Here is a 56,025-nt window from a genome sequence, read left to right as displayed (position 1 = left end):
CGAACATGGCGCCAACAGCGGCGGCAAGAACCTTCTTGTTCAGAAAAGACATGGGTTTGAAGCTCCTAAGCTTAGGTTTCGAATTGAACACACATGTCGGAACACCGCCCACCACCTGCACGCACGTGCCGGCGCCGGCAACCGGTAAAAGCGCTCGAAACTCGGGATCTCCCCCCTACCTTCCTTGCGTTTCCCCTTTCCTGCGCATGCATCAACACTGCGCAGCGTCCTGACCCGGCGGATGGTAGAGGCACGGGTTCATCAGGTCAATGGGGATGAACAACAAATTACAAACGAAAAAACAACATGAATTCAGGGGCTTATTCAGGTTGGATGTCGATAAATCGGGCCTGCACCGCCTCGGTGATCTCCCGCGCCTGTACAGCATCCTCGATCACGTAGGGCGTGATGAGCATCAGCAGTTCGGTGCGGGTGCCATCGAGGCTGCGGTTCTGGAACAGCCGCCCGAGCCCGGGGATGTCGCCCAGCAGCGGTACCTTGGTCTTGCTGTCGGTGGCGGTCGACGAGATCAGACCGCCCAGCAGCATGCTTTCGCCATCCGACAGGCTCAGGCTGGTCTGCAGCTTCCGGCTGAAGATGCTGGGCGAGGAGATGTCGCTGGTGTCGGTCAGTGCGGCCTCGCTGACTTCCTGGGACACGTTGAGGTCCACGCGCTGGCCGGAGTGCACCAGGGCCTCCAGCTCCAGCAGTACGCCGGTCTTGCGGTACTGGATGGACTGCAGCACCGAAGGCGTGATGCCCCCGAGGTCCGGCGCCGTGGCCTGGCTGGTGATGATGGGCACCTCGGTGCCGACGTCGATGCTGGCGCTCTCGCCACTCTTCACCATCAGGCGCGGGGTGGAGAGGATCCGCACGCGGCTGTCGCGGGCGAACAGGTTGAGCACCGCGCGCGTCTGCCCCGAGCGCGAGAGCCCGCGCCAGATCAACCCGCTCGCGTTCGGCGTGTTGCCGCCCAGCGCGGTCAGCGGGCCCGCCATGCCCTGCACGCTGACCTGCTGCAGCGCCCACTCCACGCCGTGACTGAATTCGTCCGTCAGCGTGACCTCGGCAACGGTGACCTCGATGACCACCTGTCGCGCGGGCTGGTCCAGCCGTGCCAGCACGCCCTGGATCGCCCGCCAGCGCTGGGCATCGCCCTGGAACACGATGACGTTGCGCACGGTGTCCATTGCGATCTGCCCGCCCTCGCCGGAAATGGCGCCGGCCCCGTTGCTGCTGCGCGAGGTGCGCCGGGTACCGCCTTCGCGATTCTCCTGGGCGACAGAAGGCTGCTGCGCCGGCGTCTGTGCGCGCTCGGTGGACTGGGTCGTGGCCGCCACACCGCCGGGCGCACCCCCGACCATGGCCTCAAGCACCGGGCGCAGGCTTTCCACGGACGTATGGCGCGCCGCGTACAGATAGACGCCGCCGGCGCCACCGGCATCGCCCGGCTGGTCCAGCTGACGCGCCCACTCGGTGGCCGCGGCCAGGGCGGCCTCCGACTCGCTGAAGATCATCACGGCGTTGGCGCTGGTCACGGGGACCAGGGTGACCACGCCACCCTGCCCCGGCCCGGCGGTCACCGGATAGCCCTGCGCGGCGAGCATGCGGCCGATTTCGGTCGATAGCTGCTCTGCGGCGAGGTACATCGGATTGATGCGGATCGAGCGCTTGTCGCGCAGCGACGTGCGGTCCAGTGCCTGGACGGCCTCGGCGGCGGTGCGTACGTTGTCGCCGGTGCCGCTGATCAGGATGGCGTTGGTCTCGACCTGCTCCAGCAGCGTGACCTGGTTGTTGGGGAACATGCTGCGGACCTGTGCAGCGACGCGGCCGGGCGTGCTGGCATCCAGCGGTACGGCAGCGAATACGGTGCGCTGGCCAGCCGGGATGTCCGGCAGGCTGCGGGCGGTGACGAGGACCGGCGGCTGCTCGGCGGCGCTGGCGACGGAGAACCGCAGCAGGCCGTTGGTCTCGGTCACGCTGACGCCATAGTTGCGCAGCACTTCGACCGCGGTGAGGTACAGCGCGCGAGGGCGCTGTGCGGATGCGACGCGCAGAGTGACAAGCTCCTGGCGCTCGCGGACGGCCTGCTCGATCTCGATGGCGAAGCCGAGTTCGGTACCGAAGACGACGTTGATGAAGCTGGCCAGCGGCACGCCGTCGAGCACCAGCGAGACGGGCTGGGTATTGGGGATTGCAGGTACTTGCGGGCCAGCCTCGATGCGGCGCGCAGCAGTCGGCACATCGGTCGCGGGCCCGGATTCAACCTGCGGGCGCGTGGGCCGCCCGGGCGTGCCCCCTGTTTCCTCAAGCGTTTCGGCCGTGGTCGCCGGCGCCGGCGCCGGTGCGCGCAACGGCTGCGGAATGCGTGCCGGCCCCATCGCGCAACCGGCAAGCAGGCAGGCGAACAGGAAGCCGGCAAGCGGAGCGTGCCAGCTCGTACTCGCGGCGTTTCCATCGGCGCGCGGCTGGCGGCGATTCGGCACGCGGGAACGGTGTGGACGCGGAGTGTTCGGGATCATCGGGCTCGCACTCTGTGGATATCGACCCGCTGAGCGGGTCAGGCGAAAAAACAGGGTCATGGCGTTATTGGGCGGGGCTGGTCGGTCAACAGCTGCTGTTGCTGCTGCTGGCCCTGCCCGTCGGTCCAGGCGACGGTGAGGGCTTCGACCCGCTCGACACGGCCACCATCGGGGAGCGGGTCTCCCGCACGCACATGCACCTCGGGCAAGCCCGCCATCACGAACACCGCGGTATGCCCTGCAGCGCTTGAGATGATGGCGACGGGCACCGCTGTGGGCACGGGCGATTCTTCCGGCGGCGGCGGCGCGCCGCCCCAGGGGAAACGCGCCTGCCAGATTGCATCTGCGGCGGCTGCCGTGGCTTTGCGATCCGGCATGGCGGGCAGCGACCACGGCGGGGACGTCACGTCGGGGCGCTCCAGTCGAGCCGGCACAGTGCCGAATACGGCGAACAGCAGGACGCCCGCCAGCGCCGGCCCCAGCCATGGCACGAGTCGGCGCAGCTGCGGTTTGATTGCGGGGCGGAGCGCCGACCAGCGAGAGCGAAAACTCATGGCAGGGAATCCGTCACGGCGCCGGCGGCGGAACCGGGCATGCCGGAAGCGCTCGACACACTGGCGTCGATCGCGTCGGAACCTGTGTCGGCACCCGGTGCCTTGCGGTAATACCCACGCGCAGTAAGCACCACGCGCTGGCCGTCCGTAGTGGACGAGATGTCGAGGCGCTCGGCCTGGATCCACGGCAGTCCCGCGGCGAATGCCTGCAGGAACGGCCCAAGCTGGCCTTCGGCCACGGTCGCGTCCAGGCGTGCCATCACCTGCCAGAGCTCGGCATGACCGGGAACGTCCAGGGTGGTTTCCACCCGCACATTGATGTCTGCGAGGCCGGCGCCCTGAGCCTGCTGCGTCAGCCAAGCCTGGATCTCGGCTTGGGCAAGGCCCACGCTGGCGACTTCGGTCATGCTGTCCTGGATGTGCGCCAGTTGCTCGCCCGCCGCATCGGCGCGCGCGGGCCATGAGGATTCCGCGCTGGCCTCGCGCAGGCGCTCGACGAGTCCGGCATCGCGGCGGTACTCCTCGATCGTGGCGACGCGGCGGTCCGATATCGACAGCGACAGGTGCACGCCGGCCACCAGCATGATGACCAGCACTACCAGCCGCAGGCGACGACTGGCACGCCATTCCGCCAGCACGCGATCGCGTTGCGCCGCGATCACGGCGTGGCCCCGGTGTCGTCGGCGTGGGCGCGCTCGACATCGGCGCCCGCAGGGTTCAGGCCCACCGGAGCCGCGGCTCCGGCTGCGTCGCCGCCCACCATGTCGGTATCGGGAGTCGTGACCTCCGACGGCGGCGTAATGACGAAGTCGAGTTGCATGGCGCCGTCGCGAGCCGGCGCTGCACTGGCCTCGCCAAGTACGATGCTGGCCTGGTACGCAGACACGTAACGCCGCGGATCGGTCTCGGTGGAGCGCACCGCAACCTGCAGGCGCTCACGGTCGCGCTGCCAGCCCGACAACTGACCGTCTTCTGGCAGGCCGGCAGCCACGTCGGCCATCAGGACGTAATCGCTCAGGCCTGCAGCCGCGAGGTCGCGGTAGCCCTGGAGAACGCCACGCGCGGCTTCGGCGCGCTCGCGGGCCTCCAGCAAGGGCGCGGCCTGTGCACGCAGAGTGTCGAGCGTTGCATCCTGCCGCTCACGCGCAACGAACCAGGTGAGCGCCGCGGCCAATTGCCAACCCGCCAGCAGTACCAGCAGGCCCAGCGCGCCACGCCAGGCCAGGCCCTCGAGGCGCGCCGGGGAGGCCGGCAGTTTCAAACCCTGGCTCGCCCAGGGTCGGTCGGCCCAGCCTGTGTCTTCCGGCTCAGGCACACAGGCATCGGCCGGCAACCCGCAGCCGCGCATGAAGCGTCCCCAGGCATCCGGGGCCGGCGCTGCCGCCCACCAGCGGCTGGCGCGCAGCACGCCGTGGTGCCAGTACTGACCTTCGACGCCCTCCACCAGCCGCAACAGGCGCACGCCGTCGCCTACTGGCGCGGGTCGCAACAATGATTCCGGGATCCAGGCGAATTCGGCCTCGGCACCGACATCTCGACTGGGGACATCACTCCAGACCCAGGTATGCGCAACCGGCCCGGTCCATGCGACGCGCGAGCACATACCGGGACCCGCCTCGTGCTGGCGCGCGGCGAGCGCCGCGGCCGCGGCGCGGCGCCGAGGCGGCAAAGTGGAGAAATCCCCACGGTGGTACTGACAGCGCGCCCTCGGCACCACCCACTCCACGCCCCCCAACGGGCCACCGGCTGACACCCGCGGGGTGTCAGCGGTCAACAGTCTCCGGGTTGGAAAAAAGAGCGCCCTCAGGCGTTCGCGCAGTGTCATTGGCGGCAGGTCTGGGCACCGGGTAGGCCGCAAGGACCGCCCAGGGTGCATGTTGATCGGCAAGGGGCGACAATCGTACATGCATGCGCAGGGCCGTGCCCGTGGCGCCCCACACCGTCAGTCGCAACTCCGGAGCGGGCAGGTAACGGTAATCCATGTCGATATCGCCACGCAGCCGCGCGCCGATCAGTGCGATCAGGTCGTAACTGTTGATGAAGGGTTGCCGGGCTCGCCGCTCGAGCACCAGTCGACAGGTCTCCGGGCAGCCGGTCATCAACATGGGCAGCAGCTCCGGTGGCGCGGTATTGGGGTTGACGCCACCGGCGTGAAACGTGGTGAACAGCTCCGGAAGCCGAAGACGAAGATCCTGGGGCAAGGTTTCCCAGCCAAGCACGCGATCGATCTCGGATGGCAGCAACAACCGACGGTTCAGAGGATCGGGCCGGCCGGCGGCTTGATATTCACGTGCTTCAGCGCCGTTGAGCCTGCGCAGGTCGTCGCTGTCCATGTAGTCCTGCAGCGCATCTCGCAACTGGGGGATCGCATCGCGGTTCACGCCCTGGCTGTCAAGGAACGCATCGATCTGCCAGTCCTCGGGGACCATGACAGAAAAAAGCCCCGACTCGTCCTGGACGGCGAAATAGGCGCCGTCCAATCCCCGGTAGGGGCTGTTGTCGGTGGCGAGCTCACCACCGATCGGATCACGCAAAAGGCCGCCCATCTCATCAAGCAGACGCAGTGATCGCTCGTCGTCGGCAAGTGGTGTGGTCGGCACACCTGCAATGGTCATATCGCGGGTCACCGCAAGGTAGATCACGGTCTGCGCGGTGGAGTGCATGGCGACCTCGGCATCGACGCGGTCGCGCTGGAGGGTGGCATTGCGCACTTGCTCCTGCGCCCACCATGTCATCAGCCCGACGACGACGGCAATGCCCGCCAGCAGCCACAGCGTGATGGCGAGGATGAAGCCCCGCTGGGGACGCCGCTCAGATTGCATCATAGCCGTCCGCGCGCAGGCGCCGGGGCACGTAGGGATCGCTGCGCACGGGCACCAGCCAGACAAGTTCGCCGCGCGTAGTCGTGGCCTGGAAGCGCACCATCTTCGGCAACATCGGCACGGCGCCGGGGTCGGCGTCCTCGGGTACTTCCGGGGCCCAGGTATCCTGCCAGCCCCCCTGGCGGTCCATGTACGCGAATCGTGCGTCCTGCAGCGGTCCCTGCACCACCAGGCCAGACCAGCCTGGTCCAGAGTAGCCCAACGCCAGGCCGTCATCGGTCTTGACAACCTCCCAGCGCACTCGCGCCATCCCTTCGCCCAGCAGCGGCACAGGGGTCAGCACTTCGAGGCGGTGCGTATCACCGCGCAGATGACCCAGCGCATCCGGCAGGTCCGACAGGCTGCTCGCCACGGTGTCGCGGAACCACTGTTCCTGCAGCGCAGCGGTACGGGCCTGCCGCTGGTGCCGCACCAGGCGTTCGCGCATATCCAGCGATTGCGCCAGCGCCTGCATCAGCACGGTGACGATGAGCGACACCACCACCAGTGTGACGATCGCCTCCAGCAAGGAAAAGCCGCGCATGCGGATGCGCGCGGCCGGAGGGACGCCCCGGCTCACAAGGCCTCCGGTTCGCGCACCTGGCGCCAGCCGATTCGACGCACATCAAACTCGCGTATTACCACACTGTCCCGGCGCAGCACCACGCGAAGCCGATACAACCCGACGTCGTGCAGACCGGGCTGCAGGTTACCTGCAGCCGATGGACGCTCCGGCTCGAGCAGAGCGGACGTCCACGCGACGGAGTACGGCGGGAACGAGAGCTCGCCCGATGGCGATTCCGCGGGATTGGATTGTTCGACCCAGGCCAGGGCATTGCGCATGGCGGCGTCAGCATTGCGTGAGTCCTCCGCGCGGCCGACCATCTGCATCGATTGGGCCATGGCAGCGAACAGCGCGAGGCCGGCCGCGGCAAGGATAGCCAACGCCACGACGGCTTCCAGCAGCGAGAATCCACGCTGGCTATGGGGCATCGCGCACTCCGCAATCCGGCGCAGACAGCGGCCAGTCCTCGACCGCACCGGCGCCACTGACGCGCAACGTGGCCGGATGACAGAAGCCACTGGCCTCCACATGTAGTTTCGAGACGGGCTCGGCCCACCAGCCCTCCGGCAGCGCGACGACCTGCATGAGCGCGTCGGCGTCACCCGGCGCGATGATCAGTGCGCGGTTATTTTCGCGGGCGAGGAAGGGCAGAAGTTCGAGTCGCCGGACGACCTCGGCCCGGTCACCACTACTGGCGATGGCCTGATAGGTGCGCTGGAGGCGGGGCGCGACCATCGCGGCCATTACGCTGATCAGGAACAGCACGACGAGCAACTCGAGCAGGCTGAACCCGGAGTGGCGCCGCAGCGGATCAGCGCGGTGGCAGGAAGCCCAGGTCGGCATCGTTACCCTCGCCGCCCGGTTCGCCGTCGGCACCCAATGAATACAGCGCGAAACCCATGCCATCCGGCCCAGGCAATGAATACAAGTACGGGCGGCCCCACGGATCGTTCGGCACGGCCTCGTCAAGATACGGCCCCCGCCAGCGCGCGCGGGCCCGTTGGTCAGACGGCGCGGTAGTGAGTACCGCCAGACCTTCTTCCTCTGTGGGCAGCCGTCCCACTTCGAGCCGGTAGGTCTCAACCGCGCCCCGCAGCATCCGCACCTGGGTTTCGGCGACCTGCACTTTGGATGCATCGACCCGGCTGAACAGACGCGGGCCCACAAGGCTGGCGATAAGACCGATCAGGACCAGCACAACAAGCATTTCGAGCAGCGTAAAGCCGGCGTATCGGGATGGGGCTACGCGCATGCATTGACTCCGGTACATCATTTTCAGAGAGGGACGTCGTTGACGCTGGTGATAGCCAGAATGATGGCCGTGACGATGGTGCCGATGACTGCGCCGATAACGATAATGGCGAGTGGCTCGATCAATTGTAGCGCGCGCTTCATCCGGTCGCGGCCGGTGGTCTCGTACAGGCGGGCCAGCGCCGCGAGCAGCTTGGGAAGCTCGCCACTGGCCTCGCCCACCGAAACAAGATCGTAGCCGGTGGGATTGAGCGCGCGGTGTTCGCGCAGTGCAGCGGAGAGGCTCGTGCCGCCCTTAACCGCTTGCGCCACGCGCGTGAGGCGGGTGCGCAGGAAGCCGAGACGCACCGAGCCGGCGGCCAGCCCGAGCGCGCGGATCAGCTCCACTTTCCCCACCAGCAGCGCCGACAGGGTGCTCGCCCAGCGGCCGACTTCGGCCTCCACGAGCCATTCGCCCAGCACAGGGAGGCGCGCAGCGTTTTCCTGAGCAGACTCGCGCACCGCGGGATGCCGCGCGACGGCGCGAATGCCCAGTGCCATTATCAGGAGAACCAGGCCGACCAGTCCGGCATGCTCGCTCAACCAGACACCGGTGGCGATCGTCCACCGCGACATGGCCGGCATCTGGTCACCGTGCTGCGACAGCATGCCGCCGAAGCGCGGCACGACCCACATGAAGATGATGCCGACGGCAGCAAAGCCCGATCCGACCAGCACGCTCGGATAGATCAGCGCACCGCGTATCTCGGCTTGTATGCGCTGGTCGTACTCGTACTGTTCCACACCGCCGCGCAGCGATTCCGCCAGGCGGCCGGTGGCTTCGCCAGCATGCACAAGCTGGTGGACGTACTCGGGTACGTCGAGGCCCGACGCACGGAGTGCGGAGGAGAAACTTTCACCACGACGGACCTGTTTCTCCATGCTGGAGAACGCGCCAGTCAGTGCCGGATGGTGGCTCGAACGGGCCAGCGAAGACAGCGCAGTGGCCAGTGCCACACCGGCCTCGAGTAGCGTGGTGAACTCCTGCAGTACGAGCTGCAATTCACGGTTGCCGGCCTTGCCGCGGCGGCGGCGCATCCACCACGCATCGCGCTGGGGAGAGAGCGAAAAGACGGTCAGTCCCGACGCGGAGAGCCGACGCAGGGCTTCGCGCTCGCCAGACTCCTCGATCGCACCGGTAATCTTGGCGCCGGCGGCATCCACCGCCTCGTAGCTGTAGAGCATCTCAGACGTCCGCCGGCATGCCGCCGGTCACGCGAGCGACTTCCTCGACCGTCGTCAGGCCCTGACGCGCCTTCAGCAAGCCGTCCACGCGTAGCGCGCGCGCGCCCTCCCGATCGGCCTGCTCACGCATGCGTTCGGCCGTAGCCGCCTGCAGCACCAGTTCCTGCATGGCCGGAGTCACATCGACCAGTTCGTAGATGCCCAGCCGCCCTAGATAGCCGGTGCCCTGGCAGGCAGAACAGCCGACCGCCCGGCGCCAATCAGCAGGTTCGCTTGGATCTATCCACTGGGCGATACTGGCTTGGATCGGCGCAAGCGGGGGAGCGTCGGGCACGCTGCATTTCGCGCAGAGGCGGCGTACCAGGCGCTGCGCCTGCACGGCCCGTACGCTGGACGCGACCAGGAACGGCTCCACGCCCATATCGATCAGGCGGGTAAAGGCGCTGACCGCATCGTTGGTATGCAGCGTGGACAGAACAAGGTGGCCCGTGAGCGCGGACTGCACCGCGATCTCGGCGGTTTCCAGGTCGCGGATCTCGCCGATCATGATCACGTCCGGATCCTGGCGCAAAATCGCGCGCAGCGCGCGGGCGAAGGTGTAACCGATGTCGGCGTTGGCCTGGATCTGGGTAACGCCGCCGACCTGGTATTCGACCGGATCCTCGACCGTGATCATCTTTCGGTCACGCTGGTTCATTTCCTCCAGCACCGCATAAAGGGTGGTCGACTTGCCCGAGCCGGTGGGCCCGGTGACGAGTACGATGCCGTGCGGCTCGCGCACCCAGGTGCGGAACAGACGCAGGTCGCGCGGCGACAGTCCGAGGCGTTCGAGGCTAAGGTCCTGGCGTTCCTTGGGCAGCAGGCGCATGACCAGCGATTCGCCGTGTACCGCCGGCACCGAGGAGACACGGATATCCACCTCGCGTCCACTTACGCGCGCCGACAACCGGCCGTCCTGCGGCATGCGCCGCTCTGCGATATCCATGCCAGATATCAGCTTGATGCGGGAGGCCACCGCCGGATACCGGCTGGCCGGCAGCGTCATGCGCGTGTGCAGGATGCCGTCAATGCGCAGCCGGACGTTGAACAACTGCTCCTCCGGCTCGACGTGCACGTCCGAAGCGCGCTGATCCATGGCCTGGGCCAGCATGTTGTTGACCAACTCGATCACCGGCGCTTCTTCAGCCAGTTCACGCAGATGACTAACATCATCACTGGCGATGTCTTGGTCACTTCGCCGCCGCGTCAGCTGCTCGAGCAGGCGATCGACGTCCTGGGCGCGGGCGAGACACCAGTTCCAGGGCTGGTCGCCCAACTGGCGCTCGAGCACTTCGCCGAGAAACGGTGACAGCGGGTCACGGGCGACAACCAACACCCGGCCGTCGCCGGCCTTCCAGGCGACTACTCCATGATCGACCCACCACTCCTGCGGCAGACCACTGGCCGTCAACGCGGTGTAGAACATCTCGGGTTCCACTGGCCAGTCTGCTGGACTCAACAGAGGCATTTCCAACTGCCGGCTCAACACCGGCAACAGCGACTCTTCCGACACCGATCCCAGCCGCACCAGGATGCTACCGAGGCGCCCGCCGAACTGCTTCTGGAAAGTCAGTGCTTTGGAGACGTCTGCGGGGCTGACCAAGCCCTCAGCGACAAGCAGTTCCCCCAAGCGAGGAGCGGCGAGAGCTATGTCAGGCTCCGCTAAACGGGAGGGGATCGATCGCATTCCGATATCGGCTCAGTATTGAAGTGCGCAGAATAGCAGCCGTCATATCCGCGCCGGGGCAATTGCTTACTGCACCCGACGGCGCAGATAGTTCAGCAGGTCGATCCGGGTGATCAGACCAAGGAACTCCTCGCCCTCGGTCACGATGGCCACCTGCCCTCGGTCGAATACCGGCAGCAATGCCTCCACCGGCGATTTCACGTCGAGGAAGTCGAGCTTGCTGACCATCGCGGACGCTACCGGCTCGCGGAAGCGGGCTTCGTCGCCGTAGACGTGCAGCAGCACGTCGCTTTCGTCGAGGATGCCGACGATGCGGTCGCCCTCCATCACCGGCAGCTGGGAGATCTCGTAGAGCTTCATGCGCTGGTAGGCGGTGACCAGCAGGTCGGTCGGCGCCAGCACGACGGTGTCGCGCTGGGAATACGGACGCAGGATCAGGTCGCGCAGGTCGCCGTGCGTCTCACGCTCCAGGAAGCCGTTGTCGAGCATCCAGTAGTCGTTGTAGAGCTTGCTCAGGTACTTGTTTCCGGTATCGCACACGAACACCAGCACCTTCTTGGGAGTGGTCTGCGCGCGGCAGTACTTGAGCGCCGCGGCCAGCAGCGTGCCGGTCGACGAGCCGCCGAGGATGCCTTCGGTGCGCAACAGTTCGCGCGCGGCGAGGAAGCTTTCCTGGTCGCTGATCGCATAGGCCTGCTTGACCCGCGAGAAGTCGGAGATGCCCGGCAGGAAGTCCTCGCCGATGCCCTCGACCATCCAGCTGCCCGACTTGTCGTTGAGCACGCCGTCATTGATGTATTCGGCGAGGATCGAGCCGACCGGGTCGGCCAGCACCAGCTCCACGTCCGGCGCATCCTTGGCGAAGCAGCGCGACAGGCCGGTCATCGTGCCCGAGCTGCCACAGCCGAAGACGATCGCGTCGAGCCCACCCACCTCACTCATCTGCCGCAGGATCTCCGGCCCGGTGCCGTGCTCGTGCGCGGCCGGATTGTCGGGATTTCCGAACTGGTTGATGAAGTAGGCGCCCGGGGTCTCGCGCGCGATGCGCTCGGCGAGGTCCTGGTAGTACTCGGGGTGCCCCTTGGCGACGTCGGAGCGGGTCAGCACGACCTCCGCACCCATCGCCTTGAGATTGAAGATCTTCTCGCGGCTCATCTTGTCGGGCACGACGAGGATCAATTTGTAGCCCTTCTGCTGGGCCACCAGCGCCAGGCCGATACCGGTATTGCCGGCCGTGCCCTCCACCAGGGTCGCGCCGGGGGCGATGTCGCCGCGTGCTTCGGCGGCCTCGATCATGCGCAGGCCGATGCGGTCCTTGATGGACCCACCCGGGTTCTGGCTCTCGAGCTTGAAATAGAGTTCGCAGGGGCCCGCGTCGAGGCGGCGCGCACGCACGATGGGCGTGTCGGCGATCAGGTCGAGGACGGAGTCGGCGATCGGCATTGCAGGTCCGGGTTGCAGCGAGACAGACGCCGATTATCGCATCCGCGGACAACATCCGCGGGCGGTGGCGACCGACGAGGATGGCCGCCACCGCCCGCGACAGAACCGCTAGTGTTTCTGCATATGGTCGTACATCTGGGTCAGGCGATCCTTCGCGGCGAGCTTCTCGCGCTTCATCTGCGACAGCGTGGTTTCATCGACCGGCAGCACGCCGAGCTCCGCGTTCAGCACCTTCTGGTCGAGTTCCTTGTGCCGGTAGTAGAGCTGCCTGAACTCGACGTTTCCTTTCATGATCTCTTCGAGTTCGGTCTGCGATTGCGCTTCGAACATGGAATCCTCCTGACTGGAAATGCAAACGCCCCGATCGGCGACGATCGGGGCGTTACTGGAACAGCCTCCAAGCTCCTGCGGCGAAGGATCCGCTCACGCCGCCCTTGCCGTCTTCAGCGCTGGATACATGGACCACGTGGGGGATCGTCTCGGTCATCGGCCTGGTTGGTTGCCCGGGAGGCGAAAGTGGAGTGCCACCCGGTCAATCGACCCTACTCCACGCATCGGGGGGCGACAAGGCCGTGAACATAGATCGGCGCGGCGGGGTGTCAGGGCACGCATCCTCAAACCGCGCCACAACGGCATCCGCTGCGGATCTACGCCAAGTCATTGATTCTAGATGGATTAAGAATGACGACTTCTTAACGTAACTCTCGCCAAGGCCCCGCACCTCTCGCCAGGCCATTCGACCCGGCGAAACGGCCAGCTGCCGCCTCAGGGCTGTTCGAGGCTCTTGAGCAGTTCCGCCTCGCGGCGCTTGAGCTCCGCCTCGCGCTGGCGTGCCGCGCGCAACTTGGCCGCCTCCCCGCTGGCGACGCCCTGCAGCACGGTTTCGGCCTGCTGACGGGCGGTGCCCTCTTCTTCCGCGGCCAGACGCAGGCGCGCGGTCTCTTCGGCCTGGATCTGCGCCTGGATCCGCAGGCGCTCGGCTTCCTGGCGCGCGCGCACGGCGTCCTGCCGGCTCGCTTCGACGATCAACGCGCTGCGCTCGCGTTCCAGATCGGCGAGTTCGCGGCGCGAGACTTCGGTACGCGCGGCCAGCTCGGCGGTTTCCACCCGCCAGGCCGCGATCTGCAGCGCGGACGCCCGCTGGCTGCTGCGCGCAGCCGCCAGGGACGCGAGGGACTGGCGTGCCTGCAGGCGCTCGTAGGCGGCAGTTCCGGCGGTTTCCGGGTTGCTGTCGAGGGCCTGGAGCCGCTGCTGCAATACAGCGCCGTCGCCTTCCAGCGGGGCCTGGGCCTGCACGGCGAGGGGGACGAGCAGGGCCAGCGCGAGCCCGTATCCAATGTTGAATCGCATGACGTTCATTCCTCCACCCGCAGCTGCTGGCGCAGGTCGGTGATCTCGGCACGGCGCGCCGCGAGCTCCGAGTCGGTCGCGGCCTGGCGGGCTCGCGCATGTGCCAGATCGGCCAGGGCGCTGGCCGACAGCGCCAGCGTGCGCGCTTCGTCACTGCGCTGATTGGCCATCGCGGCCTGGGCCTGCTCCAGCGCGCGGCGCGCCTGCTGGAGGTCCTGCGGCGCGTACTGGTCGGCGTCTGCATCGCCGGCTCGTGCGACCGACAGCTGGGCGGCGGCGAGTTCCTCGGTCGGCGGCGGGGTGCTCGCGCACGCGGCGAGCGCCAGGGCGCTGGCGAGCACTGCGCACCGCAGCAGCGGGCGGATATATGCGAAGCTTGTATTCATCGAAACATCGTGCCCGGAAGGGTTGTTCCGGGTCATTGTCGTCAGCCGCAATCGGATGCGCAACGCAGACCGGGCGCCAGTGGGGGGGGTGTACATGGATATCGGCTACTTTTTGAAGCTGATGAGCGAGAAGAAAGCGTCCGACATGTTCCTGAGCACCGGCGCACCGGTGTACATCAAGATCGAGGGCAAGCTGTATCCGCTGGGCAGCACCGGCCTGCCACCGGGCATGGTCCGCAAGATCGCCTATTCACTGATGGACGAGGGACAGGCCCAGCAGTTCGAGCGCGATCTCGAGCTCAACATGGCCTATTCGCTGCAGGACGCCGGGCGTTTCCGCGTCAACGTGTTCAAGCAGCGCGGCGAAACCAGCATGGTGATCCGTGCGATCCGCAGCAACATCCCGAGCATCGAGGAGCTGCAGCTGCCGCAGGTACTCAAGGACATCATCATGGCGCCGCGGGGGCTGGTGCTGATCGTCGGCTCCACCGGTTCGGGCAAGTCGACCACGCTCGCCTCGATGATCGACCACCGCAACGCCAGCACCTCTGGCCATATCCTCACGATCGAGGATCCGATCGAGTACCTGCACCGGCACAAGCGCTCGCTGGTCAACCAGCGCGAGGTGGGACTGGACACGCTGACCTTCCACAACGCGCTCAAGAACGCGATGCGCGAGGCGCCGGACGTGATCCTGATCGGCGAGATCCTCGACGCGACCACGATGGAGGCTGCGATCTCCTTCGCCGAGACCGGCCACATCTGTCTGGCGACGCTGCACTCCAACAACGCCGACCAGACCATCGAGCGCATCCTCAATTTCTTCCCCGAGGCCGCGCACAAGAACGTCCTGATGAACCTGGCGCTGAACCTGCGCGCGGTAGTCTCGCAGCGCCTGGTGGAAGGTATCGACGGCCGCCGGATCCCCGCCACCGAGGTGCTGATCAATACACCGATGATCCGTGACCTGCTCCGCCGCGGTCAGGTCCACGAGATCAAGCAGGCGATGGAGGATTCACTCGAGGAAGGCGTCGAATCCTTCGACCAGTGTCTGTTCCGGCTGTACAAGGAAGGCCGCATCGAGCGCGAGACGGCGCTGCGCGCCGCCGATTCGCGCGATGGACTGGATCTGAAGTTCCGCCTGTCGGAAGGCGGCACCGGCAGCCACGACCCCTATGCGGACGTGTTCGCCACCGAACAATGAAGCAGCTCAGGCAGGCGGCGCGTCCGCCTGCCGCTCGGGCGCTGCGGCCGCGAAAGCCGGCAGGGCGACGCAGGCCGCTTCGATGCGGCGGATTGTCGGATACGGCTCGAGATCCACTCCGAACCGGCGTGCGTTGTAGAGCTGCGGCACCAGCGCGCAATCGGCCAGCGATGGCGTGCTTCCGACGCAGAACTCTCCAGCGCCGTGCGCCACGAGCAGGGCCTCGAACGCGGCAAGGCCATCGCCGACCCAGCGTGCGATCCAGCGCGTGCGTGCATCCGAAGGAAGCTGCAGCGTGTGCTCGAGGTACTGCAGCACACGCAGGTTGCCGAGCGGATGGATATCACAGGCGACCAGCTGGGCGAGCGCGCGCGCGCGTGCGCGGGACAGCGGATTCCCCGGCAACAGCGGCACTTCCGGAAAGGTCTCGTCGAGATATTCGATGATCGCCAGCGACTGGGTCAGAACCGCATCACCGTGCTGCAGCGTCGGCACCAGCTGCTGCGGGTTTCGCCGAGTGAACTCGGGCGTGCGCTGCTCCCCACCCTCTCGCACCAGATGCACCGGCACACTCTCATAGGCGAGCCCCTTGAGATGCAGGGCGATGCGCACGCGCCAGGCCGCGCTGGAGCGCCAGTAGGTATGCAGCGTCAGCGCGGCAGACATCGCGTTTACGCCGGCGGCGCCTGGCGCTCGATCACCTGCTCGATCGCGCCGAAGATGCTGCGGCCCTGGGCGTCGAGCATCTCGATCCGCACGGTGTCGCCGAAAGCCATGAACGGTGTTTTTGCCGCGCCGTGCTCGAGCGTCTCGACGGTGCGCTTCTCGGCAAAGCAAGACGCCCCCTTGGAGGTGTCCTCATTGGCGATCGTGCCCGAACCGACGATCGTGCCCGCGCTGAGGGGCCGGGTCTTCGCGGCATGCGCGACGAGCTGCGAGAAATCGAACTGCATGTCGACGCCCGCCTCGGGCGCGCCGAACCATTCGCCATTGACGTGGGTCAGCAGCGGCAGGTGCAGCTTGTTGTCGCGCCAGGCATCGCCGAGCTCGTCCGGCGTCACGAATACCGGGCTCAGCGCCGAACGCGGCTTGGACTGCAGGAAGCCGAAGCCCTTGGCGAGCTCGCCCGGAATCAGGTTGCGCAGGCTGACGTCGTTGACCAGACCGACGAGCTGGATGTGGGCAGCGGCCTGTTCCGGCGTGACCGCCATCGGCACGTCGTCGGTGATCACGACGATCTCGGCCTCGAGATCGATGCCATATTCCTCGCTGACCACCTTGACCGTGTCCCGCGGCCCGTAGAAACCGGCGCCGGTGGCCTGGTACATCAACGGATCGGTGTAGAAACTCGCCGGCACCTCGGCGCCGCGGGCGCGGCGCACGCGCTCGACATGCGGCAGGTACGCGCTGCCGTCGACGAACTCGTAGGCGCGGGGCAGCGGCGCCGCCATGCGCGCCACATCGAGGTCGAACACGCCGTCGGCGTCACCGGCATTGAGCGACTCGTAGAGGGCATTGAGTCGCGGCGCGGCATTCGACCAGTCGTCGAGGGCCTGCTGCAGCGTCGCCGCGATACCGGTCGCGCGAACGGCGCTGGCGAGGTCGCGCGAGACGACGATCAGGGTGCCGTCACGCCCCCCTTCCTTCAAAGAACCCAGCTTCATGGCCACTCCGGTTGCATCGGCTATCTGTTGCGATTGTAACCAAGGCCGGCGCCGCAGCGGTCAGTCCTCGCCCTGGAACGCGCCTGCGCGATAGGTCAGCACGAGCGTATCGCGATGCCCGGCCTTGTCGACCGGCTGGATCGGCGTGGATTCGTGGATCACGCGGTGGTCGTCGAGCAGCAGCGCCGCCCACGGCTCGGTCAGTGTGAAACGTTGCCCGGCCGGGCCTTCGGCTTCGAACACCCGGGTCTCGCCCCCCTTGATGCCGCTGCGCCCAACCAACAGCACCGCGACGAAATCGACGCCATCGCGGTGCGCCCCTTCAGGCGTCGGCCGTCCGATCCCGTCGGTCGTGTCGATGCGAAACTGGTGGGCTTCGACATGCCAGTCGCCGCCGGCATCGCGCACCTGCGAGAACACGTCGCCGAGCCCGGTGACCAGCGTGGACCAGGCCGGGGTCTCCAGCAGCGCAGGCTCCATCGGATCGAACCATCGATGCATGCCGCCGTGCAGCGCGTTGTAGTCCTCCGACTGCCAGTGCGCACGATGCGGCACCTGGGTCAACCTGTGGCCCGCCTGGACGAAGCAGCTGTGCCGGCGTCGGCGGTAGCGCCCCCCATCCTTGAGATACGCATCCGGCGGCAGGTCATCCCAGCCGGGGCGCCAGGCCTCGAGGGCTTCGAGATCCAATCCGCAGATCACCGAGAGCGAGGTTGGCGACAGCACGGCGCAACCACGGGTGCGCAGGGCGTCGACCACGTCGTCGACGGCGGTATAGGGCGGCGGGAAGGCGTTCATCGGGGGATTCTAGGCCTGTGCCATCGCGTCTGCATGAGTTTGCCCGGCGGCAGAAGAAGCACCGCTGCACAGGATGATCCGTACCTCGCCCCGGCAAACACGCCCCACGAAAAAGCCCGCATTTCTGCGGGCTTTTTCGTTTCATATGGCAGCCCCGGAAGGATTCGAACCTCCGAATGCCTGAGTCAGAGTCAGGTGCCTTACCGCTTGGCGACGGGGCTATATCGATATTGTAACGCCGAACCCGCAGTACACCGCAAGCCTCGGCAGCATCGGATCCACGCGATCGCGCGGATCCGATACAACGCGATCAGCGCTTCGAGAACTGCGTGGCGCGACGTGCCTTGTGCAGGCCGACCTTCTTGCGCTCGACTTCGCGTGCGTCACGGGTCATGAAGCCCGCCTTGCGCAGCTCGATCTTCAGCGTCTCGTCGTACTCGACCAGGGCGCGCGCGATGCCGAGACGGATCGCACCAGCCTGGCCGGTCGTGCCGCCACCGGTGGTGGTCACCAGGATGTCGAACGTTTCGGTGTTCTGGGTCAGCTCGAGCGGCTGGCGCACGATCATGCGCGCGGTCTCACGGCCGAAGAACTCGTCGAGCGGACGATCATTGACGGTGATCTTGCCGCTGCCCTTGCGGAGGAACACGCGGGCGACGGAGGACTTGCGACGGCCGGTGCCGTAATTCTGGGTAATTGCCATGACTTAGAGTTCCAGGGGCTGCGGCTGCTGAGCGGCGTGCGGGTGCTCGGCACCCTTGTAGACCTTGAGCTTGCGGTACATGGCACGGCCGAGCGGATTCTTCGGCAGCATGCCCTTGACGGCAATCTCGATCACGCGCTCCGGGTGGCGCTCAAGCGCCTGGCCCAGGGTCTCGGTCTTCAGGTTGCCGATGTAGCCCGTGAAACGGTGGTAGAGCTTGTCCGTCATCTTCTTGCCGGTCACGGCGATCTTCTCGGCATTGACCACGATGATGTAGTCGCCGGTATCGACGTGCGGGGTGTAGACGGGCTTGTGCTTGCCGCGCAGACGGTGGGCGATTTCCGCGCTCAGGCGGCCCAGCGTCTTGCCGGTGGCGTCGACGAGGTACCAGTCGCGCTGGACGGTCTCGGACTTGGCGGTGAAAGTCTTCATGACGAAAAAATACTCGGTCGGTGACTGGTCGGGCTGGTTGCGCCGGTGCCGGCGGAACTTCGCCTCGCGTTGTAGAGCGTGCAACACAGAAGCGGAATCATAGCCGGCCACCCCGCACCGCGCAAGCTGCCGGCGGTTTGCGCCGCCCTGCGCTGGCGCGATCCGGACCAAGCGCCGAGAATGATAGCGGAAGCAGCAGCCCGCCGCGCTGCAGGAAACCGTACCGATGGCCTTCCTCCAACCCCGCTTCAACCCGATCGACCGGATGCTGGTCGAGACCCAGCGCGCGCTCGATACCGTGTTCGGCAATCCGCCGGCGAGCCGCCCCAACCCAGCTGCCGACACACCCGATGTCGTCCTCGACGAGTCCGAGCGCAGGCATGCCGCCGGACTGATGCGGATCAACCATGTCGGCGAAGTCTGCGCACAGGGACTGTACTTCGGCCAGGCCGCGGTCGCCCGCGAGCCGGAAACCCGCGCGCACCTGCTCGAGGCAGCACAGGAAGAGACCGACCATCTCGCGTGGTGCGCGCAGCGGCTGCGCGAACTCGACAGCCGTCCCAGCCTGCTCAACCCCCTGTGGTACGGCGGCAGTTACGCGCTCGGCGTCGTCGCCGGCCTCCGCGGCGACGGCTGGAACCTCGGATTCGTGGTGGAGACCGAACGCCAGGTCGAGGCGCATCTCGACGATCACCTGCAGACGCTGCCCGAAGCGGACCGCCGCAGCCGCGACATCCTCCAGCAGATGAAGGCCGATGAAGCCCGCCATGCCGAGCAGGCCGAACAGGCCGGCGCGCGCGTGCTGCCATGGCCGGTCCCGTCGCTGATGGCCGCTGCGTCGAGTCTGATGAAGGCCGTCGCCTACAGGGTGTGAGCGCGTCCGCTGGCCAGCGCCCGGCTACCGGCACTGCGTGTCATCCAACGAAAAGGCCCCGCACAAGCGGGGCCTTTCTTGAACGGCGCGGATCGGTCAGTCGACCAGATTGCGACCGTGATAGAGCTCTTCGATCTCCCGGCGCAGACGCGCCTCGATCTTCATGCGCTCCTTGAACGACAGGTTGCGCGCCTTTTCCTCGAACAGGTACTGGTCGAGGTCGAACTCCTTCAGATGCATCTTCGTGTGGAAGATGTTCTCCTGGTAGACGTTCACGTCGAGCGCGTCGTAGCGCGACTTGATGTTCTTGGCCAGGTAGTCCTGGATCGAGTTGATCTTGTGGTCGATGTAGTGCTTCTTGCCCTTGATGTCGCGGGTGAAGCCACGCACGCGGTAGTCCATCACCACGATGTCCGACTCGAGGCTCTCGATCAGGTAGTTCAACGCCTTCAGCGGCGAGATCACGCCGCAGGTGGCGACGTCGATGTCGGCGCGGAACGTCGCGATGCCGTTGTCCGGATGCGTTTCCGGATAGGTGTGCACCGTGATGTGGGACTTGTCGAGGTGCGCGACGACCGCGTCGGAGATGACGCCCTTGGCCTGCGCCTTGTCGATCACCGGCTCCTCGGAAATGAGGATGGTCACCGACGCGCCCTGCGGCTCGTAGTCCTGACGCGCGACATTGAGGATGTTCGCGCCGATGATCTCGGCCACATCCGTCAGGATCTGGGTCAGCCGGTCGGCGTTGTAGACTTCGTCGATGTAGGCGATGTAACGCTGGCGTTCGTCTTCCGACGCCGCATAGCAGACATCGTAGATGTTGAACGACAGGGCCTTGGTCAGGTTGTTGAAGCCCTGGAGCTTCAGACGCGGGAGCGGTTTGACCACAGCGGTCGACCCTCGGGGGTTGGGCGAAACGGGGATTATGCGGCAAAGCACCATCCACCGCGACTTTCGGACGTCACGGGTTTGCCCCCGGCAGCGGGACGTCCTACTCTGCGGCATTCCCCCGATCGCAAGCCCATGACCCTGACCCCTGTGGCCCTGATCAATCCTCACCTGCCGCGCCCGCCCCATCCGATGGCGCCCACGCCCGCCGCGCTCGAGCGCTTCCTTTCCCACTGCCACCGCCGGCGCTATCCGCCGCGCAGCGACGTATTCCGGCCCGGCGACCCCGCGGGCACGCTGTATTACGTCGTCAGCGGTTCGGTGAGCATCATTACCGAGGAGGACGACGGTCGCGAACTGATCCTGGGCTACTTCGGCAATGGCGAGCTGGTTGGCGAGATGGGGCTGTTCATCGATTCGGACGTGCGCGAAGTGATCCTGCGCACCCGCACCCAGTGCGAGCTCGCCGAGATCAGCTACGAGCGGCTGTACCAGCTGTTCGACGGCGTACTCGCCAACGACGCGACATCGATCATGTACGCAATCGGCGCGCAACTGTCGCGGCGGCTGCTCGACACCAGTCGCAAGGCGGGACGTCTCGCCTTCCTCGACGTGACCGACCGCATCATCCGCACCCTGCACGACCTGACCCGCGAGCCGGAGGCCATGACCCACCCGCAGGGCACCCAGCTGCGGATCTCGCGACAGGAACTGGCGCGACTGGTCGGCTGCTCGCGGGAGATGGCCGGGCGCGTGCTGAAGAAGCTGCAGGCCGACGGCAAGCTGACCGCGCGCGGCAAGACCATCGTGCTGTTCGGAACCCGCTAGGCCGCACGCATGCGCCCCGGCCATTTCGCATCCCGCGGCGACCTGCCCGATGCCGATCTGCGCAGCGCATCGGTGATGGATGCCGACGACGTCGCCGCACTGCTGTCGGAAATGGGTTATCCCTGCAGCGAACGCGAGGCGCGCGAGCGCATCCGGCTGATCACCGCGAACGACCGCCAGGCGCTGGTCGTCGCGCGCAGCGGAGGCCGGGTCTGCGGGCTGATCGGCCTGGATTTCATGTACTACCTGCCGCTCGGCTCGACCACCTGTCGCATCACCGCCCTCGTCGTCACCAGCGATGCGCAGGGCCAGGGCCTGGGGCGGCAGTTGCTGAAGGAGGCCGAGCGCCGTGCGCGCTTCGCCGGCGCCGCGCGGGTGGAGCTGGTCAGCGGATCGCAGCGCGCGGATGCGCACGCGTTCTACAAGGCCTGCGGCTTTTCCGACGGCACCGTGCGCTTCATCAAGCGGCTCGGCGACGCCTGACATCAACGCCGTGGCGCATCGGCGCGCCGACGCATCCGATAGTCGGCATGCGAGGGCGTCCCGGAGACCCCGGAGCCGGATGCGATCGAGCGCGCGTTGTGGCACCGCCTGCTAGGCACGGCCGATCCGACCGTCGGACTGCGCGCGTCGCGCGCCGCGGGCGGATGCCAGCCAGGCACTGCAATCGGCGCTGGCCTGCAGGACAGCGCGCCGGCCGTGCGAACGGATCGAGCGATGCCGCTGCGCCACACGCCGCGGTCACCCGCGCCCTGCAGACTGTTCCGGCGTCTGGGAGCGATCCGCATGGAACTTGGCGACCAATTCCTGTTCTTCGTGATGATCGGGCTGGCCGCGCAGCTGATCGACGGCGCGCTCGGCATGGCGTTCGGCCTGGTGGCCTCGTCGGTGCTGCTCAGCCTTGGACTGCCGCCAGCGGCGGTCAGCGCCAGCGTGCACACCGCCGAGGTGTTCACGACCGGGGCTTCGGGCCTGTCGCACCTGGCGATGCGCAATATCGACCGGCGCCTGTTCCTGCGCCTGGCCCTGCCCGGCATGGTCGGCGGCGGCATCGGCGCCTATGTCTTGACGCAGCTGCCGGGCGAGGCGCTGCGCCCCTTCATCTATGCCTACCTGCTGGTCCTGTCGATCCTGATCCTGCTGCGCGCGGCCGGACGCCTGGTGCCGAAGGGCGAGGTGCGGCGGGTTCCGGTGCTGGGCTTCTTCGCCGGCCTGCTCGATGCCAGTGGCGGGGGCGGATGGGGCCCGGTGGCCACCTCCACCCTGCTGGCCCGCGGCGGCACAGCCCGCACGACGATCGGTACGGTCAACGCCGCCGAATTCCTGGTCACGCTGTCCATCTCGGTGACGTTCTTCCTGACCATCGGTCTCCAGCACCTGGACGTGATCCTGGGTCTGCTGGTGGGCGGCGTCGCCGCGGCGCCGCTGGCTGCGCTGTTCGTCAAGCGGGTGCGCGAGCGCTGGGTCCTGCTGGCGGTCGGCACGCTGGTAATGGCGATCAGCCTCTACCAGATCGGCCGCGCCCTACTCGCCGCCTGAGGCCTTGACCGGATCGCCGCCGCGATCCACGCAGCCCCAGTTGAGCACCGGCGTTCCGGGCGGGAGCGTGCGCCGGAACATCGCAATGGTGCCGGGCTTGGGGTTCACCACCACCGGGGCCCTTGCGGCCTTCAGCAGCGGCAGATCGGCCGAGGAGTCGGAGTAGGCGATGTCGATCGCGCCATACCCGCGCTCGCGCAGCATGCGCATCTTCTCTTCGGCATGGCAGTGACGCCTGGCCACCACGGCCCCGAACCGCGGCCCGACTGCGGTCCCGACCACCGGCACCGCCTCGTGCGCGACGAAGGCAAGAATGGCGCGCGCCAGTTCCGGCGGCGCGCCGGTCGCGATGACCACGTTGTCCCCGGCGACGCGATGCGCGTGCAGCACGTCCAGCGCGATCGGCAGCAGCTTGGGGCGGATCTGCGCTGCGTTTTCGGCAACGTAGCGGTCGATCAGCCGGTCCAGCAGGCCGCGGCTGTGCAAGCCCACCGTGCCGATCCAGACGAACCCGGAGATGCCCCAGCGGCGCGTCGGCAGGAACGCGATCATCGGCCCGAGCAGCGGCGCGGCCAGCAACGCCAGCGCCGTGCGCCACGCGCTGCGGGTGATCAGCCAACGAAAGAGATGCGTGCCCGAATCCCCGTCATAGAGCGTGTGGTCGAAATCGAAGACCACGGTCCGCGCAGCCTGGTTCGCGGCCGTGTCCTTGAGCAACCGGGCGACCACCGGGGTATCGGAATCGCCAGCCGCGGCATCGGGGGTCGCGGACGCGGGCGCTTTCACCGCCGCGATCGCGTTCGCCGACAGGTCGACCGGCGGCCTGGACGGTGCCGGCTCCACGCCCGGCGGCGCGAACATCGCGCGCAGCGCGGTGCCCGGATCGGGCTCGCGCATGAAGGCTTCGCCGACCAGGAAGGCATCGATGCCGGCAGCGCGCATGCGGGCTGCGTCCTCGCGCGTGTGGATGCCGCTTTCGGTGACCAGGCGCCGGTCGCGCGGCACCGCGTCGCGCAGCGACAGCGTGGTGTCGAGCGACACTTCGAACGAGCGCAGGCTGCGGTTGTTGATGCCCAGCAGCGGCGCAGGGACCTGCAGCGCACGCTCGAGTTCGTCGATGTCGTGCACCTCGACCAGCACGTCGAGATCGATCGACATCGCCAGCTCCGCAAGCTCGACCAGCTGGCGGTCGTCGAGCGCGGCGACGATCAGCAGCACGCAGTCCGCGCCGAGTGCACGCGCCTCGTGCACCTGCCAGGGATCGACGATGAAGTCCTTGCGCAGCACCGGCAGCGCGCAGGCGTCGCGCGCCTGCACCAGATAATCGTCGTCGCCCTGAAAGAAATCGACGTCGGTCAGCACCGACAGACAGGCCGCGCCGCCGGCGGCATAGCTGCGGGCGATCTCCGCCGGGCGGAAATCCGGTCGGATCACACCCTGCGACGGGCTGGCCTTCTTGATCTCGGCAATGACCGCGGCTTCACCCGCCGCGATCTTCGCCTCGATGGCGGCGGCGAATCCGCGCACCGGCGGCGCGGCCGCAGCGAGCGCGGCGATCTCGACCAGGGGCAGCGCAGCGCGCCGCGCGGCGACTTCTTCTTGTTTGCGCGCAAGGATGCGCTGCAGGACGTCGTTCAAGTTCGGCACCATGGGCCGGCGCGTGCGCCGGTCGGACAGGGCGCCCACGATACCGCAGGCGCCGCCGCCGGGGTCTGATCAGCGTGTCGCCGGGGCCTGCGGGTCACCACCGTCGCCGGCCTCGTGCGACCAGCCGTACGCACGTTCCACGCGCGCGATCTGCAGCACATAGCGGTCATACCAGCCGCGGCGGTTCTTCTCGCAGATCACGCCCTTCTCATCGTGCGCGCGCCACGCGCGGATCGAGGCCTCGTCGGTCCAGTAACTCATGGTCACTCCATCGCCATTCACGTCGCCGACCGCTTCCACGCCCAGAAAGCCCGGTTGCAGGCGCGCCATCTCGAACATCTCGCGACGCGCGTCCTCATAGCCGGCCGCATCCTCGCCGTTGCGGCGGTAACGGAGGATGGCGACGTAATACGGAGGCCGGAGCAACGCGGATTCATTCATTCGGCGGATCGCTTCTTCGGGCCGCGAGCGGCGGAGTCGGCATCCTTGCGTCGCATTCAGCATACGCGGCGTCACCGCGCGATGCCAAGCCACCCACGACGTCAGGCCGCAGCCTGCGTCGCCTGGACGAATGCCTCGAGCCGCTGCAGCGCGGCGCCGGACGCGACCGTGCGCCGCGCGAGTGCCACACCGTCCCCGATCGACGCGCAGCGCCCGGCCACATACAGCGCCGCGCCGGCGTTGAGACAGACGATGTCCTGCGCCAGCCCGGCGGTGCCGTCGAGCGCCTGGCGCACCAGCGCTTTGGACGCGTCGGCGTTTTCGACGCGCAGATTGCGGCTGGCCGCCATCGCGATACCGAAATCCTCCGGATGGATCTCGTATTCGCGCACTTCACCATCGCGCAGTTCGCCGACCAGGGTGCCGGCGCCGAGCGAGATCTCGTCCATGCCGTCGCGGCCCCAGACCACCAGCGCGCGCTCGGCGCCGAGTTCGCGCAGCACCCGGACCTGGATGCCGACGAGGTCGGGATGGAACACGCCCATGAGGATGTTCGGCGCGCCGGCGGGATTGGTCAGGGGCCCGAGGATGTTGAAGATGGTACGCACGCCCATTTCGCGGCGCACCGGCGCGACGGCCTGCATCGCCGGATGGTGCACCGGCGCGAACATGAAGCCGATGCCGGTCTCGGCGATGCAGCGCGCGACATCGCCGGGCTGCAGGTCGATGCGCGCCCCCAGCGCCTCGAGCACGTCGGCGCTGCCCGACTTCGACGAAACGCTGCGGTTGCCGTGCTTGGCGACTTTCGCCCCCGCCGCCGCGACCACGAACATGCTCGCGGTCGAGATGTTGAAGGTATGCGCGCCATCGCCGCCGGTGCCGACGATGTCCACCAGATGCGCGCGATCCGCATCCGCGACGGGAACCGGCAACGCGAACTCGCGCATGACCTGGGCGGCACCGGCGATCTCGTCGACGGTTTCCTTCTTGACCCGCAGGCCCGAGAGGATCGCCGCGGTCATCAGCGGCGAAACTTCGCCGCGCATGATCTGGCGCATCAGATCGACCATCTCGTCGCGGAAAATCTCGCGGTGCTCGATGGTGCGTTGCAGGGCTTCGTTGGGGGTGATGGGCATGCGTGTGGGTTCGTCGGTTCTTGAGGGAGTCGTTCGTTCTGCGCGTCAGCCCCGGCGAACGCCGGGATCAAGTGGCTCGCTCGATGCGCCTTTACGAGCGCCCGGCCCGCGGCAGGGCTCAAAGCCCGGCCCGTGCCGGGATGAAGGCGCCGTCAGCGCTCGAGAAAGTTCTTCAGCAGCGCATGCCCATGCTCGGTCAGGATCGACTCGGGGTGGAACTGCACGCCTTCGACCGGGTGGCTGCGATGGCGCAGCCCCATGATCTCCTCGCGGCTGCCGTCGTCGTTCTCCGTCCATGCCGTAACTTCGAGGCACGCCGGCAACGACGACTGCTCCACGACGAGCGAGTGATAACGCGTCGCTTCATAGCCATCCGGCAAACCGGCGAACACACCGCGACCGTCATGGCGGATCGCCGAGGTCTTGCCATGCATGATCCGCTGCGCACGGATCACCTTGCCGCCGTAGGCCTGGCCGATGCCCTGATGACCGAGACACACGCCGAGGATCGGCGTCGTCGCGCCGAGGCGCTCGATGAGTTCCAGCGACACGCCGGCTTCGTTGGGCGTGCATGGGCCTGGCGAGATCACGATGCGCTCGGGCGCGAGACTGGCGATGGCATCGACCGACAACGCGTCGTTGCGCTCCACCCGCACCTCGGCGCCCAGCGCCTGCAGATACTGCACGAGGTTCCAGGTGAAGCTGTCGTAGTTGTCGATCATCAACAGCATGGAGCGGCTTCCGGGCAGGCGGGGAGCGGGAGCATCACGGCGTCGTGCCCGGCAGCGGCGACGGCGCGGGCGTCGGCGCGGCGCCCACGCGTGCATCAAGGGCTGCGGCGTATGCCGGATGGTCATCCAGCCGCAGCAGCCTGATGGGCTTGCCCTTCGGGGCGAGGTGGCCGCCATACCCGTCGGCGGCCTCGACGCCGGTGACGCCGAAGCGCGCCATGTCGGCTGCGGAGATCGTCCACTCGCAGTCGCAACCGATGTCCTGCCCGAACACGGTGATCCGCTGGTCGATGTCGAGCGCACGATACAGGGCGTCCTGCCTGCGCGTGATGCCCTCGAAATAGCTGCGCATCTGCGCGGCGAGCTGGGCTTTCTCCTCGCCAGTGAACGCACGGCCGAGCTGCGCTTCGGCCTCAGCGAGATCCATGCGGTCGGGGTCGCCCACGCCGGCCTGCAGGGTCGACCCGTGCCAGACCACCGCGGTGTCCGCTGGCAGGAGCTTGCGACGCCCTGCCGGGAAGACATAGTTCGCGCAGGACGATGCGCAGTAGTCGACCACCTTGATGTTCAGGCCACGCGCGCGCACGAGCTCGCCGAGGTCGATCCCCAGGTTCACCTCGCCGCCACCCGAGGTGATATGCAGCCACTGGACGCCGGGTTCAGCGTCGAGGATCGCTTGGACCTCGCTGTTCGCGGCCGCGGACAGTTCTCCCACGTACACGATCGCATCGGCATCGCGGGTCACCCGCGTGGCGTCGTCGGCCGATGCGGCGGTGGTGCCACAAAACGCGAGCGCTGCGAGCAGCACCCTGGAGGAGATGCCAGTTGTCATCGGTGGTTACCCTTCGTGGAATTCACAGGCCCTTGGCCGCCTGCGCCACCGCGCGGAACAGCGCGCGGCCCTTGTTCATGGTCTCGGCCCATTCCATCTCGGGATCCGAGTCATGGACGATGCCGGCGCCGGCCTGCACGTAGAGGCGGCCGTCCTGGATCACCGCGGTGCGGATCGCGATCGCGGTGTCGGCGTCGCCGTGCCAGCCGATGTAACCGACCGCTCCCGAGTACACGTTGCGCTTGACCGGCTCGAGGCTGCGGATGATCTCCAGCGCGCGCACTTTCGGCGCGCCGCTGACGGTGCCGGCCGGGAACGTCGCGCGCAGTACGTCGGTATAGCTCAGGCCATCCTTCAGTCGCCCCGTGACCTCGCTGACGATGTGCATGACATGGCTGTAGCGCTCGATGACGAAGCGCTCGCCCACTTCCACCGTGCCGGCGCTCGACACATGGCCGACATCGTTGCGACCCAGGTCGATCAGCATCAGATGCTCGGCGCGCTCCTTGGGATCGGCCAGCAGCTCGGCTTCCAGCGCGAGATCCTGCGCCGCCGTCTCGCCGCGCGGACGCGTGCCGGCGATCGGGCGCACGGTGACTTCGCCGTCCTTGAGGCGCACGAGGATTTCCGGCGACGAGCCGACGACCTGGGTGCCGCCGACGTCGAGGAAGTACATGTAGGGCGACGGATTCAACGCGCGCAGCGCGCGATACACGTCCACCGGCCGCGCCTGGAACGGCACCGACATGCGCTGCGACAGCACGACCTGGAAGGCGTCGCCGGCGGCGATGTATTCCTTGGTCTTGGCGACGGCGTCGATGAACCCTTCGCGGGTGAATCCTGACAGGAAATCGGATTCGCCGAGCGCAGCGGGCTGCAGCGTTTCCGGATACCCGGCGCCGGCCTGGCGCAGGCGGTGCGTCAGGGCATCGAGCCGGCGGTTCGCACGTACCCAGGCCTGCGGTTCGCCGGTATCGGCGTGGACCACGAGATACAGGCGGCCCTTGAGGTTGTCGAACACCGCGACCTCGGTGCTCAGCATCAGCAGGATGTCGGGCGTGCCGAGTTCATCGCGCACGTCTGCGCGTACGCCGTTGCGCAGACGCGGTTCGATGTATTCGATGCACTCGAAGCCGAACCAGCCGACCAGGCCGCCGGTGAAGCCCGGCAGGCCTTCGATCTGCGGCACCGAATGCCCCGTGCGCAGGCGTTCCACCTCGGCGAAGGGATCGTCGACCTCGCGCGTCTCGATGACCTCGCCGTGTTCGCGCACCGTCAGCGTGTGGCCGTGGAAGGCGTACACGCGCTCGGCGGGCAGGCCGATGATCGAATAGCGCCCGAAACGTTCGCCGCCCTCGACCGATTCGAAGAGATAGGTATGCGGGCCGTCGGCGAGCTTGAGATAGACCGAGAGCGGCGTATCGAGGTCGCTCAGGACCTCGCGGACCACGGGAACGTGGGTGTGGCCGTCAGCGGCGTAGTGCTGGAACTCGGTCTGCGTGATCACGCGGCATTTCCTGGACAGTCGGAACAACGGGGGCGACGGAGGCAGTACGCCACCATCGCCAGCCGGCGTCGAGGAACAGGAAATGCGGGTGAGCGGGCGTGCGCATGGGGGCTACTGTAGCGGCTCGGACGCGGATGCGCGACGGGCCGCCTCGAGCGTCTGACCGGAGCCGTGCAGCAGTGCGCACCCTTCCGGCAGGTGCATGCGCAGGCGCCCCGGCACGCAGGCGATCACGAAATGCCGCGCCTCGCATGGCTCGCCGTCGAGGTTGAGCACCATCGGCGCCGCCGCTTCGATCACGACCGTCCGCAGCTGCGTGCGCACGGCCACCTGGTCGAGCGCCGCCACCTTGCCTTCGGTCAATGCCGTACGCAGCGTGGCGAGCAGTTCGCCTTCCAGCTCGGGGACCACGGTGACGTCGATCAGGCCGTCGTCGACATGTGCATCCGGGCACAGCGCCTGGCCGCCGCCGGCCTGACGGCCGTTGCCGATGCCCAGTGCGATGAAGCCACCCTCCCAGGCGAAGCCGGCTCCGTGGAGACGCGCGTGGATGGGCTCGATCTGGCCGATCCGCGACAGACCGGTGATGAAATAGGCCAGGCCTCCGAGCACCTTCTTGAGCCCGGCGTTCGTCTCCACGGTGATCTTCGTGCCGAAGCCGCCCGAGCCCAGATTGACGCACCAGTGCACGACGCCGTCAGCTTCGACCCGAAGCACGTCGATCGCCGCCGCAGGCGAGTCCCTGACCAGGGCCAGCGCAGGGAGGGGTTCCAGGGGTATGCCGGCCGAGGTGGCGAAATCGTTGGCGGTACCGAGGGGCAGGACGGCAAGCGAAGGCAGCTGCGCAGCGCTCGCGCTCTGCGCGGCGAGCACCGCGGCCACCGCATTGAGCGTGCCGTCGCCGCCGGCGGCCACAACGGTGTCCACGCCATCGGCCAGGGCCTCGGCGACGTAGCGCTCCGCGTCACCGGGCTCCCAGGTCACCCGGACGTCGATGCGCACGCCGCGCTCGCGCATCGACGTGACCGCTTCGCGCACGGCCTCGTTGCCCGCGGATTTGCCGTTGAGGATCAGGCGCCAGTGCGGTGGGGACATACGGTCGGGCGCGCGGGGGGAGGTGGCGCGGAGCGTAGCGGAACCTGCTGCGGCCACCGTTAACGCGCCATCACGCCGGTGTCTCGGGAGGATCACCCGCAGCCCGGATGCAGGCCATCGCAGGGACGAACGGCGGCGGGGGACTGGACCTTCGTGATCCCGCAGGGCCGGATCGCGGGTGCGGCCGTGTCAGGTGCGGCCCGAGGTCGCCCGGGGTCGCAGTCTCCGGCTGACCGCGGGGACTTCAACGCGCGCGGCGTGACCGCCAGCGTTCCGCCTACGCGCGCGTGGTGACGGCGCGCGTGATCTCGCTGCGCATCGCGTCGACCACGGCGTGGTAATCGGGCTTGCCGAAGATCGCGGATCCGGCGACGAAGGTGTCGGCGCCCGCGGCGGCGATCGCGCCGATGTTCTCCGGCTTCACGCCGCCATCGATCTCCAGGCGGATCGGCTTGCCGATGGCGTCGATGCGCGCGCGCACCTGGCGCAGCTTGTCGAGGGTCGATGGAATGAACGCCTGTCCACCGAAGCCCGGGTTGACCGACATCAGCAGCACCATGTCGAGGTCCTCGAGCACGTAGTCGAGCACTTCGAGCGGCGTGGCCGGGTTGAGCACGAGTCCGGCCAGGCAGCCCTCGGCCTTGATCAGCTGGATCGTGCGATGCACGTGCCGGCTGGCTTCTGGATGGAAGCTGATCAACGAAGCGCCAGCCTGCGCGAAGTCCGGCACGATCCGGTCGACCGGCTCGACCATCAGGTGCACATCGATCGGCGCGGTCACGCCATGCTTGCGCAGGGCTTCGCAGACCAGCGGGCCGATCGTCAGGTTGGGGACGTAATGGTTGTCCATCACGTCGAAATGCACCCAGTCGGCCCCGGCCGCGAGCACGTTGTCGACCTCCTCGCCGAGGCGGGCGAAATTCGCGGACAGGATGGAGGGTGCGATGACGGCGGATTGCATGGGCGGATCCCGGCGGTGAAAGGAACGCGGCCTTGCCGGCCGCATCCCGTCATTCTAAGGCCGCGGCTGCGGCAGGCCCGCGGTGGCGGGGTCTTTGCAGGGGTGTCGGGCTGGGCGGCCGCGTTCATCCTGCAGCCGTTCCGGCGCATCGTCCGTCACTCGATGGTTCAGTGCGCTGCAGTCCACGGGATGGCCGCAAGCGGCGGGCACATTGACCACCGGTCCGCCGCGGCGGTCCTCGATGGCTCAGCTGGCGAGCCTGTTCCGCCAGCGTGGCCGAGTGATCGGCGCGCGGGCACGCGCCGCGTAGCGGCTCGCGTATGGCAGGGCACGGCCCGTGCAGTCGGTGCGCGATCGCGCAGCTCGTGCCCGCCATGGAGCACCGGAAGGGCATACGGCGGTCGTCGACCGCGCACTGTGCGGGCGCGCACTGTGCGGGCGCGCACTGGCGCCCCTCTCAACGGCGCCGCTTGCGTCCGTCGCGGCCGCGGCGCAGGCGGTCGTAGGCCGCGTTGAGTTCCGCGGCGCGCGCCTCCGCCCGGGCGCGCAGTTCGGGCGCGGCGCGGGCGACGCGGTCGGGATGGTATTGCGAAATCAGCTTGCGATAGGCCTGGTCGATCTCGGCCTGGCTCGCCTCGGGCGGCACCCCGAGCGCCTGGTGATCCTTGTGGCGCCGCGGCGCCAGCCAGCCCGCATCGAACGCATGTCCGATCAACAGGCCGATCATGCCGCCCGCCGGGTGGCGCATCAGCAGCCATCCGGCGATGAAGCCCAGCAGTTTTCCGTACCAGCGACGCATGTCGGCAGTGTAGCCGGGCGCCGGGAAGCACGCGTCCGGACCAGCGCGCCGACCCCGCTGCAACGGGCCACGGTTCGCACTACACTTGCCGGCCGCTTGCGATCCACCCGGATGTCAACCGTGTCGACGACCCTGCTCGAAGCGAACCTTCCCGGCCTCCACCTGCGTCACCGCGGCAAGGTCCGCGACGTGTTCGAGCTCGGCGACGAACGCCTGCTCATCGTCGCCACCGACCGCCTCAGCGCCTTCGACGTCGTGCTGCCCGACCCGATCCCCGGCAAGGGTGAAATGCTCTGCCAGATCAGCAACTTCTGGTTCGATCGCACCGCGGCCCTGATGCCCAACCACCTGACCGGCATCGATGTCGCCAGCGTGCTGCCCGACGGCGTCGACCCGGCGCTGTATGCCAAGCGCTCGGTGGTCACGATGAAACTCAAGCCGGTCCCGGTGGAGGCGATCGCGCGCGGTTACCTGATCGGCAGCGGCTGGAAGGACTACCAGCGCACCGGTCGGGTCAGCGGCATCCCCCTGCCCGGCGACCTGCGCCAGGCACAGCAGTTGCCGCAGCCGATCTTCACCCCGTCGACCAAGGCGGCGGTGGGCGACCACGACGAGAACATCGATTTCGACACGATGGTCCACAGCATCGGCGCCGATCTGGCCGAGCAGGTCCGCGACGCCACCCTGCGCCTGTATGCCCATGCCGCTGCCCACGCGGCCGAGCGCGGCATCATCCTGGCCGACACCAAGTTCGAGTTCGGCACCGACGCCGACGGCCGCCTCTACGTCATGGACGAGATGCTGACCCCGGACTCCTCGCGCTACTGGCCCGCCGACGAATACCAGGTCGGCTCCAGCCCGCCGAGCTACGACAAGCAGATCGTCCGCGATTACCTGGAAACGCTGGACTGGGACAAGACCGCGCCGGGGCCGAGGCTGCCGGCCGAGGTCATCGAGCGCACGCGCGCGCGCTACGCGGACGCGCTGCAGAAGCTTGCCGGCATCTCGATCGACTGACGCCGGCCACGCGCCGCTGCCGCGTTATCCTCGGGCCGCAGTTGCATGGACCTCGGGAGGGGGCGGATGGACAGGGCACACGACGACACGCCGACCCGGCCGATCGACCGCTGGTTCGCCAGCTATTCGAACGATCACCGCAACGACACCAACCAGTGGATCCATGTCTTCGCCGTGCCGGCGATCCTGTGGAGCGTGATCGCGCTGCTGTGGTGCATTCCCGGCGGCACGATCTTCAAACCAGGCATCTGGGCGGCGCTGGCGATGTTCGCGGCGTGGCGGTTCTACCAGCGCGCCTCGAAGCGGCTGGGCTTCGGCATGTTCGCGGTGTTCGTGCTGATGGCGGCCCTGACCTGGGGCTTGCACCAGCAACTAGGCACGCGCGGCTTGCTGACGTCGGCGGTCGCGGTGTTCGTCGTCGCCTGGATCGCCCAGTTCGTCGGCCACAAGGTCGAAGGCCAGAAGCCGAGCTTCCTGACCGACCTGGTCTACCTGCTGATCGGCCCGGCCTGGGTGCTGGCCAAGCTTTATCGCAGGCTCGGCTGGCGCTACTGACCCGCCTTCACGGCCCGCCATGCCTTGGTGGCCGAGGACGGCATGCGATCCTTGCGTGCCCCGCTCCTCGGTACCGCCGTGTCGCCCCGCGATCTCATCCTCGTTCTCGTCGTCTGCGTTGCCTGGGCGCTGAATTTCCTGGTGTCGGCCAGCGCACTGCGCGAGATTCCGGCCTTCCTGTTTTCCGCGCTGCGCTTCGCGCTGCTGGCGGTGCCCCTGGTCTGGCTGCTCAGGCCCCCTGCGCCGGGCCAATGGCCGCGGCTGATCGCGGTGTGCCTGTGCATCGGCGTGCTGCACTTCGGCCTGAGCTTCCTCGCCCTGCGCCTGTCGACCGACCTGTCCTCGCCGGCGATCGTGATGCAGAGCTACATCCCGATGACCGCGCTGCTGGCCTGGGCGGTGCTGGGCGAGCGGTTCGCCTGGCGCACCGGGTTGGCGATCGGCATCAGCTTCTGCGGCGTGCTGGTTCTCGGCTTCGATCCGGTGGTGCTGGCCAATCCCGCGGCCGTGCTGACGATGCTGGCCTCGGCGCTGATGCTGGCGATCGGCACGGTGCTGATGAAGGGCCTGCGCGACGTGGACATGTGGAACATGCAGGGCTGGACCGCGGTGGTCAGCGTGCTGCCGCTGCTCGCGATCAGCCTGGTGTTCGAGCCCGACGGCTTTGCCCGGCTGGGCACTGCGGGATGGGCGGGCTGGGGTGGCGCGGTCTATGCGGCCTTCGTGTCCTCGCTGCTCGGCCACGGCCTCTATTACGTGCTGATGCAGCGCTATCCGGTGGCGATGGTCACGCCGTGGCTGCTGCTGGTGCCGGTGCTGGCGATCGGCCTGGGCATCGCGTTCTGGGGCGACCGGCCGGGGCCCCGTCTGTGGATTGGCGGGGCGATGGTGCTCGGCGGAGTGCTGGCGATCGCGCTGCGGGCCCTGCAGAAATCACGCAAGCTGGTGGAGGAGCCGCTGGCCGGTCCCTGACCGGCGCCGGCGATGCGGCGCGACCACCGGGCCTCCGGGAGGCGGCCGGCCGTCGCTGCGGCGGGCGGCAGATCAGTTGGCGAACATTCCGGCCTCGGGGCGAAACGGACGTGGCGCGTAGCCGAAGGCCGCGGCGGCCGGCGCGGCGTCGAAGACCAGGTCCTGGCGCATGCGTGCGACCGCACCGGGCGGCAACCCGGCAAGTTTGCCGGCGCGATGGGCCGTCCACAGGGCGGCGTCGAACAGGGGCCCCGGCAACATCCATAGCCGCGGGCGGGGATCCAGACAGGCCAGGGTGCGCGCGACCATCGTCCGGTAATCGAGCGTTTCCCCGCCGGGCAGCGCATAGGCCCGGCCATGCGCGGAGACAGCATCGACAGCGGCATGCGCGGCGCCGGCGAGATCCTCCACATGCACCGGCTGGCGCAGACCGCGCGCATCCGCGGGCAATACGAACAGACCGGTGCGCCGGGCGAGCGCCACGATCCGGCTGAGGTTGCGATCGCGGCCGCTGCCGTAGACCAGCGTCGGCCGCAACAGGGTCGCCGCCGCCCCGCGCGCAGTCGCAGCCGTGAATACGCGCGCCCCCGAGTCGCGCAGACGCTGTGCGAGCTCGCGCTCGTCGGGATCGGCCGCGTCCTGCTTGGTCGCGTCGCTGGTGGATCCGAACGCGATCACCCGCGGGCAGTCGATTGCCGCGTGCGCGTACCAGTGCGAGAACAGGTCCAGCGGGCCGCAGCTGAAGATCGCATCTGCCCGGGTCGGCAGCGTCGCGGGCAGGTCGGCGAACGTTCCCACATGCCAGCGCAGGCGGGGGCCATCGGGCGGGGGGACGCGCGCGAGCGCATCGACCGACCAGCCTGCAGCGCGCAATCGCGCCAGCAGTGAGGCGCCGATCGGTCCCGTGGCCCCGAACACCAGCGCATGACGGTCGGACGGGCGCGGAGAGGCGGGAATGGAATCCATGGGACATAGCATATCGGTCCGCGGAGACACGCCCGCCCACGCACTTCGGTTAAACTGCCCGGCCCTTGCGTGACCCGCCGGCCGCCTGGCCGACCCGCCTCCACAAGGAGCCCGATGCTCGAACTTCTCTTGGCCCTGCCCTTCGTGCTGGCGCTTGTCGTAGGCCTGTCGGCGAATGCGTCGCGCCGCACGTACGCGTGGCTTGCCGGCCTGGCACCGCTGCTGGGCCTGGCGGTCCTGGTGCTGCTGGCCGGCGACGTGTTCGACGGCACCATCCTCAAGACCCAGTACGCCTGGATCCCCGAGGCCGGGCTGGATTTCAGCCTGCGCATGGACGGGCTGGCCTGGACGTTCGCGCTGATGGTGCTGGGCATCGGCGGGTTGGTGGTGCTCTATGCCCACTACTACCTCTCGGCGCAGGACAGTCCGCGGAGGTTCTTCACCTACCTGCTGCTCTTCATGGGCGCAATGCTCGGCATGGTGATCGCCGGCAACCTGCTGCTGCTGGTGGTGTTCTGGGAACTCACCTCGATCAGTTCCTTCCTGCTGATCGGCTTCTGGTCGTACCGGCAGGACGCCCGCCAGGGCGCGCGCATGGCATTGACGATCACCGGCCTGGGCGGCCTGGCGCTGCTCGGCGGCGTGCTGCTGATCGGTCGTATCGTCGGCAGCTACGACCTCGATGCGGTGCTGGCCTCAGGCGACCTGATCCGCGCCAGCCATCTCTATCCCTGGGCGCTGGGCCTGGTGCTGCTGGGCGTCTTCACCAAGAGCGCGCAGTTCCCGTTCCACTTCTGGCTGCCGCATGCGATGGCCGCGCCGACCCCGGTCTCGGCCTATCTGCACTCGGCGACGATGGTGAAGGCCGGCGTGTTCCTGCTCGCGCGCCTGCATCCGGCGCTGGCCGGCACCGACCTCTTCTTCTACGTCGTGAGCGGCATCGGTGCGACGACGCTGCTGATCGGCGCGTGGTTCGCGATCTTCCAGCACGACATCAAAGGCCTGCTGGCGTATTCGACGATATCCCACCTTGGCCTGATCACCCTGCTGTTCGGGTTGTCGACCGAGATGGCGGTGGTCGCGGGTCTGTTCCACATCCTCAACCACGCGACGTTCAAGGCCTCGCTGTTCATGGCCGCCGGCATCATCGACCACGAATGCGACACCCGCGACATGCGCCGGCTGGGCAATCTCAGACGCTACATGCCCATGACGAGTGCGCTGGCGATCATTGCCTCGCTGGCGATGGCCGGTATTCCGCTGCTCAACGGCTTCCTGTCGAAGGAAATGTTCTTCGCCGAGGCGCTGGAGATCGGCAACCACGCCACGATGCGGATCGTCATCAGCATCGCCGCGCTGCTCGCGGGCATCTTCGGCATCGCCTACAGCCTGCGCTTCGTCCACGACACCTTCTTCGGCAACGGGCCACGCGCACTCGACGTGGTGCCGCACGAGCCGCCGCGCTGGATGCGCATTCCCGTCGGTGTGCTGGCGATCATGTGCGTGATCGTCGGCATCGTGCCGGCGCTGACCGTCGGCCCGATCCTGCACACGATGGCGCGCGGCACGCTCGGCGCGGCCACGCCGCAGTTCAGCCTGGCGGTCTGGCACGGCTTCAATCTGCCGCTGATGATGAGTTTCGCCAGTCTCGTGCTGGGCGTGGCGCTGTATTCGGGCCTGCGGCGACTGCTCGATTTCCACGGCGTGGTCACCCGCTCGTTCGGCCGCAACGCGTTCCACTTCAATGTCGAGGCCCTGTTCGCGCTGGCCCGCAGGTTCACCGCCCGGGTGGCCAACGGCAGCCTGCAGCGCAGCCTGTTCCTGATGATCCTGATCGCCCTGCTGCTGGCCGGCGTGCCGATGTTCGGCACCACGATGTCGCTGCTGGTCGGGCTAGGCACGCCGCAGCCGATGTCGATGATCGGCTGGACGCTGTGGGGACTGCTGGTCGCGGCGACGATCGGCACGGTGGTCGTGCACGGCAAGCGCCTGACCGCGCTGATCGTCATTGGCGCCGCGGGTCTCGCGGTAAGCCTGATCTTCGTCTATCTCTCGGCCCCGGATCTCGCCCTGACCCAGCTGCTGGTCGAGATGGTGACCATCGCGCTGATGATGATGGCGCTCAACTACCTGCCCAAACAGTCCAAGGTCATGCGGCGGCCGCTGCGCAAGCTGCGCGATATCGGCATTTCCGTCGTCACCGGTGGCGGCCTCGCGGTGCTGGCCTACGCGATGATGATGTCACCCGCCGACACGATCTCCAGCGAACTGCTGGTGCGCTCGCTGCCCGAGGCTTATGGCCGCAACGTGGTCAACGTGATCCTGGTCGACTTCCGCGGTTTCGATACCTTCGGCGAGATCACGGTGTTCGGCATCGCCGCGCTGGTGGTGCATGCGCTGCTGGCGCGCGCGCGGCTCAAGCCCGATGAAGTAATGCCCGGCCCGCCGGTGCACCTGCCGATTGCCGCCGATCTCACCCAGCTGCTGTTCCCGCTGGCACTGACGGTTTCGATCTATCTGTTCCTGCGCGGCCACAACGCGCCGGGCGGCGGCTTCATCGCCGGCCTGGTGTTCGCGGTGCCGGTGCTGGTGAAGTACGTGCTGCAGGGCGCACGCGCAGTCGAGGCCACGTTCGGCTTCGATTATCTGCGCGGCATCGCGGTCGGCCTGCTGCTGGCGGTCGTGGGCGGCGTGGGTTCGTGGTGGTTCGGCCTGCCCTTCATGACCAGCGGCCACCTCGATCTCGAACTGCCGGTCGTCGGCCTGCTCCCGCTCGCCAGCGCGCTGGTATTCGATACCGGCGTCTACGTCGTGGTGTTCGCCGGCACCCTGCTGATGCTCTCGACGATGGGCACGGTGAAGCATCGCCAGGCTGAGGAGGCGGCAGCCTGATGGAATTCGCAATCGCCACCGCCATCGGTGTACTCGCCGCAGCCGGCATCTATCTGCTGCTTCGCGCGCGCACCTTCGACGTGATCCTGGGCCTGACGCTGCTCTCCTACTCGACCAACCTGCTGATCTTCGCCTCCGGCCGTCCCGTCGTCGGCAAGCCGCCGGTGCTGCGTGATGGCGTCGCGCAGACGCTCGCGCAGTATTCCGATCCGCTGCCGCAGGCACTGGTGCTTACCGCCATCGTCATCGCCTTCGCGATGACCGCGGTGACCGTCGTCATCGCGATGCGCGAGCACGCGGACCTGCGCACCGACCACGTCGACGGCGAAGAGCCCAACGAAGTACGGCGCGGAGGAGGCGCGCGATGAACCACCTGCCCGTCCTGCCCATCCTGGTGCCGCTGGTCACCGGCGCATTGCTGCTGTTGCTCGAGCGCCGCCATCGCACGTCGGTGTTGCGCCTGTGGGCGTGGATCGGCATGGCCGGCCTGCTCGCGGTCAGCGTCACGCTGCTGCTCCAGGTGCAGCGCGAGGACATGCTGGTCTACCTGGTCGGCGACTGGCCGGCGCGTCTGGGCATCACGCTGATGGTCGATCGCCTGTCGGCACTGATGGTGCTCACCACGACTCTGCTGGCGATTCCGTGCCTGCTCTACGCCTGCGCGGGCTGGGACAAGCGCGCCCTGCACTTCCATGCGCTGTTCCAGATGCAGTTGGCCGGGCTCAACGGTGCCTTCCTGACCGGCGACATCTTCAACCTGTTCGTGTTCTTCGAGGTGATGCTGATCGCCTCCTACGGCCTGCTGCTGAGCGGCGCGCGCGGCGCACGGATCAAGGCCGGCATGCATTACGTGGTGTTCAACATCGCAGCCTCGGTGGTGTTCCTGATGGCGCTGGGCCTGCTCTACGGCATGCTCGGCACGCTCAACATGACCGAAATGGCCGCACGCATCGCGGTCGCTCCGCCCGAGCGGGCGGTGCTGATCCAGGCCGGCGCCGGGCTGTTGCTGCTGGTGTTCTGCGCCAAGGCGGCGCTGCTGCCGCTGTACCTGTGGCTGCCCGAGGCCTATGCGCGTGCGCCGGCCGCGGTCGCGGCACTGTTCACCGTGATGACCAAGGTGGGCCTGTACGCGATCCTGCGCGTCTACACGCTGATGTTCGGCGAGACCGCCGGCCCGCTCGCCGGCATGGCCTGGGACTGGCTGCTGCCGGCCGGCGCCGCCACCGTGGTGCTCGCGGCGCTCGGCGTGATCGGCGCGCCGCGGCTGCGCATCAGCGTGGCCTATCTGGTGCTGCTGTCGGCCGGCACGCTGTTCGTCGCGTTCTCCATCGGCAACGCCGGAGCGATCTCGGCCGGCCTCTACTACCTGCCGCACAGCGTGTTCGTCAGTGCCGCCCTGTTCCTGCTGGCCGACATCATCCAGCGCCATCGAGGCAGCGGCGGCGACTATCTCGTGCCGATCGCCTCGATGCCGAGCAAGACGCTGCCCGCGGCGCTGTTCCTCGTGGCCGCGGTCTCGATCGCCGGCCTGCCGCCGCTGTCGGGCTTCGTCGGCAAGCTGCAGTTGCTCAACTCGGTGCCCGAATCGCAGACCGCCTGGGTCTGGGCGGTGATCCTCGGCAGCAGCCTGATGACGATCATCGGCCTGTCGCGCAGCGGCACGCGGCTGTTCTGGCGTGTCGATCCCACCCCCCCAGGCGGCCCGGATGCGCCGCCCCTGCGCCGCAGCGAAATCGCCGCGACCGTGCTGCTGCTGGGCTATGGCGTGGTGATGACGATCTTCGCCGCACCGGTGCTTCGCTACACAGACGCCGCGGCCGCGCAGCTGCTCGACGTCGAAACCTACATCCAGGTCCTGCGCGACACCGCACCGCAGATCCGGGAGCCGTCGCGATGAAGCGCCGCATGCTGCCCTCGATTCCGCAGAGCCTGACGGTCTTCGCGTTCTGGCTGCTGATGGCCCAGGACGTCAGCCCCGGCAACATCGTCATGGCCCTGCTGCTGGCCTGGCTGATGCCGCTGCTGGCGGCGCGGCTGGAACGCGAGTTCGCGCGACTCGGCCAGCTGCGCGGGGGCTTCCGGCTGATCGGCCGACTGCTGGTCGACATCGTCATCGCCAATCTCACCGTCGCCAAACAGGTGCTGGGGCCGGAGTCGAAGCTGCATTCGCAGTTCGTCTGGATTCCACTGGACCTGACCAATATCCACGGTATTTCCGCACTGGCCAGCGTGATCACGCTGACGCCGGGCACGGTCTCGGCGGAGTTGTCGGAAGACCGCCGCTGGCTGCTGGTGCACTGCCTCAGCGTCGACGATCCGCAGGCGCTGATCGACGAGGTCAAGACGCGCTACGAGGCACCGCTGAGGGAGATCTTTCCATGATGATCAACGTCGCCATCATCGTCGGCATGCACGTCGTCGGCGTGGCCATGCTGCTGTCGCTGTGGCGGCTGCTGCGCGGACCGACCGCCCCCGACCGCATCCTAGCCCTGGACACGCTCAACATCAGCGCGATCGCGCAGCTGATCATGTTCGGCATGCTGCTCGACACCGAGATCTACTTCGAGGCTGCGCTGATCATCGCGATGCTCGGCTTCGTCGGCACGGTGGTGCTGAGCAAGTACGTCATCCGCCGGGACATCGTCGAATGAACGACGTCGTCGAATTCGTGGTGATCTTCCTGCTGGCCGTGGGGTGTTTCTTCACCCTGCTCGGCGGCGTGGCGATGGTGAAGCTGTCGGACTTCTTCCGCCGCGTGCACGGCCCGGCGAAGGCGAGCACGCTCGGCGTCGGCTGCATCCTGTTCGCGTCGATCATCTACCACTGGGTCAACGGCAGCGGCGTGCATCCGCGCGAGATCCTGATCATCGTGTTCCTGTTCCTGACCGCGCCGATCAGCGCGCATCTGATGTCGCGCGCCGCCCTGTCGCTGATGGATGACCGGCCGCCGCATCCCGACCGCACGCCCGATCCGGACGGCGCGACCGTCGATCACGACAATCCGGCGCCACCGGAGCGCTGATCCCGCGCCGCCGAGCGCCGATCTGGCGTGGAGCCACGTCTCCGCCGGGGACATGCACCGGCGCGGCGACAGCGCTCCTCAGCTGCAACCTTCCACGTAGTCGACCTGCGGTGGCAGACCGATCCGCCATGCGGTGACCCCGCCCTCGCCATCGGTCTCGAACACCAGCGCGGATTCGCCGCCGCCGGGATCGGTGACCCGCAACGTCTGCGCGCCGTCGACGTACTTGTGCGGGGCCGCTTCGATCCGTCCTGCATACAGGCGTTCGATGCCATCGCGCGTCATGCCGACCTTGCCGCCGCCCGGCGCGGTATAGCCCGGGTTGCGCACATCGGTCCGGACGAACCGGTCGCCCTCGATCATGAAGGCGATGTCGTAGCCGCGCCCTCCGAGCGGCTGCGGCGCCAGGTAGTAGCAGCCTCCCGGCTCGGCCGGCGTCGCATCGCCGAGGTCGTTGCCCCAGGCCATGCGGACCTGCTCGGCATCGCTGCCGAACATCGCCGGGCCGAAGCCCCCGAAGGTCACGGTACCGTCGACCACCTGCGGCACATTGGTGCCGGGGGCATTGGCAGGCGGCACCCGCGCGTCGGGCGTTTGCGGCGTCGCGGCCCCGGCGGCCGCCGGGGTTGCCGGTGACCCGGTTGCCTGCGCGTCGTCCGGTGATGCGTCGCGCTGACAGGCGGCAAGAAGCGCGAAGGACAACATGGCGATGGCGGGCAACGCGGTGAGACGGCGCATGCGGCAGCTCCTCAGGGTGGGACCGGGAGACTAGCGCGGCAGCGTGAGCGGGCTGTCCGGTGCCAGGTGCCGACGTCGTGGCCGTTTTCGTCCCGGCTTCCCATGCGGCAGGCCCGCTGCGGGGCGCGCCGCCCGTGCGCGCCATGCATCGGCCGCGCACGTGTTCGGAGGCGGAGTTCCCGCCGGCCGTTGCGCGTGCGGCGCGACGGCTCAGCCGCGCGGCGGCACGAAGTTGCGCTGCAGCCCCGCCCAGCAGCTCTGGTAATCGCCCTGGCGGTGTTGGGCTTCCAGAGCCTGGCGCGTCGGGCGGATCACCGCGCGGGTCTCGAACATGAAAGCCATCGTGCCGCTGATCACGTCGGGCTTCGACAGATCGGCGGCGCTGGCCTTCTCGAACGTCGCCGCGTCCGGGCCATGCCCGCTCATGCAGTTGTGCAGCGAGCAGGCGCCGGGCGAGAAGCCGTCGGCCTTGGCGTCGTACTGGCCATGCACCAGTCCCATGAACTCGCTGGCGACATTGCGGTGGAACCACGGCGGACGGAACGTGTCCTGCGCCACCAGCCAGCGTGGCGGGAAGATCGCGAAATCCATGTTCGCCGTGCCGGGCGTATCGCTGGGCGAGGTCAGCACGGTGAAGATGCTCGGGTCGGGATGGTCGAAGCTGATCGAGCCGATCGCGTTGAACCGCCGCAGGTCGTACTTGTACGGCGCGTAGTTGCCGTGCCAGCCGACGACATCGAGCGGCGAGTGGTCGATCGGCGCCTGCCACAGGTGGCCCTGGAACTTGGCGATCAGGTGGAAGTCGCCTTCGAGATCCTCGTAGGCGGCCAGCGGCGCGAGGAAATCCCGCGGGTTGGCCAGGCCGTTGGCGCCGATCGGGCCCAGATCGGGCAACCGCAGCGCATGACCCTGGTTCTCGCAGACGTAACCGCGGCTCGGGCCATCGGGCAGCTCGACGCGAAAGCGCACGCCGCGCGGGATCACCGCGATCTCCTGCGGCTCGACCTCGAGCACACCGAACTCGGTCGCCAGCACCAGCCGGCCCTGCTGGGGGACAATCAGCAGTTCGCCGTCGGCGCTGTAGAAATAGCGGCCCTGCATCGACGCGTTGGCGGCATAGACATGGATGCCCACGCCCTCGTGCGCGCCCGGGCCACCGGTGCCGGCCATCGAGAACAGGCCGTCGATGAAATCGACAGGAGTATCGGGAATCGGCAGCGGGCTCCATCGCATCTGGTCCGGTGGCACCGGGCCGCGGTCGAATCCGTCATGGAAGCGCGGCTGCTGGTACGGCGAGAACGTGCCGTGCATCGCCGCGGGGCGGATGCGATAGAGCCAGCTGCGGCGGTTCTCGCCGCGCGGCGCAGTGAACGCCGTGCCCGACAGCTGCTCGGCGTAGAGCCCATGCGCCACGCGCTGCGGCGAATTGCGGCCGATCGGCAGGGTGCCGGGTTCCGCCTCGGTCGCGAACTCGTTGCCGAACCCCGACATGTAGCCGCGCGCGACGCGCAGCTCGGCTGCATCCCGGTCCAGCGCCGTCACCGTGTCGTCCGTCGTTGCGTTCATGGCTTCACCCGAAAGAGTTGTGTCCGCGGACCCGAGCCGGATCCGGTTTTCGCTCGGCGTCCGTGCCGGCGCCTTCGATGTCCGGCACATCGGCCGATGCTGCGGAGGTTCGGCGACATCAGGGCGCTGCGCGTTGGCGCACTGCGTCCGTGATACCGGGCGGATCCGGGTGCTGTCCCGGATCCGTGCCTGGACGTCCCTTACAGCACGCCGCGCTTCATCTGGTCGCGTTCGATGCTCTCGAACAGCGCCTGGAAGTTGCCTTCGCCGAAGCCCTCGTTGCCCTTGCGCTGGATGATCTCGAAGAAGATCGGCCCGAACGCGTTCTGGCCGAAGATCTGCAGCAGCTTGCGCTGCTTGGTCTCGGGATCGGCGTCGATGAGGATCGCGTTGCGGCGCAGGCGCTCGACATCCTCGCCGTGGTTGGGCACGCGCTGGTCGATGACGTCGAAGTACGCGTCGGGCGTGTCGAGGAAGGCGATCCCGGCCGCGCGCATCTTCTCGATGGTCTCGTAGATGTCGTCGGTGAACAGCGCGATGTGCTGGATGCCCTCGCCCTTGTAGTCGCGCAGGTATTCGTTGATCTGGCTCTTCTCGTCCGAGGACTCGTTGAGCGGGATGCGTACCACGCCGTCGGGCGCGGTCATCGCCTTGGACAGCAGGCCGGTCTTGGCGCCCTTGATGTCGAAGTAGCGGATCTCGCGGAAGTTGAACAGCTTCTCGTAGTAGTCCGACCACTTCTGCATGTTCCCGAGGAACAGGTTGTGGGTGAGGTGGTCGATGAAGGTCAGGCCGAAGCCGCGCGGGTGCTGGTCCACGCCGGGCAGCGGCTCGTAGTCGGCATAGACGTTGTCGCTGCTGTCGTCGATCAGATAGAGCATGCAATCGCCGATGCCCTTGATCGCGGGGAAGGTCACCGCCCCGGTCTCGACCCGGTGGTCGGCCTTCTCGCCGCCGTTGGCCAGCACGTGCTCGAGCACCTGCGACGGCTGCTTGCGGAAGCGGATCGCGAAGCCGCAGGCGGACGGCCCGTGCGCGGCCGCGTAGTCGGATGCGAACGAGTCGGCCTGTTCGTTGAGCAGGAAGTTGATCGTGCCCTGACGGAACAGGGTGATGTCGCGCTCGCGGTGCCTGGCGATCGCGGTGAAACCCAGGTTCTGCAGGTACTCGCGCATGCGCGGACCCTGGCCCTGCGGGGCTGCGAACTCGACGAACTCGAACCCGTTGATGCCCATCGGGTTGTCGAACGTGGTGACCTCCATGCCGAGGTTGGGTGCGGTGTGTGCCTGAGCGCTCATGGGATACTCCGTCGCGATGGGCCGGGCAAAGGCCGGCCTCAGACCTTCTTTATAGTTACGCATGCAACCTACCGCAAGGCGCATCGCATCATGACCCAGCCCGCTGTCGCCGCCGACCCCGAGTCCCAGGCCCATCACAGCCTCGATCTCGACCAGTTCCTGCCCTATCGCCTCAGCGTGCTGACCAACCGGATCAGCCGGGGCCTGGCGGACCTCTACAGCGAGCGTTTCGGGATCAGCGTCACGGAATGGCGGGTGATCGCGGTGCTGGGGCGCTACCCGGGCCTGTCGGCGAACGGCGTGGCCGAACGCACGGCCATGGACAAGGTCGCGGTGAGCCGCGCGGTGGCCCGACTGCTGGAACGGGGGCTGATCGAGCGCGAGATGCACGATGCCGATCGGCGGCGCTCGGTCCTCCAGCTCAGTCAGGCCGGCCACGCCGTCTTCGACGTCGTGGTGCCACTGGCCCTCGACTACCAGCGCGACGTACTGGCCCCGCTGGACGCGGACGAACGCATCCAGCTTGCGCGGCTGATGGACAAGCTCGAAGCGCCGCTCAAGGATTGACCTCCGGCAGCAGCCCACCCGGCCGCACCGCACCGCCGTCCACAAACGAAAACAGCGCCCGAGGGCGCTGTCTTCGTGTCTGCACCTGTCTTTGGATCAGGGGAGGCGACGTTCTTCGTCGATCCGCAGCCCCGGGGCGATCGGCTCACCGATGGCCTTCTCCCCGGCGAGCGGGGGCACGTCGTCCTTGAGCGTATCGAGATGCATCAGGCGCCGGATCAGCGGGGCCACCAGAATCATCAGGATGCCGACCCCGACCGCCAGCCAGCCCACCTTCGAATAGACCTCGAGCACGCGTTCGGGACCCGCGCCCTCTCCGCCGGTGGCGGCGGAGATCAGGCCGGCGGTGAAGTTGCCGGTCGCCGATGCGAAGAACCAGGTGCCCATGATCAGGCTGGCCATGTGCGCAGGCGCCAGTCGGTTCATCGCCGACAGGCCGACCGGCGACAGGCACAGCTCGCCCATCGTGTGGACCAGGTAGATCAGGAAGATGAACAGCACCGGCGTCATCTGCCCCGGGCCAGCGCTGTTGGCGCCCCAGACCAGGATCAGGAAACCGAGACCCACCTGGATCACCGCCAGGGCAAACTTCAGCGGCGTGGACGGCTCCCAGCCGCGCCGGCCCAGCCACAGCCACAGCATCGCGAAGACCGGGGCCAGCAGGATGATGTAGATCGAGTTCAGCGACTGGAACATCGATGCCGGCACGTCCCAGCCGAAGATCTGGCGATCGACGGAGCGGTCGGTGAACAGGTTCAGTGATGCACCGGCCTGTTCGAACAGCGCCCAGAACAGGATGGATCCGACGATCAGGATCAGCGCGGCGAAGATGCGGTCCCTGGGCTCGTCGCGCCTGGTAACGAACTGATGAATGATCACACCCATGAGCAATACGGCGCCGGCTACTGCGATTGGCAGCCCAACTCGAGAATATTCGGGAGCCAACCAGCTGATCCCCGAACCAAGCACACTGATGGCAGCACCCGCGGCGTAAAGCATCAATGCACGCCTTGGAGCTTGACCAAAGGAGTCATAAGGAAGCTTGAAGATAGCGATCGCGAGCACGTAGAGCACGAGGCTGACGCCAACCAGTCCGAGAAGCCCCCCTACAAACGCCTGGTTCTGGACCAGCCACCACACGACGCCCACAGCACAAATGCCGGCCAAGTACAAAAGCCACTCAAACTTGAAGCCGCCAAGACGACGTGCGAGAACGTCGGGGTTTTGCGACTCACCTCGGCCCATCAACAGCGGCTTGCCGAGCACGAACACGATCAGGCCCAGCAGCATGCCGACGCCCGCGGCGCCGAAGCCCCAGGCCCAGCCGTAGGTCTGGCCCAGGTAGCCGGCGATCAATGCGCCCAGCGCGGCGCCCAGATTGATGCCCATGTAGAAGATCGTGTACGCCGGATCCCGGCGGATATCGGTCCGCGGGTACAGCTGGCCGACCATCACCGAGATGTTGGCCTTCAGGAAGCCCGAGCCGACGATGATGAAGGACAGGGCCAGCCAGAAGATGTTGATCTCCGCCGCGGACTGGCCGCCATCGCCCTCGAACGCCATCAGGAAGTGGCCGAAGGTCAGCAGCACCGCGCCGAACACCACCGCCTTGCGTTGCCCCAGATACCGGTCAGCCAGATAGCCGCCGACCACCGGTGCGATGTACACCAGCGCGGTGTAGGCGCCGTAGATCACCGAAGCCTCGGAATCCGAGTACATCCAGTGCTGCACGAGATAGAAGATCAGCAGCGCGCGCATGCCGTAGTAGGAGAACCGCTCCCACATTTCGGCGAAGAACAGCACGAACAGGCCGCGCGGATGGCCGAGGATGGTCTTCTTTTCCTCGGCGGCGTACGGATTCATGGACACGTAGGGCGACTCCAGACGTTGGTCAGATCCCGGGGTCCGGCCCCGGGCAACGGGCTAACTTAGCCGCGCGAAGTCCACATGGATAGTGACTATCGCCACCCCCGGGACCCGGAGCGGGCCGCAGCGCAACCCGCTGCACGCCCGCTTCGCGCATTCAGCCCGCGGGATAGACGTAGCTCGCGCCGACGCCCAGCGGCAGGCCGAGCGCCCAGAAGGCCAGCAGGAATGCCGACCATGTGACCAGCAGGGCGATAGAGAACGGCAGCATCAGGGCCAGCAGCGTGCCGATGCCGCTCGACTTCACGTAGCGCTGGCAGAACACCACGATCAGCGGGAAGTAGGGCAGCAGCGGCGTAATGATGTTGGTGCTCGAATCGCCCACCCGGTACGCGGCTTGGGTGAGATCGGGCGAGATGCCCAGCTGCATCAGCATCGGCACCATGATCGCGCCGATCAGCGCCCACTTGGCCGAGGCCGAGCCCACCAGCAGGTTGACGGCGCCCGACAGCAGCACGATGCCGACCAGGGTCACGCCGGTCGGCAGGCCCAGCGCCTGCAGGCCGTTGGCGCCCTTGATCGCGAGCAGCGCGCCGAGGTTGCTCTGGCCGAAGGCGTAGATGAACTGCGCGGCGAAGAACGCCATGACGATGTAGTAGCCCATGCCCCCCATCGCCTTGCTCATGCCGGCAATGATGTCGCGGTGGCTCTTCACCGTGCCCGAGGCATAGCCGTAGACGATGCCCGGCACGAGGAACAGGATGAAGATCAGCGGCACGATCGACTGCATCAGCGGCGCCGTCGCGACCAGCAGTTCACCCGCCCCGGACGGCGCATCGGCCGGCGCGCGCCAGGCCGACCCGGCGCCCATCGCGGTTGCGGCGACCGCCACTGCCACCGCGATCATCGCCAGCACCGCTAGCCACAGGCCGCGCCGCTCGGGCGCGGTCAGCGTCTCCATCGAGGGCATGTCGCTGGCATCGCCATCGACCGGCGTGCCGCGCAGGCGCGGCTCGAGGATGCGGTCGGTGAGGAACCAGCCCACCAGCACGACCAGCACGGTCGACGCCGTAGTGAAGTAATAGTTGTTGAGAGGATTCACCACCACGGACGGATCGATGAGATTGGCCGCTTCTTGGGTCAGTCCCGCAAGCAGCGGGTCGAGGCTCGACGGAATGATGGTCGCCGAAAAGCCGCCGGACACGCCTGCGAATGCGGCGGCGATGCCCGCCAGCGGGTGCCGGCCGGCCGCGTAGAAGATCACCGCGCCCAGCGGGATCACCAGCACGTAGCCGGCGTCGACCGCGACGTGGCTGAAGATGCCGACCGCGATCAGCATCGGCGTCAGCAGCATCTTCGGCGTGATCGACAGCACCGCGCGCAGCGCGGCATTGATGAAGCCGGTGTGCTCGGCGACGCCCAGACCGAGCATCGCCACCAGCACCACGCCCAGCGGCGCGAAGGTCACGAAGGTGCGGACCATGTCCGCCATGAAAGTGGTGAAACTGGCGCCGGCAAGCAGGTTGCGGATCTGGATCGGATCGCCGCTGCGGGGATCGATCTCGGCGAAACTGACGTTCGCCAGCAGCGCCGACACCACCCAGACCACCAGCATCAATCCCAGGAACAGCACGGCCGGATCCGGCAGCTTGTTGCCGACCCGTTCGACCGCATCGAGGAACCTGGCGATCGCGCCGCGCGGCGCTGTGATGTCCAAGGAAGGCTGGTTCATTCGGGACGTCCCCTGTGGCTGCAACCCTGCATCCTAGCAGTCCGGCCCAGCGCGCCGCCCCGGTGCCACAGGCCGAAAACCAGACCGCCGGCGCAGGCCGGAGGTCCGGATTCCACACCGACGCGCCGGTCAGGACGTGCCGGTCACGGCGTGTAGCTCGCGCGCACTGTCACCCGGGCGAAGGCGCGCAGACCGAGCACGTGCACGTACCAGGTACCCGCCTGCGGCACTGCGAGCGTCACCGTCTCGTTGTTGCCGGGACGCTGCGAACGCAGCTGCCAGTCGTCCGCGGTCGGCAGGACTTCGTGGCTGGCATACAGCGTGACGTCTCCGGTACCGCCGGCGGTGAGGATGCGGAGGTTGCGCGCGCCGGCCGGCACGTCGATCCGGAACAGGCGCGATTCGCCGGCCGCGCCTTCGATGCCGCCGACCTGCACGCCGTTGACCAGCGGCTGCGCGGCCGCCGCCGGATGCTCGACCACCGACACCGACGCGGTCGCGCTGTTGTCGGTCTCGTCGGGATCGTGCGTCTGCGAGGTCGCCGCGACCGTCAGCGTCACGGTCTCGTCGATCCGCGAGTCTGGCGCAGCCGCCGACAGTGCGAACAGCGCCTGCGCAGCGTTGCCGAGTGTTTCGCTGCTGCATGCCAGCGACGTCTTGCCATCGCCGGTTTCAGGGGCCTCGCAGCTCCAGTCGGCTGGCGGCGTGACCGTCAGATCGTCGAGCTCCGCATCCAGCACTGCGCCGAAGCCCGGGAATTGCGCGGCATCCGGGCCGGCATTGCGCAGGATGGCGTTGAACGCGAGCGTGTCACCGGCGAACACTTCCGTATTCGCGGCCGCGACCGTGATGCCGAGATCGGCGACCGTCGCCGGCTGCAGACGCACCAGCAACACCGTCGGGTCGTGGTCGGACAGGCGCGTCGGCGTGTCCGCATCGTTGCGCGCGACTTCGGGGAAGTCGGCGTTGATGCGCGCATGGCTGATGTCGAGGCCGGCGACCATCGGCGAATCCACCACCGCCTGGTTCACCAGCACATGGTCGAGCGACTGGGCCTGGTAGTCGAACACGAAGGAGTAGCGTTCCTCGTTGGCCGCCTCCAGCGTCATGTTGAGCAGCGAGGGAGCGATCAGCACGGCGCCGTCATTGTCGACCGCGGTTTCGGCGTCGGGCGACGGCAGGCCGGTGACCGTGCCCATGCCGTCGACGTAGCCGTCGTTGAACTCGAACGCGTTGAAATCGCCGAGCACGACGATCTGGCGCGTCGGATCGTCCTTCTGCATGCCGTCGATCAGCGTGGCCAGGTACTCGGCCTGCTTCTGGCGCTTGTCGCGCACGCGCTGGCCGGCGGTCGCCCAGCCGTTGCTGCCCGCGGCATCGTCCTCGATCCCGCTCAGCGAACGCTGGTGCACGACGATCGCGGTGAACGGATAGCGGCGGCCGTCGGCGAAGTGCGCTTCGGCGTCGAGCACCAGCGGCGGGCGATCGTTGAGCACGCTGGTCGAGCCGTTCGGGTTGACCAGCACCTCGTCGGCACCCTGCTGCTGGACTGACCCCACCGCAATGCGGGCGACGCTGCCGACCGACGCGGTCTTGACCAGGAAGCCGACATCGATGCCGCCGACATCGAAGCCTTCTTCCAGATAGGCGACGTAGCGCGGATCCGGCTGGCCGGCGGCGACCGCATCGGCGTTGATGCGCTCGGCCAGCGTGCGCAGCACCGCCAGGTTCTCGACCTCGGTGACGCCGACGACATCCGGCGCGTGCAGATACGCGCGGATGCCGATCGAGGCCTTCGACAGGCGCCGCTCGAGCGCGGCCGGCGTCAGCGTCGGACCACTGTTGGCGTCGTTGACCGTGTCGAAGAAGCGCTGCAGGTTGTAGGTCGCGAATGTCAAGTGGTCGGGACCGGGCAGCGCCGACGGACGCGGCTCGCCAGCGCCCGTGCAGTCGCTGGTGAGCGCGCCTTCCGGATAGATCGTGTAGCGGCGGAAGCTGTAGTCGAGCGGACCGGTCAGCGAACCACCGGTGATGCGGCAACCGGCGGCGAGATCGGCGGCCGGTGCGCCGATGGTGGTGCTGTTGACCGCGATCAGTTCGGGGTTGTAGTCCCAGCGCGGGATGTCCGGTGCGCTACTGCCCAGCGGATCGGGATCCGGAATCTGGATGCCCGGCTCGCGGAACGGACGCGGCGTACCGGTGACGACGACGGCGAAGCGGCCATTGCTGCTGCCGGTCGCCTGCGCCTCGTTGGTGTTGCCGGTGGTCGGCGCGACGACGGTGAAGCCGGGCGCGGTGACCCGCATCCCTTCAAGGTGCTCGAGCTGGGCGAGGCCGCCATCCGTACTGGGCATGTCGTCCGTCAGCACGACTGCCGGTGGCAGCGCATGGCCTTCCGACAGTTTGACCACCGAGGCATTGGCGATCTGGGTCAGCGGCAGCTGCAGCGGATCGGCAGCCGGCACGTATTCGGTCACCGTGCCCTGCACCAGCACCTTGTTGCCCACCACCGCGGCATCGGCCGAGGGCGCGCTGCTGGTGAACACGAACAGGCCTTCCGATGTCGCCGGATCGCCGTCGTTTTCGCCGCCGGGCGTCTGGACGAAGAAGCCGTTGTTCTTGCGCCCGGTGACGATGCCCGTGGTCGCGACCGGCTGCCCCTCGACGGGCGAGCGCTCGCCGCTGCCCTGGATCGCGTGGATCGGCAGCGTGGTCACGTCGTCGTTGAGGATGGCGACGACGCCCTGGCCCTTGGCCACGTCTGCACCGACCACGTTGCCGAGATTGACGTAGAAGGCTTCGTCTGGCTCGACCCTGGTGTCGCCGACCACCGGCACGTCGATCGTGAGCTCGCGCTGGCCCTCGGCGAACGCGAGCGACCCCGAACGGGCGATGTAGTCGCTGTCGGCGGCGGTCGCGGTGCCGTCAGCGGTCGCGTAGTCGAAGCTGACGCCATCCGGGCCGGCCGGCTGGTTCAGCGAGATGGTGAGGAAGAACGGCGTCGTGCCGCTGTCGCCCTCCGCGCCGCTGGCGTCGCCGATGCTGATATACAGCGTGCCGCCGCCACTACAGACGTTGGGAATGCTCGCGCTGTTGCGTGGCGCGGGCACACCGGTCGCGAAATCCGCGACGTTGTCGTTGGTGTCGGTGCAGCCATCGCCGGCGCGCAGGATCGCTGTGCTGTTGCTTGTCGCCGGCGCGGGCGCACTGCCCTCGAAGAAGTTCGCATTGCCGAATCCGACCAGGTCGAGAATCAGCGCCTGTTGCGCCGGACTGCAGGCGTTGTTGCCGCCGTTGCAGCCGAGCGAGGTGGGGGTGTCGGCCAGCACCACCTTGCCGGCGCTGCCGGACATGTTGATGGTGCCGCTCGCATCCGGCGTCGGCAGCGGGCCGCCATTGGCGCCGCCGGCCAGGCCCACGAGGTAATAGCCGCCGGCCGGGATCTCGACATCGGGCAGCACCACGATCTGGCCCGCGCCTGCGCCGAAGTTGCCGGTTCCGGTCGCACTGGCGTACTGGACCGACTTGCCGCCCAGCGGGGCCGGCAGGTCGCCGCTGTTGAACAGCTCGACGAAGTCGGCGTTGAGCGGCGCGCCGCTGTTGCCGCCGCCCCCGTAGGCCTGGCTGATCACGATGTCCGCGTGCGCGGTGCCGGCCGCGCCGCACAGCAGCAGGGCCGACAACAGCCCTCCGGTCGTCCTGTTCATGCGAGAACCCCGAAATCCCCGGGCGACAGCGCCCTGCGAGCAGTGTGCCGCGCCCCGATGTCGTTTGCATGACGCGGGGCGACACATCCCGCCACGGCGCGTCAGTACGCCCGGCACTGGTACGCTGCGCCGATGACCATCGACCGCAACCAGCGCCCGCTCGAGGCGGGCATCCACCGCGACCTCTCGGGCCGCATCACCTACGGCGGCTACCTGCGCCTGGATCTGCTGCTCGACGCCCAGCAACCGCTGTCGGAGCCGCCGCACCACGACGAAATGCTGTTCGTCATCCAGCACCAGGTGTCGGAGCTGTGGCTGAAGCTGATGATCCACGAGCTTTCCGCGGCGATCGGCCATCTGCGCCGGGACGAGGTGTGGCGCTGCCGCAAGGTGCTGGCGCGCTGCAAGCAGGTGCTGCGGCAGCTCACCGAGCAATGGTCGGTGCTCGAGACGATGACGCCGGCCGAATACATGGAATTCCGCGACGTGCTGGGTCCGTCCTCGGGTTTCCAGTCGTTGCAGTACCGCACGGTCGAATTCCTGCTCGGCAACAAGAACGCGGCGATGCTCGATGTCTTCGCGCACGACCCCGACGGCCAGGCCGGCCTGCGGGCCGCGCTCGAGGCGCCCGGCCTCTACGACGAGTTCCTGCGCTATCTCGCCCGCTGGGGGCACCCCGTCACCGCGCCCCACCTGGACCGCGACTGGCGCGAACCGCATGCCTTCGACGCAGCGCTGGTGCCGGTGTTCGAGACGATCTACGAAGACACCAACCGCTACTGGCGGGAGTACTCGCTGTGCGAGGACCTGGTGGACCTGGAAACCCAGTTCCAGCTGTGGCGCTTCCGCCACATGCGCACGGTGATGCGCATCATCGGCTTCAAGCGCGGCACCGGTGGTTCGAGCGGCGTGGGCTTCCTGCAACAGGCCTTGGAGCTGACGTTCTTCCCCGAGTTGTTCGAAGTGCGCACCCATCTGGGGCCGGGTCGCGGCAGCGACGCCTGATCGCCGCGCCCATACGCCATCGGGTCGCCTGCCGTCATGCGGCAGCGCGCAACGCCTCTTAACGGAGCGAAAGTTATCATCGGCAACCATTGTCCCGGACCGGTTGCCACCATGACCGTCGTCGCTTCATTCGAGATCGAATACCTGCAGTACCTCGGCCCGGACGGCACGCCCGTCGCCGAATTCCCGCAAGCCTTCGCAGACCCCGCCCAGCTGCTGCCGCTGTTCAAGCAGATGCTGTTCGTGCGCACCTTCGACAGCAAGGCCATCGCCCTGCAGCGCACCGGCAAGCTCGGCACCTATGCCGCCTGCCTCGGCCACGAAGCCACGCACGTGGGCATCGGCGCGGCGATGGCGCCGGAAGACGTGTTCGCGCCCAGCTACCGCGAGTACGGCGCGCAGATCATGCGCGGCGTGCAGCCGCGCGAGATCCTGATGTACTGGGGCGGCGACGAGCGCGGCAACGACTTCGAGAACCAGCGCACCGATTTCCCGTGGTGCGTGCCGATTTCCACCCAGTGCCTGCACGCGGCCGGCGCCGCGCTGGCGTTCAAGCTGCGCGGCGAGAAGCGCGTGGCGGTGACCTGCTGCGGTGACGGCGGCAGCTCCAAGACCGACACCTACGCCGCGATCAACTCCGCCGGCGCCTACGGGTTGCCGTTCGTGCAGTGCATCGTCAACAACGGTTGGGCGATCTCGGTGCCGCGCAAGTCGCAGACCGGGGCGCCGACGCTGGCGCAGAAGGGCCTGGCCGGCGGTCTGCACTGCCTGCAGGTCGACGGCAACGACCTCGTCGCCGTGCTCGAGGGCATGCGCCGGGCGCTCGAGCGCGCGCGCAGTGGCGGAGGCGGCAGCGTCATCGAGTTCATGACCTATCGCCTGCACGACCACACCACCGCCGACGACGCCCGCCGCTACCGCGACGAGGCCGAGGTCAAGGACGCCTGGACGCGCGATCCGATGACCCGCCTGCGCACCTATCTGACCGCCCAGGGCCTGTGGGACGAGGCCCAGGAAAAGGACTGGATCGCCGACTGCACCCGGCGCATCGATGTCGAGATCAATGCCTACCTGGAACTGAAGGTACAGCCGGTGGAAGCGATGTTCGATTACCTCTACGCCGACCCGCCACCGGACCTGCTGGAGCAGCGTGCGCAGGCGATTGCCGCGGAGGGCCGCGCATGAGCGCCGTCGCCAGCAAGCCCATGGCCGGGACCGAGAAGCCCGACACCCCGACCGCGATCACCCTGATCGAAGCCATCACCCAGGCGCTCGCCTGGGAGCTGCGCCATGACGATTCGGTCGTCGTGCTCGGCGAGGACGTCGGCGTCAACGGCGGCGTGTTCCGCGCGACCGCGGGGCTGCAGCAGCAGTTCGGCGCCGACCGGGTGCTGGATACGCCGCTCGACGAGACCACGATCGCCGGCCTGACCGTGGGCATGGCCGCAATGGGCATGAAGCCCGTCGCGGAAGCCCAGTTCGACGGCTTCATGTACCCGATGGTGGACCACATCATCTGCCACGCCGCGCGCTTCCGGTACCGCACCCGCGGCCGCCTGACCTGCCCGATGGTGCTGCGCGTGCCCTGGGGTGGCGGCATCCGCGCGCCCGAGCACCACAGCGAGGCCAACGAGTCGATCTTCACCAATGTGCCGGGCCTGCGCGTGGTCATGCCCTCGTCGCCGGCGCGTGCCTACGGCCTGCTGCTCGCCGCGATCCGCGAGCCCGATCCGGTGATCTACTTCGAGCCCAAGCGCATCTACCGCCAGTACAAGGAAGTGGTCGCCGACGACGGCGAGGCACTGCCGCTGGACGTGTGCTACGTGCTGCGTGACGGTACCGACGTGACCCTGGTCAGCTGGGGCGCGCAGGTCAAGGAGGCGCTGGAAGCGGCCGACGTGCTGGCCGGCGAAGGGATCAGCGCCGAGGTCATCGATGTCGCCACGCTCAAGCCGCTGGACTTCGCCACCATCGCCGAGTCGGTCGCCCGCACCGGCCGTTGCGTGATCGTGCACGAGGCGCCCAAGACCGCCGGATTCGGCGCCGAGATTGCCGCGCGCCTGGCCGAGGAGTCGATGTTCGACCTCGTCGCACCGGTCGAGCGCGTGACCGGCTTCGACACCCACATCCCGCTGTTCCGCCTGGAAATGAAGTACCTGCC

56 protein-coding genes, 1 tRNA gene and 1 pseudogene (2 of these 58 running past the window's edge) are annotated in these 56,025 nt (G+C 67.8%); 18 read left to right on the top strand and 40 right to left on the bottom strand.

All coding sequences use genetic code 11. From position 1 onward, the window contains the following. From EGK76_RS00790 to EGK76_RS00725, 16 genes are all read right to left on the bottom strand, one after another. Window positions 1-91 carry the 5' end (the start) of a hypothetical protein gene (locus EGK76_RS00790; RefSeq protein ID WP_123831187.1) on the bottom strand. 1,370 nt of this gene lie to the left of the window's left edge, so 91 of the gene's 1,461 nt are visible here — the first part of the coding sequence; its start codon is at window positions 89-91; its stop codon lies off the left edge, out of view. Window positions 92-320: 229 nt separating this feature from the next. Continuing rightward, the gene (locus tag EGK76_RS00785) at window positions 321-2,486 is read right to left on the bottom strand and encodes a secretin N-terminal domain-containing protein (RefSeq protein WP_158613422.1); all 2,166 of its coding nucleotides are present in this window, start codon (window positions 2,484-2,486) and stop codon (window positions 321-323) included. A 92-nt stretch (window positions 2,487-2,578) separates the two neighbouring features. Then, entirely contained in the window at window positions 2,579-3,076 is a 498-nt protein-coding gene (locus EGK76_RS15335; RefSeq protein WP_158613421.1) for a hypothetical protein, read from the bottom strand. Further along, a complete protein-coding gene (locus EGK76_RS00780; protein WP_123831183.1) occupies window positions 3,073-3,738 on the bottom strand; it encodes a hypothetical protein in 666 nt (221 codons plus the stop codon). The genes EGK76_RS15335 and EGK76_RS00780 overlap by 4 nt, the downstream gene beginning before the upstream one ends. Next, window positions 3,735-4,679 carry a hypothetical protein gene (locus EGK76_RS00775; RefSeq protein ID WP_123831181.1) on the bottom strand — a complete coding sequence of 315 codons (945 nt, stop codon included), beginning with the start codon at window positions 4,677-4,679 and terminating at the stop codon, window positions 3,735-3,737. Before EGK76_RS00775 ends, EGK76_RS00780 begins: the two co-directional genes overlap by 4 nt. A gap of 160 nt (window positions 4,680-4,839) precedes the next feature. Then, the gene (locus tag EGK76_RS00770) at window positions 4,840-5,898 is read right to left on the bottom strand and encodes a type II secretion system protein GspK (protein ID WP_158613420.1); all 1,059 of its coding nucleotides are present in this window, start codon (window positions 5,896-5,898) and stop codon (window positions 4,840-4,842) included. After that, the gene (locus tag EGK76_RS15330) at window positions 5,888-6,481 is read right to left on the bottom strand and encodes a type II secretion system protein (protein ID WP_233580120.1); all 594 of its coding nucleotides are present in this window, start codon (window positions 6,479-6,481) and stop codon (window positions 5,888-5,890) included. The genes EGK76_RS00770 and EGK76_RS15330 overlap by 11 nt, the downstream gene beginning before the upstream one ends. Window positions 6,482-6,513: 32 nt before the next feature. Beyond that, window positions 6,514-6,930, bottom strand: a complete 417-nt coding sequence (locus EGK76_RS00765) for a prepilin-type N-terminal cleavage/methylation domain-containing protein (protein WP_158613418.1) — start codon at window positions 6,928-6,930, stop codon at window positions 6,514-6,516. After that, window positions 6,920-7,345: a prepilin-type N-terminal cleavage/methylation domain-containing protein gene (locus tag EGK76_RS00760; RefSeq protein WP_255409764.1), complete on the bottom strand. Its 426-nt coding sequence runs from the start codon at window positions 7,343-7,345 to the stop codon at window positions 6,920-6,922. Before EGK76_RS00760 ends, EGK76_RS00765 begins: the two co-directional genes overlap by 11 nt. Further along, on the bottom strand, window positions 7,314-7,754 hold the full coding sequence (gspG, locus tag EGK76_RS00755) for a type II secretion system major pseudopilin GspG (protein WP_123831174.1): 441 nt from the start codon (window positions 7,752-7,754) through the stop codon (window positions 7,314-7,316). Before gspG ends, EGK76_RS00760 begins: the two co-directional genes overlap by 32 nt. Before the next feature lie 23 nt (window positions 7,755-7,777). Further along, window positions 7,778-8,977 (bottom strand): type II secretion system F family protein, encoded by a 1,200-nt coding sequence (locus EGK76_RS00750; RefSeq protein WP_123831172.1) that lies wholly within the window; start codon window positions 8,975-8,977, stop codon window positions 7,778-7,780. Window position 8,978: 1 nt separating this feature from the next. Next, window positions 8,979-10,646, bottom strand: coding sequence for a GspE/PulE family protein (locus EGK76_RS00745; protein WP_199730823.1), 1,668 nt, complete (start codon window positions 10,644-10,646; stop codon window positions 8,979-8,981). A 123-nt stretch (window positions 10,647-10,769) separates the two neighbouring features. Then, window positions 10,770-12,146, bottom strand: a complete 1,377-nt coding sequence (locus EGK76_RS00740) for a pyridoxal-phosphate dependent enzyme (protein ID WP_123831169.1) — start codon at window positions 12,144-12,146, stop codon at window positions 10,770-10,772. 108 nt (window positions 12,147-12,254) lie between these two features. Next, a complete protein-coding gene (locus EGK76_RS00735) occupies window positions 12,255-12,476 on the bottom strand; it encodes a YdcH family protein (RefSeq protein WP_096300026.1) in 222 nt (73 codons plus the stop codon). A 435-nt stretch (window positions 12,477-12,911) separates the two neighbouring features. Then, window positions 12,912-13,496, bottom strand: a complete 585-nt coding sequence (locus EGK76_RS00730; RefSeq protein ID WP_123831167.1) for a hypothetical protein — start codon at window positions 13,494-13,496, stop codon at window positions 12,912-12,914. Between the two features lie 5 nt (window positions 13,497-13,501). Further along, window positions 13,502-13,882: a DUF4398 domain-containing protein gene (locus EGK76_RS00725; protein ID WP_157745546.1), complete on the bottom strand. Its 381-nt coding sequence runs from the start codon at window positions 13,880-13,882 to the stop codon at window positions 13,502-13,504. 94 nt (window positions 13,883-13,976) lie between these two features. On the opposite strand from EGK76_RS00725, the gene EGK76_RS00720 reads away from it, so the two are divergent. After that, window positions 13,977-15,086 carry a PilT/PilU family type 4a pilus ATPase gene (locus tag EGK76_RS00720; RefSeq protein ID WP_179948199.1) on the top strand — a complete coding sequence of 370 codons (1,110 nt, stop codon included), beginning with the start codon at window positions 13,977-13,979 and terminating at the stop codon, window positions 15,084-15,086. A 6-nt stretch (window positions 15,087-15,092) separates the two neighbouring features. On the opposite strand, the gene maiA is transcribed toward EGK76_RS00720, so the two are convergent. The 6 genes from maiA to rplM form a co-directional block, all read right to left on the bottom strand. Continuing rightward, entirely contained in the window at window positions 15,093-15,752 is a 660-nt protein-coding gene (maiA, locus tag EGK76_RS00715) for a maleylacetoacetate isomerase (RefSeq protein WP_096300034.1), read from the bottom strand. Between the two features lie 5 nt (window positions 15,753-15,757). Further along, a complete protein-coding gene (locus EGK76_RS00710) occupies window positions 15,758-16,750 on the bottom strand; it encodes a fumarylacetoacetate hydrolase family protein (RefSeq protein ID WP_096300035.1) in 993 nt (330 codons plus the stop codon). A gap of 60 nt (window positions 16,751-16,810) precedes the next feature. Continuing rightward, window positions 16,811-17,548, bottom strand: a complete 738-nt coding sequence (locus EGK76_RS00705) for a 2OG-Fe dioxygenase family protein (protein WP_123831163.1) — start codon at window positions 17,546-17,548, stop codon at window positions 16,811-16,813. Window positions 17,549-17,694: 146 nt separating this feature from the next. Then, window positions 17,695-17,769 (bottom strand) — tRNA-Gln (locus tag EGK76_RS00700). Window positions 17,770-17,858: 89 nt separating this feature from the next. After that, window positions 17,859-18,251, bottom strand: a complete 393-nt coding sequence (gene rpsI, locus EGK76_RS00695; RefSeq protein ID WP_096300039.1) for a 30S ribosomal protein S9 — start codon at window positions 18,249-18,251, stop codon at window positions 17,859-17,861. 3 nt (window positions 18,252-18,254) lie between these two features. Then, window positions 18,255-18,683, bottom strand: a complete 429-nt coding sequence (rplM, locus tag EGK76_RS00690; protein WP_096300041.1) for a 50S ribosomal protein L13 — start codon at window positions 18,681-18,683, stop codon at window positions 18,255-18,257. Window positions 18,684-18,909: 226 nt separating this feature from the next. Between rplM and coq7 the strand changes: the two genes are divergently transcribed. Further along, entirely contained in the window at window positions 18,910-19,557 is a 648-nt protein-coding gene (gene coq7 / locus EGK76_RS00685; protein WP_096300043.1) for a 2-polyprenyl-3-methyl-6-methoxy-1,4-benzoquinone monooxygenase, read from the top strand. 96 nt (window positions 19,558-19,653) lie between these two features. Here coq7 and speD read toward each other — a convergent pair whose 3' ends face one another. After that, the gene (speD, locus tag EGK76_RS00680) at window positions 19,654-20,445 is read right to left on the bottom strand and encodes an adenosylmethionine decarboxylase (RefSeq protein WP_096300045.1); all 792 of its coding nucleotides are present in this window, start codon (window positions 20,443-20,445) and stop codon (window positions 19,654-19,656) included. A 192-nt stretch (window positions 20,446-20,637) separates the two neighbouring features. On the opposite strand from speD, the gene crp reads away from it, so the two are divergent. From crp to EGK76_RS00665, 3 genes are all read left to right on the top strand, one after another. Then, complete coding sequence (crp, locus tag EGK76_RS00675) at window positions 20,638-21,273, top strand: cAMP-activated global transcriptional regulator CRP (protein WP_233580181.1); 636 nt, start codon at window positions 20,638-20,640, stop codon at window positions 21,271-21,273. Window positions 21,274-21,282: 9 nt separating this feature from the next. Further along, window positions 21,283-21,756, top strand: a complete 474-nt coding sequence (locus EGK76_RS00670; RefSeq protein WP_123831159.1) for a GNAT family N-acetyltransferase — start codon at window positions 21,283-21,285, stop codon at window positions 21,754-21,756. Between the two features lie 303 nt (window positions 21,757-22,059). Next, window positions 22,060-22,812, top strand: a complete 753-nt coding sequence (locus tag EGK76_RS00665) for a sulfite exporter TauE/SafE family protein (RefSeq protein WP_123831158.1) — start codon at window positions 22,060-22,062, stop codon at window positions 22,810-22,812. Here EGK76_RS00665 and EGK76_RS00660 read toward each other — a convergent pair. From EGK76_RS00660 to EGK76_RS00620, 10 genes and pseudogenes are all read right to left on the bottom strand, one after another. After that, window positions 22,798-23,529: a haloacid dehalogenase-like hydrolase gene (locus EGK76_RS00660; RefSeq protein WP_233580180.1), complete on the bottom strand. Its 732-nt coding sequence runs from the start codon at window positions 23,527-23,529 to the stop codon at window positions 22,798-22,800. The genes EGK76_RS00665 and EGK76_RS00660 overlap by 15 nt on opposite strands. A 138-nt stretch (window positions 23,530-23,667) precedes the next feature. Beyond that, window positions 23,668-24,450 (bottom strand): annotated as a pseudogene (trpC, locus tag EGK76_RS15465) (indole-3-glycerol phosphate synthase TrpC); the annotation flags it as partial. A gap of 78 nt (window positions 24,451-24,528) precedes the next feature. Further along, entirely contained in the window at window positions 24,529-24,900 is a 372-nt protein-coding gene (locus tag EGK76_RS00655; protein WP_123831156.1) for an antibiotic biosynthesis monooxygenase, read from the bottom strand. A gap of 101 nt (window positions 24,901-25,001) precedes the next feature. Then, window positions 25,002-26,036: an anthranilate phosphoribosyltransferase gene (gene trpD / locus EGK76_RS00650; RefSeq protein ID WP_123831154.1), complete on the bottom strand. Its 1,035-nt coding sequence runs from the start codon at window positions 26,034-26,036 to the stop codon at window positions 25,002-25,004. A 152-nt stretch (window positions 26,037-26,188) separates the two neighbouring features. Beyond that, window positions 26,189-26,767 (bottom strand): aminodeoxychorismate/anthranilate synthase component II, encoded by a 579-nt coding sequence (locus tag EGK76_RS00645; RefSeq protein ID WP_123831152.1) that lies wholly within the window; start codon window positions 26,765-26,767, stop codon window positions 26,189-26,191. A gap of 34 nt (window positions 26,768-26,801) precedes the next feature. Beyond that, a complete protein-coding gene (locus EGK76_RS00640; RefSeq protein WP_123831150.1) occupies window positions 26,802-27,599 on the bottom strand; it encodes a hypothetical protein in 798 nt (265 codons plus the stop codon). Window positions 27,600-27,621: 22 nt separating this feature from the next. Next, window positions 27,622-29,106: an anthranilate synthase component I gene (trpE, locus tag EGK76_RS00635; protein WP_123831148.1), complete on the bottom strand. Its 1,485-nt coding sequence runs from the start codon at window positions 29,104-29,106 to the stop codon at window positions 27,622-27,624. Window positions 29,107-29,217: 111 nt separating this feature from the next. Then, window positions 29,218-30,201: a lipid kinase YegS gene (gene yegS / locus EGK76_RS00630; RefSeq protein ID WP_123831146.1), complete on the bottom strand. Its 984-nt coding sequence runs from the start codon at window positions 30,199-30,201 to the stop codon at window positions 29,218-29,220. A 277-nt stretch (window positions 30,202-30,478) separates the two neighbouring features. Next, window positions 30,479-31,162 (bottom strand): ribulose-phosphate 3-epimerase, encoded by a 684-nt coding sequence (gene rpe, locus EGK76_RS00625; RefSeq protein ID WP_123831144.1) that lies wholly within the window; start codon window positions 31,160-31,162, stop codon window positions 30,479-30,481. A 457-nt stretch (window positions 31,163-31,619) separates the two neighbouring features. Then, complete coding sequence (locus EGK76_RS00620; RefSeq protein ID WP_123831142.1) at window positions 31,620-31,961, bottom strand: DnaJ domain-containing protein; 342 nt, start codon at window positions 31,959-31,961, stop codon at window positions 31,620-31,622. A gap of 120 nt (window positions 31,962-32,081) precedes the next feature. Between EGK76_RS00620 and EGK76_RS00615 the strand changes: the two genes are divergently transcribed. The 3 genes from EGK76_RS00615 to EGK76_RS00605 all read left to right on the top strand — a co-directional run bounded on the left by EGK76_RS00615 (window position 32,082) and on the right by EGK76_RS00605 (window position 34,505). Beyond that, window positions 32,082-32,978, top strand: coding sequence for a phosphoribosylaminoimidazolesuccinocarboxamide synthase (locus EGK76_RS00615; RefSeq protein WP_123831140.1), 897 nt, complete (start codon window positions 32,082-32,084; stop codon window positions 32,976-32,978). A 66-nt stretch (window positions 32,979-33,044) separates the two neighbouring features. Further along, window positions 33,045-33,533 (top strand): Mpo1-like protein, encoded by a 489-nt coding sequence (locus tag EGK76_RS00610; protein WP_123831139.1) that lies wholly within the window; start codon window positions 33,045-33,047, stop codon window positions 33,531-33,533. Between the two features lie 78 nt (window positions 33,534-33,611). Further along, a complete protein-coding gene (locus EGK76_RS00605; RefSeq protein WP_233580119.1) occupies window positions 33,612-34,505 on the top strand; it encodes a DMT family transporter in 894 nt (297 codons plus the stop codon). A gap of 72 nt (window positions 34,506-34,577) precedes the next feature. On the opposite strand, the gene EGK76_RS00600 is transcribed toward EGK76_RS00605, so the two are convergent. Then, window positions 34,578-35,471 carry a nucleoside-diphosphate sugar epimerase gene (locus EGK76_RS00600; RefSeq protein WP_123831136.1) on the bottom strand — a complete coding sequence of 298 codons (894 nt, stop codon included), beginning with the start codon at window positions 35,469-35,471 and terminating at the stop codon, window positions 34,578-34,580. A gap of 114 nt (window positions 35,472-35,585) precedes the next feature. On the opposite strand from EGK76_RS00600, the gene EGK76_RS00595 reads away from it, so the two are divergent. From EGK76_RS00595 to mnhG, 6 genes are read left to right on the top strand one after another with little or no spacing between them, the layout of a single operon-like run. Beyond that, window positions 35,586-38,363: a monovalent cation/H+ antiporter subunit A gene (locus tag EGK76_RS00595; RefSeq protein ID WP_123831134.1), complete on the top strand. Its 2,778-nt coding sequence runs from the start codon at window positions 35,586-35,588 to the stop codon at window positions 38,361-38,363. Then, window positions 38,363-38,731: a Na+/H+ antiporter subunit C gene (locus tag EGK76_RS00590; protein ID WP_096300082.1), complete on the top strand. Its 369-nt coding sequence runs from the start codon at window positions 38,363-38,365 to the stop codon at window positions 38,729-38,731. The genes EGK76_RS00595 and EGK76_RS00590 overlap by 1 nt, the downstream gene beginning before the upstream one ends. Continuing rightward, window positions 38,728-40,260 (top strand): monovalent cation/H+ antiporter subunit D, encoded by a 1,533-nt coding sequence (locus EGK76_RS00585; RefSeq protein ID WP_123831132.1) that lies wholly within the window; start codon window positions 38,728-38,730, stop codon window positions 40,258-40,260. The genes EGK76_RS00590 and EGK76_RS00585 overlap by 4 nt, the downstream gene beginning before the upstream one ends. Continuing rightward, window positions 40,257-40,745, top strand: a complete 489-nt coding sequence (locus tag EGK76_RS00580; RefSeq protein WP_123831130.1) for a Na+/H+ antiporter subunit E — start codon at window positions 40,257-40,259, stop codon at window positions 40,743-40,745. The genes EGK76_RS00585 and EGK76_RS00580 overlap by 4 nt, the downstream gene beginning before the upstream one ends. Next, the gene (locus tag EGK76_RS00575; RefSeq protein ID WP_199730822.1) at window positions 40,742-41,014 is read left to right on the top strand and encodes a K+/H+ antiporter subunit F; all 273 of its coding nucleotides are present in this window, start codon (window positions 40,742-40,744) and stop codon (window positions 41,012-41,014) included. Before EGK76_RS00580 ends, EGK76_RS00575 begins: the two co-directional genes overlap by 4 nt. After that, the gene (mnhG, locus tag EGK76_RS00570) at window positions 41,011-41,385 is read left to right on the top strand and encodes a monovalent cation/H(+) antiporter subunit G (RefSeq protein ID WP_123831129.1); all 375 of its coding nucleotides are present in this window, start codon (window positions 41,011-41,013) and stop codon (window positions 41,383-41,385) included. Before EGK76_RS00575 ends, mnhG begins: the two co-directional genes overlap by 4 nt. Window positions 41,386-41,463: 78 nt before the next feature. Here mnhG and EGK76_RS00565 read toward each other — a convergent pair whose 3' ends face one another. The 3 genes from EGK76_RS00565 to hppD form a co-directional block, all read right to left on the bottom strand. After that, complete coding sequence (locus EGK76_RS00565) at window positions 41,464-42,123, bottom strand: hypothetical protein (protein ID WP_233580118.1); 660 nt, start codon at window positions 42,121-42,123, stop codon at window positions 41,464-41,466. Window positions 42,124-42,333: 210 nt separating this feature from the next. Then, on the bottom strand, window positions 42,334-43,614 hold the full coding sequence (gene hmgA / locus EGK76_RS00560; protein ID WP_123832015.1) for a homogentisate 1,2-dioxygenase: 1,281 nt from the start codon (window positions 43,612-43,614) through the stop codon (window positions 42,334-42,336). 275 nt (window positions 43,615-43,889) lie between these two features. Then, window positions 43,890-44,987, bottom strand: coding sequence for a 4-hydroxyphenylpyruvate dioxygenase (gene hppD / locus EGK76_RS00555; protein WP_179948200.1), 1,098 nt, complete (start codon window positions 44,985-44,987; stop codon window positions 43,890-43,892). Window positions 44,988-45,077: 90 nt separating this feature from the next. Here hppD and EGK76_RS00550 point away from each other — a divergent pair, with 90 nt between their 5' ends. Next, complete coding sequence (locus EGK76_RS00550) at window positions 45,078-45,554, top strand: MarR family winged helix-turn-helix transcriptional regulator (protein ID WP_123831128.1); 477 nt, start codon at window positions 45,078-45,080, stop codon at window positions 45,552-45,554. Between the two features lie 96 nt (window positions 45,555-45,650). Here EGK76_RS00550 and EGK76_RS00545 read toward each other — a convergent pair whose 3' ends face one another. The 3 genes from EGK76_RS00545 to EGK76_RS00535 form a co-directional block, all read right to left on the bottom strand. Further along, the gene (locus EGK76_RS00545; protein ID WP_123832014.1) at window positions 45,651-47,417 is read right to left on the bottom strand and encodes a peptide MFS transporter; all 1,767 of its coding nucleotides are present in this window, start codon (window positions 47,415-47,417) and stop codon (window positions 45,651-45,653) included. Window positions 47,418-47,577: 160 nt separating this feature from the next. After that, window positions 47,578-49,152 (bottom strand): AbgT family transporter, encoded by a 1,575-nt coding sequence (locus EGK76_RS00540; RefSeq protein ID WP_123831127.1) that lies wholly within the window; start codon window positions 49,150-49,152, stop codon window positions 47,578-47,580. Window positions 49,153-49,295: 143 nt separating this feature from the next. Next, window positions 49,296-52,859, bottom strand: coding sequence for a pre-peptidase C-terminal domain-containing protein (locus EGK76_RS00535; protein ID WP_158613415.1), 3,564 nt, complete (start codon window positions 52,857-52,859; stop codon window positions 49,296-49,298). Between the two features lie 132 nt (window positions 52,860-52,991). Here EGK76_RS00535 and EGK76_RS00530 point away from each other — a divergent pair, with 132 nt between their 5' ends. The 3 genes from EGK76_RS00530 to EGK76_RS00520 all read left to right on the top strand — a co-directional run. After that, a complete protein-coding gene (locus EGK76_RS00530; RefSeq protein ID WP_096296371.1) occupies window positions 52,992-53,864 on the top strand; it encodes a tryptophan 2,3-dioxygenase family protein in 873 nt (290 codons plus the stop codon). Between the two features lie 111 nt (window positions 53,865-53,975). Further along, window positions 53,976-55,049 (top strand): pyruvate dehydrogenase (acetyl-transferring) E1 component subunit alpha, encoded by a 1,074-nt coding sequence (gene pdhA, locus EGK76_RS00525; protein ID WP_096296372.1) that lies wholly within the window; start codon window positions 53,976-53,978, stop codon window positions 55,047-55,049. Continuing rightward, window positions 55,046-56,025 carry the 5' portion of an alpha-ketoacid dehydrogenase subunit beta gene (locus EGK76_RS00520; protein WP_123831125.1) on the top strand. The gene runs 52 nt beyond the window's last position, so 980 of the gene's 1,032 nt are visible here — the first part of the coding sequence; the start codon lies at window positions 55,046-55,048; its stop codon lies beyond the right edge, outside the window. The genes pdhA and EGK76_RS00520 overlap by 4 nt, the downstream gene beginning before the upstream one ends.

Source organism: Luteimonas sp. 100069 (assembly GCF_003813845.1).
Classification (GTDB): Bacteria; Pseudomonadota; Gammaproteobacteria; order Xanthomonadales; family Xanthomonadaceae; genus Luteimonas; species Luteimonas chenhongjianii.
Note: the sequence above shows the minus strand (reverse complement) of the source record. Positions and strands in the feature narration are given on the sequence as shown.

Coding starts and splice junctions, on each gene's coding strand:
- EGK76_RS15335 (WP_158613421.1), bottom strand. CDS start 3,076: ATGAGTTTTCGCTCTCGCTGGTCGGCGCTCCGCCCCGCAATCAAACCG.
- EGK76_RS00775 (WP_123831181.1), bottom strand. CDS start 4,679: ATGTGCTCGCGCGTCGCATGGACCGGGCCGGTTGCGCATACCTGGGTC.
- EGK76_RS00770 (WP_158613420.1), bottom strand. CDS start 5,898: ATGCAATCTGAGCGGCGTCCCCAGCGGGGCTTCATCCTCGCCATCACG.
- EGK76_RS15330 (WP_233580120.1), bottom strand. CDS start 6,481: ATGCGCGGCTTTTCCTTGCTGGAGGCGATCGTCACACTGGTGGTGGTG.
- EGK76_RS00765 (WP_158613418.1), bottom strand. CDS start 6,930: ATGCCCCATAGCCAGCGTGGATTCTCGCTGCTGGAAGCCGTCGTGGCG.
- EGK76_RS00760 (WP_255409764.1), bottom strand. CDS start 7,345: ATGCCGACCTGGGCTTCCTGCCACCGCGCTGATCCGCTGCGGCGCCAC.
- gspG (WP_123831174.1), bottom strand. CDS start 7,754: ATGCGCGTAGCCCCATCCCGATACGCCGGCTTTACGCTGCTCGAAATG.
- EGK76_RS00750 (WP_123831172.1), bottom strand. CDS start 8,977: ATGCTCTACAGCTACGAGGCGGTGGATGCCGCCGGCGCCAAGATTACC.
- EGK76_RS00740 (WP_123831169.1), bottom strand. CDS start 12,146: ATGCCGATCGCCGACTCCGTCCTCGACCTGATCGCCGACACGCCCATC.
- EGK76_RS00735 (WP_096300026.1), bottom strand. CDS start 12,476: ATGTTCGAAGCGCAATCGCAGACCGAACTCGAAGAGATCATGAAAGGA.
- EGK76_RS00730 (WP_123831167.1), bottom strand. CDS start 13,496: ATGCGATTCAACATTGGATACGGGCTCGCGCTGGCCCTGCTCGTCCCC.
- EGK76_RS00725 (WP_157745546.1), bottom strand. CDS start 13,882: ATGAATACAAGCTTCGCATATATCCGCCCGCTGCTGCGGTGCGCAGTG.
- EGK76_RS00720 (WP_179948199.1), top strand. CDS start 13,977: ATGGATATCGGCTACTTTTTGAAGCTGATGAGCGAGAAGAAAGCGTCC.
- maiA (WP_096300034.1), bottom strand. CDS start 15,752: ATGTCTGCCGCGCTGACGCTGCATACCTACTGGCGCTCCAGCGCGGCC.
- EGK76_RS00710 (WP_096300035.1), bottom strand. CDS start 16,750: ATGAAGCTGGGTTCTTTGAAGGAAGGGGGGCGTGACGGCACCCTGATC.
- EGK76_RS00705 (WP_123831163.1), bottom strand. CDS start 17,548: ATGAACGCCTTCCCGCCGCCCTATACCGCCGTCGACGACGTGGTCGAC.
- rpsI (WP_096300039.1), bottom strand. CDS start 18,251: ATGGCAATTACCCAGAATTACGGCACCGGCCGTCGCAAGTCCTCCGTC.
- rplM (WP_096300041.1), bottom strand. CDS start 18,683: ATGAAGACTTTCACCGCCAAGTCCGAGACCGTCCAGCGCGACTGGTAC.
- coq7 (WP_096300043.1), top strand. CDS start 18,910: ATGGCCTTCCTCCAACCCCGCTTCAACCCGATCGACCGGATGCTGGTC.
- crp (WP_233580181.1), top strand. CDS start 20,638: ATGGCGCCCACGCCCGCCGCGCTCGAGCGCTTCCTTTCCCACTGCCAC.
- EGK76_RS00670 (WP_123831159.1), top strand. CDS start 21,283: ATGCGCCCCGGCCATTTCGCATCCCGCGGCGACCTGCCCGATGCCGAT.
- EGK76_RS00665 (WP_123831158.1), top strand. CDS start 22,060: ATGGAACTTGGCGACCAATTCCTGTTCTTCGTGATGATCGGGCTGGCC.
- EGK76_RS00655 (WP_123831156.1), bottom strand. CDS start 24,900: ATGAATGAATCCGCGTTGCTCCGGCCTCCGTATTACGTCGCCATCCTC.
- trpD (WP_123831154.1), bottom strand. CDS start 26,036: ATGCCCATCACCCCCAACGAAGCCCTGCAACGCACCATCGAGCACCGC.
- EGK76_RS00645 (WP_123831152.1), bottom strand. CDS start 26,767: ATGCTGTTGATGATCGACAACTACGACAGCTTCACCTGGAACCTCGTG.
- EGK76_RS00640 (WP_123831150.1), bottom strand. CDS start 27,599: ATGACAACTGGCATCTCCTCCAGGGTGCTGCTCGCAGCGCTCGCGTTT.
- yegS (WP_123831146.1), bottom strand. CDS start 30,201: ATGTCCCCACCGCACTGGCGCCTGATCCTCAACGGCAAATCCGCGGGC.
- rpe (WP_123831144.1), bottom strand. CDS start 31,162: ATGCAATCCGCCGTCATCGCACCCTCCATCCTGTCCGCGAATTTCGCC.
- EGK76_RS00620 (WP_123831142.1), bottom strand. CDS start 31,961: ATGCGTCGCTGGTACGGAAAACTGCTGGGCTTCATCGCCGGATGGCTG.
- EGK76_RS00610 (WP_123831139.1), top strand. CDS start 33,045: ATGGACAGGGCACACGACGACACGCCGACCCGGCCGATCGACCGCTGG.
- EGK76_RS00600 (WP_123831136.1), bottom strand. CDS start 35,471: ATGGATTCCATTCCCGCCTCTCCGCGCCCGTCCGACCGTCATGCGCTG.
- EGK76_RS00595 (WP_123831134.1), top strand. CDS start 35,586: ATGCTCGAACTTCTCTTGGCCCTGCCCTTCGTGCTGGCGCTTGTCGTA.
- EGK76_RS00590 (WP_096300082.1), top strand. CDS start 38,363: ATGGAATTCGCAATCGCCACCGCCATCGGTGTACTCGCCGCAGCCGGC.
- EGK76_RS00585 (WP_123831132.1), top strand. CDS start 38,728: ATGAACCACCTGCCCGTCCTGCCCATCCTGGTGCCGCTGGTCACCGGC.
- EGK76_RS00580 (WP_123831130.1), top strand. CDS start 40,257: ATGAAGCGCCGCATGCTGCCCTCGATTCCGCAGAGCCTGACGGTCTTC.
- EGK76_RS00575 (WP_199730822.1), top strand. CDS start 40,742: ATGATGATCAACGTCGCCATCATCGTCGGCATGCACGTCGTCGGCGTG.
- mnhG (WP_123831129.1), top strand. CDS start 41,011: ATGAACGACGTCGTCGAATTCGTGGTGATCTTCCTGCTGGCCGTGGGG.
- EGK76_RS00565 (WP_233580118.1), bottom strand. CDS start 42,123: ATGCGCCGTCTCACCGCGTTGCCCGCCATCGCCATGTTGTCCTTCGCG.
- hmgA (WP_123832015.1), bottom strand. CDS start 43,614: ATGTCGGGGTTCGGCAACGAGTTCGCGACCGAGGCGGAACCCGGCACC.
- hppD (WP_179948200.1), bottom strand. CDS start 44,987: ATGAGCGCTCAGGCACACACCGCACCCAACCTCGGCATGGAGGTCACC.
- EGK76_RS00550 (WP_123831128.1), top strand. CDS start 45,078: ATGACCCAGCCCGCTGTCGCCGCCGACCCCGAGTCCCAGGCCCATCAC.
- EGK76_RS00545 (WP_123832014.1), bottom strand. CDS start 47,417: ATGAATCCGTACGCCGCCGAGGAAAAGAAGACCATCCTCGGCCATCCG.
- EGK76_RS00540 (WP_123831127.1), bottom strand. CDS start 49,152: ATGAACCAGCCTTCCTTGGACATCACAGCGCCGCGCGGCGCGATCGCC.
- EGK76_RS00535 (WP_158613415.1), bottom strand. CDS start 52,859: ATGAACAGGACGACCGGAGGGCTGTTGTCGGCCCTGCTGCTGTGCGGC.
- EGK76_RS00530 (WP_096296371.1), top strand. CDS start 52,992: ATGACCATCGACCGCAACCAGCGCCCGCTCGAGGCGGGCATCCACCGC.
- pdhA (WP_096296372.1), top strand. CDS start 53,976: ATGACCGTCGTCGCTTCATTCGAGATCGAATACCTGCAGTACCTCGGC.